Source organism: Halorubrum salsamenti (assembly GCF_007671685.1).
Lineage (GTDB): Archaea > Halobacteriota > Halobacteria > Halobacteriales > Haloferacaceae > Halorubrum > Halorubrum salsamenti.
Genome location: NZ_VCNL01000001.1, coordinates 386326 through 440381 on the forward strand (window position 1 = coordinate 386326; position 54056 = coordinate 440381).

Annotated in this window: 58 protein-coding genes (2 of these 58 only partly in view); 26 read left to right on the plus strand and 32 right to left on the minus strand. The window is 69.4% G+C overall.

Annotated elements, in window-relative coordinates:
- Positions 1–363, plus strand: partial view of an NAD(P)H-hydrate dehydratase gene (locus FGL94_RS01985; protein ID WP_144920423.1) — the 3' end only. It extends 1110 nt beyond the left edge of the window; 363 of the gene's 1473 nt are visible here — the last part of the coding sequence; its start codon lies beyond the left edge, outside the window; it ends in the stop codon at positions 361–363.
- The gene (moaC, locus tag FGL94_RS01990) at positions 356–868 is read left to right on the plus strand and encodes a cyclic pyranopterin monophosphate synthase MoaC (protein WP_144920425.1); all 513 of its coding nucleotides are present in this window, start codon (positions 356–358) and stop codon (positions 866–868) included. The genes FGL94_RS01985 and moaC overlap by 8 nt, the downstream gene beginning before the upstream one ends.
- A 42-nt stretch (positions 869–910) precedes the next feature.
- Here moaC and FGL94_RS01995 read toward each other — a convergent pair whose 3' ends face one another.
- Positions 911–2635 carry a formate--tetrahydrofolate ligase gene (locus FGL94_RS01995; protein WP_144920427.1) on the minus strand — a complete coding sequence of 575 codons (1725 nt, stop codon included), beginning with the start codon at positions 2633–2635 and terminating at the stop codon, positions 911–913.
- Between the two features lie 81 nt (positions 2636–2716).
- Entirely contained in the window at positions 2717–4885 is a 2169-nt protein-coding gene (gene fdhF, locus FGL94_RS02000) for a formate dehydrogenase subunit alpha (RefSeq protein ID WP_144920430.1), read from the minus strand.
- Positions 4886–5061: 176 nt separating this feature from the next.
- On the opposite strand from fdhF, the gene FGL94_RS02005 reads away from it, so the two are divergent.
- Positions 5062–5691 (plus strand): hypothetical protein, encoded by a 630-nt coding sequence (locus FGL94_RS02005; protein ID WP_144920432.1) that lies wholly within the window; start codon positions 5062–5064, stop codon positions 5689–5691.
- Positions 5692–5696: 5 nt separating this feature from the next.
- On the opposite strand, the gene gcvT is transcribed toward FGL94_RS02005, so the two are convergent.
- Entirely contained in the window at positions 5697–6869 is a 1173-nt protein-coding gene (gene gcvT, locus FGL94_RS02010; RefSeq protein ID WP_144920434.1) for a glycine cleavage system aminomethyltransferase GcvT, read from the minus strand.
- Between the two features lie 124 nt (positions 6870–6993).
- On the opposite strand from gcvT, the gene FGL94_RS02015 reads away from it, so the two are divergent.
- On the plus strand, positions 6994–7665 hold the full coding sequence (locus FGL94_RS02015; protein ID WP_144920436.1) for a S26 family signal peptidase: 672 nt from the start codon (positions 6994–6996) through the stop codon (positions 7663–7665).
- Positions 7666–7703: 38 nt separating this feature from the next.
- Here FGL94_RS02015 and FGL94_RS02020 read toward each other — a convergent pair whose 3' ends face one another.
- Positions 7704–8177, minus strand: a complete 474-nt coding sequence (locus FGL94_RS02020; protein ID WP_144920438.1) for an NYN domain-containing protein — start codon at positions 8175–8177, stop codon at positions 7704–7706.
- A 168-nt stretch (positions 8178–8345) separates the two neighbouring features.
- Here FGL94_RS02020 and FGL94_RS02025 point away from each other — a divergent pair, with 168 nt between their 5' ends.
- Both FGL94_RS02025 and FGL94_RS02030 read left to right on the plus strand, forming a co-directional pair.
- Positions 8346–8765, plus strand: a complete 420-nt coding sequence (locus FGL94_RS02025) for a universal stress protein (protein WP_144920440.1) — start codon at positions 8346–8348, stop codon at positions 8763–8765.
- 149 nt (positions 8766–8914) lie between these two features.
- Entirely contained in the window at positions 8915–9169 is a 255-nt protein-coding gene (locus FGL94_RS02030) for a hypothetical protein (RefSeq protein ID WP_144920442.1), read from the plus strand.
- A 106-nt stretch (positions 9170–9275) separates the two neighbouring features.
- Here the strand turns inward: FGL94_RS02030 and ilvD are convergent, their stop codons facing one another.
- The 5 genes from ilvD to FGL94_RS02055 all read right to left on the minus strand — a co-directional run bounded on the left by ilvD (position 9276) and on the right by FGL94_RS02055 (position 13536).
- A complete protein-coding gene (gene ilvD / locus FGL94_RS02035; protein WP_144920444.1) occupies positions 9276–11063 on the minus strand; it encodes a dihydroxy-acid dehydratase in 1788 nt (595 codons plus the stop codon).
- An 83-nt stretch (positions 11064–11146) separates the two neighbouring features.
- Positions 11147–12229 carry a type I restriction enzyme HsdR N-terminal domain-containing protein gene (locus FGL94_RS02040; RefSeq protein ID WP_144920446.1) on the minus strand — a complete coding sequence of 361 codons (1083 nt, stop codon included), beginning with the start codon at positions 12227–12229 and terminating at the stop codon, positions 11147–11149.
- Between the two features lie 119 nt (positions 12230–12348).
- Positions 12349–12690: a PemK-like protein gene (locus tag FGL94_RS02045; RefSeq protein ID WP_144920448.1), complete on the minus strand. Its 342-nt coding sequence runs from the start codon at positions 12688–12690 to the stop codon at positions 12349–12351.
- Positions 12687–13046 (minus strand): MarR family transcriptional regulator, encoded by a 360-nt coding sequence (locus tag FGL94_RS02050; RefSeq protein WP_144920450.1) that lies wholly within the window; start codon positions 13044–13046, stop codon positions 12687–12689. The genes FGL94_RS02045 and FGL94_RS02050 overlap by 4 nt, the downstream gene beginning before the upstream one ends.
- Positions 13047–13143: 97 nt before the next feature.
- Positions 13144–13536, minus strand: a complete 393-nt coding sequence (locus FGL94_RS02055) for a VOC family protein (protein ID WP_144920452.1) — start codon at positions 13534–13536, stop codon at positions 13144–13146.
- 142 nt (positions 13537–13678) lie between these two features.
- Between FGL94_RS02055 and FGL94_RS02060 the strand changes: the two genes are divergently transcribed.
- Positions 13679–14155: an SHOCT domain-containing protein gene (locus FGL94_RS02060; protein ID WP_241659105.1), complete on the plus strand. Its 477-nt coding sequence runs from the start codon at positions 13679–13681 to the stop codon at positions 14153–14155.
- Positions 14156–14194: 39 nt separating this feature from the next.
- Here the strand turns inward: FGL94_RS02060 and purQ are convergent, their stop codons facing one another.
- Both purQ and purS read right to left on the minus strand, forming a co-directional pair.
- Entirely contained in the window at positions 14195–14872 is a 678-nt protein-coding gene (gene purQ / locus FGL94_RS02065) for a phosphoribosylformylglycinamidine synthase I (protein WP_144920454.1), read from the minus strand.
- 70 nt (positions 14873–14942) lie between these two features.
- Complete coding sequence (purS, locus tag FGL94_RS02070; protein WP_144920456.1) at positions 14943–15194, minus strand: phosphoribosylformylglycinamidine synthase subunit PurS; 252 nt, start codon at positions 15192–15194, stop codon at positions 14943–14945.
- Positions 15195–15374: 180 nt separating this feature from the next.
- Here purS and FGL94_RS02075 point away from each other — a divergent pair, with 180 nt between their 5' ends.
- Both FGL94_RS02075 and FGL94_RS02080 read left to right on the plus strand, forming a co-directional pair.
- Positions 15375–16358: a formyltetrahydrofolate deformylase gene (locus tag FGL94_RS02075; RefSeq protein WP_144920458.1), complete on the plus strand. Its 984-nt coding sequence runs from the start codon at positions 15375–15377 to the stop codon at positions 16356–16358.
- Between the two features lie 84 nt (positions 16359–16442).
- Complete coding sequence (locus FGL94_RS02080; RefSeq protein WP_144920460.1) at positions 16443–16676, plus strand: hypothetical protein; 234 nt, start codon at positions 16443–16445, stop codon at positions 16674–16676.
- Positions 16677–16826: 150 nt separating this feature from the next.
- Here the strand turns inward: FGL94_RS02080 and FGL94_RS02085 are convergent, their stop codons facing one another.
- The gene (locus FGL94_RS02085; RefSeq protein WP_144920462.1) at positions 16827–16982 is read right to left on the minus strand and encodes a rubrerythrin-like domain-containing protein; all 156 of its coding nucleotides are present in this window, start codon (positions 16980–16982) and stop codon (positions 16827–16829) included.
- A gap of 243 nt (positions 16983–17225) precedes the next feature.
- Positions 17226–20051 carry an ATP-dependent helicase gene (locus FGL94_RS02090; protein WP_144920463.1) on the minus strand — a complete coding sequence of 942 codons (2826 nt, stop codon included), beginning with the start codon at positions 20049–20051 and terminating at the stop codon, positions 17226–17228.
- Positions 20052–20184: 133 nt separating this feature from the next.
- Here FGL94_RS02090 and cmk point away from each other — a divergent pair, with 133 nt between their 5' ends.
- Positions 20185–20799 (plus strand): (d)CMP kinase, encoded by a 615-nt coding sequence (gene cmk, locus FGL94_RS02095; protein ID WP_144920466.1) that lies wholly within the window; start codon positions 20185–20187, stop codon positions 20797–20799.
- 42 nt (positions 20800–20841) lie between these two features.
- On the opposite strand, the gene FGL94_RS02100 is transcribed toward cmk, so the two are convergent.
- Genes FGL94_RS02100 through FGL94_RS02110 form a run of 3 tightly spaced genes read right to left on the minus strand, consistent with a single transcriptional unit; the run spans position 20842 to position 24305 of the window.
- Positions 20842–21867, minus strand: coding sequence for a hypothetical protein (locus tag FGL94_RS02100; protein ID WP_144920468.1), 1026 nt, complete (start codon positions 21865–21867; stop codon positions 20842–20844).
- Entirely contained in the window at positions 21864–22946 is a 1083-nt protein-coding gene (locus FGL94_RS02105; RefSeq protein WP_144920470.1) for a sulfurtransferase, read from the minus strand. Before FGL94_RS02105 ends, FGL94_RS02100 begins: the two co-directional genes overlap by 4 nt.
- A complete protein-coding gene (locus FGL94_RS02110; protein ID WP_144920472.1) occupies positions 22947–24305 on the minus strand; it encodes a hypothetical protein in 1359 nt (452 codons plus the stop codon). It lies immediately after the preceding gene.
- A gap of 155 nt (positions 24306–24460) precedes the next feature.
- Between FGL94_RS02110 and FGL94_RS02115 the strand changes: the two genes are divergently transcribed.
- Positions 24461–25669, plus strand: coding sequence for a YeeE/YedE family protein (locus tag FGL94_RS02115; protein ID WP_144920474.1), 1209 nt, complete (start codon positions 24461–24463; stop codon positions 25667–25669).
- A gap of 421 nt (positions 25670–26090) precedes the next feature.
- On the opposite strand, the gene FGL94_RS02120 is transcribed toward FGL94_RS02115, so the two are convergent.
- Positions 26091–26426 (minus strand): rhodanese-like domain-containing protein, encoded by a 336-nt coding sequence (locus FGL94_RS02120; protein WP_144920476.1) that lies wholly within the window; start codon positions 26424–26426, stop codon positions 26091–26093.
- 2 nt (positions 26427–26428) lie between these two features.
- Positions 26429–26728: a sulfurtransferase TusA family protein gene (locus FGL94_RS02125; RefSeq protein ID WP_144920479.1), complete on the minus strand. Its 300-nt coding sequence runs from the start codon at positions 26726–26728 to the stop codon at positions 26429–26431.
- A gap of 150 nt (positions 26729–26878) precedes the next feature.
- Here FGL94_RS02125 and FGL94_RS02130 point away from each other — a divergent pair, with 150 nt between their 5' ends.
- Positions 26879–27898, plus strand: coding sequence for a PLP-dependent cysteine synthase family protein (locus FGL94_RS02130; protein WP_144920481.1), 1020 nt, complete (start codon positions 26879–26881; stop codon positions 27896–27898).
- Positions 27899–27945: 47 nt separating this feature from the next.
- Here the strand turns inward: FGL94_RS02130 and FGL94_RS02135 are convergent, their stop codons facing one another.
- Positions 27946–28209: a MoaD/ThiS family protein gene (locus tag FGL94_RS02135; RefSeq protein ID WP_144920483.1), complete on the minus strand. Its 264-nt coding sequence runs from the start codon at positions 28207–28209 to the stop codon at positions 27946–27948.
- A gap of 205 nt (positions 28210–28414) precedes the next feature.
- Here FGL94_RS02135 and ubaA point away from each other — a divergent pair, with 205 nt between their 5' ends.
- Positions 28415–29278, plus strand: a complete 864-nt coding sequence (gene ubaA / locus FGL94_RS02140) for an SAMP-activating enzyme E1 (RefSeq protein WP_144920485.1) — start codon at positions 28415–28417, stop codon at positions 29276–29278.
- Between the two features lie 205 nt (positions 29279–29483).
- Here ubaA and FGL94_RS02145 read toward each other — a convergent pair whose 3' ends face one another.
- Entirely contained in the window at positions 29484–29912 is a 429-nt protein-coding gene (locus FGL94_RS02145) for a desampylase (protein WP_144920487.1), read from the minus strand.
- A 125-nt stretch (positions 29913–30037) separates the two neighbouring features.
- On the opposite strand from FGL94_RS02145, the gene FGL94_RS02150 reads away from it, so the two are divergent.
- On the plus strand, positions 30038–30502 hold the full coding sequence (locus FGL94_RS02150) for a DUF302 domain-containing protein (protein WP_144920489.1): 465 nt from the start codon (positions 30038–30040) through the stop codon (positions 30500–30502).
- A 47-nt stretch (positions 30503–30549) separates the two neighbouring features.
- On the opposite strand, the gene FGL94_RS02155 is transcribed toward FGL94_RS02150, so the two are convergent.
- On the minus strand, positions 30550–31014 hold the full coding sequence (locus FGL94_RS02155) for an MGMT family protein (protein ID WP_144920491.1): 465 nt from the start codon (positions 31012–31014) through the stop codon (positions 30550–30552).
- 158 nt (positions 31015–31172) lie between these two features.
- Here FGL94_RS02155 and trpC point away from each other — a divergent pair, with 158 nt between their 5' ends.
- The 4 genes from trpC to FGL94_RS02175 all read left to right on the plus strand — a co-directional run bounded on the left by trpC (position 31173) and on the right by FGL94_RS02175 (position 35029).
- Positions 31173–31958: an indole-3-glycerol phosphate synthase gene (trpC, locus tag FGL94_RS02160; protein ID WP_144920493.1), complete on the plus strand. Its 786-nt coding sequence runs from the start codon at positions 31173–31175 to the stop codon at positions 31956–31958.
- A 16-nt stretch (positions 31959–31974) separates the two neighbouring features.
- The gene (gene trpB / locus FGL94_RS02165; RefSeq protein WP_144920495.1) at positions 31975–33279 is read left to right on the plus strand and encodes a tryptophan synthase subunit beta; all 1305 of its coding nucleotides are present in this window, start codon (positions 31975–31977) and stop codon (positions 33277–33279) included.
- On the plus strand, positions 33280–34155 hold the full coding sequence (gene trpA, locus FGL94_RS02170; protein WP_144920498.1) for a tryptophan synthase subunit alpha: 876 nt from the start codon (positions 33280–33282) through the stop codon (positions 34153–34155).
- 82 nt (positions 34156–34237) lie between these two features.
- Positions 34238–35029: a 2-amino-3,7-dideoxy-D-threo-hept-6-ulosonate synthase gene (locus FGL94_RS02175; protein ID WP_144920500.1), complete on the plus strand. Its 792-nt coding sequence runs from the start codon at positions 34238–34240 to the stop codon at positions 35027–35029.
- Positions 35030–35054: 25 nt separating this feature from the next.
- On the opposite strand, the gene FGL94_RS02180 is transcribed toward FGL94_RS02175, so the two are convergent.
- Positions 35055–36641 carry an HTTM domain-containing protein gene (locus FGL94_RS02180; RefSeq protein ID WP_144920502.1) on the minus strand — a complete coding sequence of 529 codons (1587 nt, stop codon included), beginning with the start codon at positions 36639–36641 and terminating at the stop codon, positions 35055–35057.
- 121 nt (positions 36642–36762) lie between these two features.
- On the opposite strand from FGL94_RS02180, the gene FGL94_RS02185 reads away from it, so the two are divergent.
- Entirely contained in the window at positions 36763–37935 is a 1173-nt protein-coding gene (locus FGL94_RS02185) for a 3-dehydroquinate synthase II (protein WP_144920504.1), read from the plus strand.
- 85 nt (positions 37936–38020) lie between these two features.
- Entirely contained in the window at positions 38021–38635 is a 615-nt protein-coding gene (locus tag FGL94_RS02190; RefSeq protein ID WP_144920506.1) for a hypothetical protein, read from the plus strand.
- Between the two features lie 91 nt (positions 38636–38726).
- On the opposite strand, the gene FGL94_RS02195 is transcribed toward FGL94_RS02190, so the two are convergent.
- Positions 38727–39617, minus strand: a complete 891-nt coding sequence (locus FGL94_RS02195) for a mechanosensitive ion channel family protein (RefSeq protein ID WP_144920508.1) — start codon at positions 39615–39617, stop codon at positions 38727–38729.
- A 52-nt stretch (positions 39618–39669) separates the two neighbouring features.
- Positions 39670–41214, minus strand: coding sequence for a carboxypeptidase M32 (locus FGL94_RS02200; protein ID WP_144920510.1), 1545 nt, complete (start codon positions 41212–41214; stop codon positions 39670–39672).
- 128 nt (positions 41215–41342) lie between these two features.
- Here FGL94_RS02200 and FGL94_RS02205 point away from each other — a divergent pair, with 128 nt between their 5' ends.
- Positions 41343–42389, plus strand: a complete 1047-nt coding sequence (locus tag FGL94_RS02205) for a threonine aldolase family protein (protein WP_144920512.1) — start codon at positions 41343–41345, stop codon at positions 42387–42389.
- Between the two features lie 324 nt (positions 42390–42713).
- On the opposite strand, the gene FGL94_RS02210 is transcribed toward FGL94_RS02205, so the two are convergent.
- From FGL94_RS02210 to pyrB, 3 genes are all read right to left on the minus strand, one after another.
- Positions 42714–43574: a glycoside hydrolase family 10 protein gene (locus FGL94_RS02210; RefSeq protein WP_144920514.1), complete on the minus strand. Its 861-nt coding sequence runs from the start codon at positions 43572–43574 to the stop codon at positions 42714–42716.
- A gap of 263 nt (positions 43575–43837) precedes the next feature.
- Positions 43838–44296: an aspartate carbamoyltransferase regulatory subunit gene (gene pyrI / locus FGL94_RS02215; RefSeq protein ID WP_050026268.1), complete on the minus strand. Its 459-nt coding sequence runs from the start codon at positions 44294–44296 to the stop codon at positions 43838–43840.
- Positions 44293–45234 (minus strand): aspartate carbamoyltransferase, encoded by a 942-nt coding sequence (pyrB, locus tag FGL94_RS02220; protein WP_144920516.1) that lies wholly within the window; start codon positions 45232–45234, stop codon positions 44293–44295. Before pyrB ends, pyrI begins: the two co-directional genes overlap by 4 nt.
- Positions 45235–45421: 187 nt before the next feature.
- Here pyrB and FGL94_RS02225 point away from each other — a divergent pair, with 187 nt between their 5' ends.
- Positions 45422–45739, plus strand: coding sequence for an ASCH domain-containing protein (locus FGL94_RS02225; RefSeq protein ID WP_144920518.1), 318 nt, complete (start codon positions 45422–45424; stop codon positions 45737–45739).
- Between the two features lie 22 nt (positions 45740–45761).
- Here the strand turns inward: FGL94_RS02225 and FGL94_RS02230 are convergent, their stop codons facing one another.
- The gene (locus tag FGL94_RS02230; protein WP_144921403.1) at positions 45762–46514 is read right to left on the minus strand and encodes a DUF2797 domain-containing protein; all 753 of its coding nucleotides are present in this window, start codon (positions 46512–46514) and stop codon (positions 45762–45764) included.
- A gap of 128 nt (positions 46515–46642) precedes the next feature.
- Between FGL94_RS02230 and FGL94_RS02235 the strand changes: the two genes are divergently transcribed.
- A complete protein-coding gene (locus FGL94_RS02235; protein ID WP_144920520.1) occupies positions 46643–47035 on the plus strand; it encodes a BsuPI-related putative proteinase inhibitor in 393 nt (130 codons plus the stop codon).
- Positions 47036–47046: 11 nt separating this feature from the next.
- On the opposite strand, the gene menD is transcribed toward FGL94_RS02235, so the two are convergent.
- Complete coding sequence (menD, locus tag FGL94_RS02240; RefSeq protein WP_144920522.1) at positions 47047–48933, minus strand: 2-succinyl-5-enolpyruvyl-6-hydroxy-3-cyclohexene-1-carboxylic-acid synthase; 1887 nt, start codon at positions 48931–48933, stop codon at positions 47047–47049.
- 198 nt (positions 48934–49131) lie between these two features.
- On the opposite strand from menD, the gene FGL94_RS02245 reads away from it, so the two are divergent.
- The gene (locus FGL94_RS02245) at positions 49132–49812 is read left to right on the plus strand and encodes a nucleotide exchange factor GrpE (protein WP_144920524.1); all 681 of its coding nucleotides are present in this window, start codon (positions 49132–49134) and stop codon (positions 49810–49812) included.
- Positions 49813–49851: 39 nt separating this feature from the next.
- Here FGL94_RS02245 and surE read toward each other — a convergent pair whose 3' ends face one another.
- Entirely contained in the window at positions 49852–50673 is an 822-nt protein-coding gene (gene surE, locus FGL94_RS02250) for a 5'/3'-nucleotidase SurE (protein ID WP_144920526.1), read from the minus strand.
- Positions 50674–50804: 131 nt separating this feature from the next.
- Here surE and FGL94_RS02255 point away from each other — a divergent pair, with 131 nt between their 5' ends.
- Positions 50805–51152 (plus strand): DUF5798 family protein, encoded by a 348-nt coding sequence (locus tag FGL94_RS02255; RefSeq protein ID WP_144920528.1) that lies wholly within the window; start codon positions 50805–50807, stop codon positions 51150–51152.
- Positions 51153–51165: 13 nt separating this feature from the next.
- On the opposite strand, the gene FGL94_RS02260 is transcribed toward FGL94_RS02255, so the two are convergent.
- Together FGL94_RS02260 and purD are read right to left on the minus strand one after the other, a co-directional pair.
- Entirely contained in the window at positions 51166–51693 is a 528-nt protein-coding gene (locus tag FGL94_RS02260) for an acyltransferase (RefSeq protein WP_144921405.1), read from the minus strand.
- Between the two features lie 159 nt (positions 51694–51852).
- On the minus strand, positions 51853–53136 hold the full coding sequence (gene purD, locus FGL94_RS02265) for a phosphoribosylamine--glycine ligase (protein WP_144920530.1): 1284 nt from the start codon (positions 53134–53136) through the stop codon (positions 51853–51855).
- Between the two features lie 130 nt (positions 53137–53266).
- Between purD and FGL94_RS02270 the strand changes: the two genes are divergently transcribed.
- On the plus strand, positions 53267–54056 hold the start of the coding sequence (locus FGL94_RS02270) for a thioredoxin domain-containing protein (protein ID WP_144920532.1). Its footprint extends 1457 nt past the window's final position; 790 of the gene's 2247 nt are visible here — the first part of the coding sequence; it begins with the start codon at positions 53267–53269; its stop codon lies off the right edge, out of view.

The window sequence follows — 54056 nt, forward strand, 5'->3', positions numbered from 1 at the left end:
GAACTGGTGGGAATGGGCGGCGAGACCGCCGACGACCCCGACGAGCGCGCGGCGCTCGTCCGGTCGTTCGCCGACGAGATCGGCCACACCCTGCTCGTGAAGGGCGCCTACGACGTGGTCACCGACGGCGACGCGGTCCGACTGAACCGCACTGGCAACCCGGGGATGACCGTCGGCGGGACCGGCGACGTGCTCGCGGGCGCGGTCGGCGCGCTCGCGGCCGTGACCGACCCGTTCCGCGCCGCCGCGGTCGGGGCGTACGTCAACGGGCTGGCCGGCGACGCGGCGGCCGACGAGATGGGGTACGGGCTCGTGGCGACGGACTTACCCGACCGGCTTCCCGAGGCGATGCGTGATGAGTGACGATCCCGAAGACGGCTCCGCCTCCGAGCTGACCCACACCGACGCGTCCGGCGAGGTCAGAATGGTCGACGTGGGCGACAAGCCCGACACGAGCCGTCGCGCGGTCGCGCGCGGCGAGATCCGGCTGACGCCATCGACGATCGCGGCCGTCGAGGGCGACGAGGTCGGGAAGGGCGACGTGCTGGCGACCGCCCGAGTGGGCGCAGTGCAGGCCGTCAAACACACCTGGGAGACGATCCCGATGTGCCATCAGATCCCGATCACGAACGTCGACACCGACTTCGCGGTCGGCGACGACCGGATCGAGCTGACGGTCGCCGTGGAGACGACCGGGAAGACCGGCTGCGAGATGGAGGCGCTGGAGGGGGTGACAACCGGTCTCAACGTCGTTTGGGACATGGTGAAGGCCGCGGAGAAGGACGAGGACGGAGGGTACCCGGACACCGGAATCTCCGGCGTCGAGGTCGTCGAGAAGGAGAAACGGGCGATCGACGGCGGCGACTAAGGACGCCGGCGACGACCGGACGCCGAGATCGCGGACCGCGCCTCAGAACAGCCCGCTCACGTCGCCGTCGGCGTCGACGTCGATGTCCTCCGCGGCCGGCTCGGCGGGGAGCCCCGGCATCGTCATCACGTCCGCGGTCTTGACGACGACGAACCCGGCGCCCGCCGACGGCGACACCTCGCGGACGGTGAGCGTCCATCCCTCGGGGACGCCGGTCAGCGAGGGGTCGTCCGCGAAGGAGTACGGCGTCTTCGAGAGGCAGACGGGGAGGTCACCGTACCCCCACGCCTCGACGCGGTCGAGGTCCTCGTCGGCGCCGTCGACGTACTCGACGCCGTGGGCGCCGTACACCTCGCGAGCGACGGTCTCGATCTTCTGGCGGAGCGGGGCGTCGAGGTCGTACAGCGGCTCGAACGCCCCGGTTCCGGCGCGCTCGCGGACCAACTCCGCGAGGGTCATCGCCCCCTCGCCGCCGTCGCGGTAGGCGGTCGACCGCGCGACAGCGATTCCCGCGTCGGAAAGCGTCGACTCCAGGGCGAGGAGTTCCGACTCCGCGTCGTCCGGGAAGACGTTGACCGCGACGACCGCGGGGATCCCGAACGACTCCACGATCTCGACGTGGCGTTTCACGTTGTCGACGCCCGCCCGGACCGCCTCGGGGTCGGTCGCGTCCAACGTGTCGAAGTCGGCCGGCCACATCTCCAGCCCGTGCCGTTTCGCGCCGCGGACCGTCGCGACGACGACGGCCACGTCCGGGACGATCCCCTGGCGGGCGACGACGTGCGCGAACTTCTCGGCGCCGAGGTCCGCCCCGAAGCCGGCCTCGGTGACGAGGTAGTCGGCGAGCGACGCGCCGACGCGGTCGGCCACGAGCGTGTTGGTCCCGTGCGCGATGTTGGCGAACGGGCCGCCGTGGACGAACGCGGGGACGCCCTCGACGGTCTGGACGAGGTTCGGGCGGAACGCGTCGCGTAAGAGTGCTGTTGCGGCCCCCGTGACGTCGAGGTCGTCGGGCGTGACCGGGTTTCCGTCGGCGTCCTCGGCCAGCGCGATCCGACCGATCCGCTCTTTGAGGTCCGCGAGGTCCTCCGCGAGCCCGAGGACGGCCATCAGCTCCGAGGCGGCCGTGATGACGAACTCGTCCTCCCGCGGGACGCCGCGTGCGGGGCCGCCGAGTCCCACGACGGCCTCGCGGAGCGCGCGGTCGTTGACGTCGAGCGCGCGCGGCCAGTGGACGCGGCGCACGTCGATACCCGCGTCGTTTCCCTGATGGAGGTGGTTGTCGAGCGTCGCGGAGATCAGGTTGTGCGCGGCCGTGAGCGCGTGGATGTCACCGGTGAAGTGGAGGTTGATCGCCTCCATCGGAAGCACCTGCGAGTACCCGCCGCCGGCGGCGCCGCCCTTGATCCCGAAGACGGGACCGAGGGAGGGCTCTCGGACCGCGACCGCCGCGGACTCACCCAGCCCCGAGAGCGCCTGTCCGAGCCCCACCGAGGTCACGGTCTTCCCCTCTCCCTTCGGCGTCGGGGTCATCCCCGTGACGAGTACGGTCGTTCCGTCGTGCTCGCCCGCGACCGCGGAGCGGACGGCCGACTGCGTGAGCTTCGCGATCCCGTCGCCGCGGGGTTCGATCTCGTCGCGGGTCAGCCCGAGGTCGGCCGCGACCTCCTCGATGGGCCGCGGGGTCGCTGCGCGCGCGACGGCGAGGTCGGACTCCGGTCCGTCGGCTACGTCGGCTCCGTCGACCGTCGGATCTGCGTGCACCATACCGAAGCCTTCTCTCGGGACGGTTATGAGTCTTGGAAGCGTTCTCGGCCGATAAAAAACCGGTCGCGGGACGGCGAGCGTTCAGTCGTCGGCCGGCTCCGCGCCGTCCTGGGACTCGCCGCCGTCGTTCGCTCTCTCTCCGCCGTCGGTGACGGTGACCGCGATGTCCGCCGCAGCGGCCTTGTACTCGGGGATCTTCGCCCGCTCGTCGAGTACGTCGTTCGTGAGTCGGTTCGCGGAGGCGGCCGCGAAGTGCGGCGTCGTCCAGACGACGCCCTCCTTGATGTCCTCGGTCACCTGCGCTTTCACCTCGATCTCGCCGCGTCGGGACCGGAGCGTCACCATGTCACCCTCCTCGATGCCGTACTCTTCGGCGTCGTTCGGGTGCACGTCGACGAAGTTCTCCGGGTGCTGGCGCGAGAGCGTCGGCGACCGCCGACTCATCGTCCCCGTGTTGTAGTGCTCTTCGAGCCGAGCGGTGGTGAGGATCAGCGGATACTCCTCGTCGGGCACCTCCGCCGGCGGCTGGTGGCGGACGCCCTCGATCTGCCCGAGCCCGCTCTCGGTGTCGAACGAGTCCTCGTAGAGGTACTGATCGCCCTCGTCGCCCTCCTCGTAGCAGGGCCACTGGAGCCCAGTCTCGCCGAGCGCGTCGTAGGTCATCCCGTGGTAGATCGGACACACCTCGCGCAGCTCCTCGAAGACGGCCTCCACGTCGTCGAACCGGAACTCGTCCTCGCTGAAGAGGCGGCTCCCGACCTCCATCAGGATGTCGAGGTCGTGTTTCGTGTTCTCGTGGACCTTCTCGGCGCCGCGCATGCGCTGGACCCGGCGGTCGGTGTTGGTGACGGTGCCGCCGCGCTCCGCCCACGTCGTCGCCGGGAGGACCACGTCCGCGAGCTCCGCGGTCTCGGTCATGAAGATGTCCTGTGCGACCATGAAGTCCAGCGACTTCAGGCGCTTCTCGACCTCGTTACCGTCGGGCTCGCTCATGATCGGGTTCTCGCCCATCACGTACAGCCCCTTCACCGAGCGGCCCGCCTCGTGGGAGATCTCCACGTTGGTGAGGCCGGGCTCGTCGGGGACTTCGAACCCCCACACGTCCTCGACGCTCTCCCGTGCCTCGTCGTCGTCGACGAGCTGGTAGCCCGGGAGGACGTTCGGCATCGCGCCCACGTCGCTCGTCCCCTGAACGTTGTTCTGCCCGCGGAGGGGATTGACGCCGGTGCCGGGCTTGCCGAGGTTCCCCGTGATCAGCGCGAGGTTGATCTCGTTCTGGACGTTGTCGACGCCGCAGGTGTGCTGGCTCATCCCCATCCCGGTGAAGATGGCGGCGTTGTTCGCCATCGCGTACTTCTCGGCGGCGAGCTCGATATCTTCGAGCGGGACGCCGGCCTCCTCGGCGGCCGCCTCCTTGTCGAAGTCTTCGAGCGTCTCCTTCAGGTCCTCGAACCCCTCGGTGCGCTCCTCGATGAACCCCTCGTCGATCCAGCCCGCGTCCGGCTCCTCTTCGTGGCGTTCGAGGATCGTCTTCAGGACGACGTTGAGAAGCGGGATGTCGGCTCCGGGGTTGAGCTGGAGGTGCATGTGCCGCTCGGTCTCGTCGATCTCGAACGACCGGGTGGTCTTGTTGGCGTGCGGGTCGACCTGGATGACGGTCGCGCCCTCCAGCACGGCCTGCCGGAAGTACTGGCTGTTGGCGATCGGGTGTTGCTCGCCGGGGTTCGCGCCCTGGATCCAGAGCACGTCGGCGGACTCCTCTAAGTCGGCCATACTGTTCGTCATCGCGCCCGCGCCGAGGCTGGTCCGGAGCGCCCACACGGTCGAGGCGTGGCACATCCGCGTGCAGTTGTCGACGTTGTTCGTGCCGTACCGGCGCGCGATCTTCTGGAGGAGGTAGTTCTCCTCGTTCATCGTCTTCGAGGATCCGAAAAAGCCCATCGCGTCGGGACCGTGATCGTCGCGGATACCCTCCATCTCCGAGACGATTCGCGAATAGGCCTCCTCCCACGACGCCTCGCGGAACTCGCCGTCCTCCTTTATCAGAGGCTCTGTGAGCCGGTCCTCGTGGTCGACGACCTGCGTCGCCGCGCCGCCTTTGATGCAGACGCGTCCCTCGTTGACCGGCGCCTCCCCCCACGGCATGAAGTTCACGTCGCCGGGGTCGTCGCCCTGGTTCACCTTGATCCCGCAGCCGACGCCGCAGTACGGGCAGATGGTCTTCACCGGCTCGTCACCCTCAGTCGACATGGTTCTCACCTTGACGTACGATCATACGTAACGATCTGTGATGCCTCCTGCATGAGTGTGTCGGTGATTTCCGGTCTCGGACTGGTCCGATCCTCCGCGGCGGGCCGCGTGGTCACCGCCCGCCGACTTCGTCGACCCCGCCGAACCGTTTTGTCGACCGGGACCGTTCGACCGGCATGGACATCTCGCTCGCCGACGTCGAGAATCACGTCGCCGACCACGTCGAGGCGTACCGAGAATCGGCCCCCTTTCACCCGGTTGAGGCGGAAGCGATCGGGTCGCTCTCAGAGGCGTTCCGGGCCGGCGAGTACGGCAAGCGGGACGTGGAGTGGATCGTCCGCTGGTACTTCCGACGGGCCGTGACGGACATCGATCACGAGGAGCGGCGCGCGGTCGAGGACGCCGTCTCCGACGTGGAGCCCCGAGAGCTACGCGGCGCGATGTGGGACGCGATCGACGCGCTGGACGACGAGATCGGGGACCCCCCTCACCACCGCGCGCTCGACGCGCTCACCCGAATTCCGGGAATCGACGTGGCGGTCGCCTCCGCGCTGCTGTGGTTCCTCGATCCCGACGCGTACTTCGTCGTCGGCGAGCGCGAGTGGGTGACCGTCGCCGCGCTGACCGACGACGCTCGCGCCGGCGCCGACCTCGACGGTCCGTATCCGGAGCCCATGACCGTCGACGCGTACGATCGGTTCCTCGACGCGGTGCGAGACCTCGCCGACCGACTCGGCGTCGACCACTGGCGCCTGTACATGGTGATCCGGAGCGTTCACGCGGAGGCGGTCGAGGGGGAGCTATAAACGCGTTACCGGTCTAAAAACGGGGGAACGACGACCTCGGCGCGCTTCTCATCGCCGCGCACGACGACGCTCACCTCGGTGCCCGGCTCGACGTACTGCTCGTGGAGGTACCCCAACCCGATCGGCTCGTCGAGCGTGGGGCTCATCGTCCCGGAGGTCAGCTGGCCGATCCGCGTGAGGTCGCCGTCGGTGACGGCGTAGCCGTTTCGGGGGACGCCGCGCTCGAGCAGGCGGACCCCGACGAACTTCTCGTCGACGCCCTCCTCCTTCTGGGCCTCGAGGGCGTCGCGACCGACGAACTCCGTGTCGAGCTTCACGACGAACCCGATCCGGGCCTCGTAGGGACTCCGCGGCTCGGTCTCGGGATCGAAGTCCTGCCCGGAGAGGAGGAACCCCATCTCGACCCGGAGGGTGTCGCGCGCGCCGAGCCCGCAGGGCTGCGCGTCGCTCGGCGCGTCGGCGAACGTCCGCCAGACGGCCTCGGCGTCGCCGGCCGGGCACATCACCTCGAAGCCGTCTTCACCGGTGTAACCGGTTCGAGCGACCCAGCTGTCCGCCTCGTCGACCGCCGCCACCGTCGCCTCGAACTTCGAGAGATCGACGACCCGGTCAGTGGGCGTCGCGTCGTCGAGCGCGTCGGCCGCGTCCGGCCCCTGCACCGCGAGCATGGCCCAGTCGTCGGTGGCGTTCGTGACCGCGGCGTCGAGCCCCTCGCTGTCCCGGTAGTCGACCCACCGGTCGTACATCTGCTCGTCGTGACCGGCGTTGGGGACGAAGAGGTACGCGGGGTCGCCGGTGCCGGCGTCGAGGTCCCGGTCGAGTCCCGCGAGCGCGGCGGCGCTGTCGCCCGCCTCGATCCCGTCCGGGAGGCGGTAGACGACCGTGTCGTCGAGCATGACGCCGTCCTCGTTCGTGATCGCGGCGTACTGGGAGTCGCCCGGGTCGAGCGCGGTCACGTCGTTGGTCGTGAGCCGGTTCATCAGGGTGGCCGCGTCCGGCCCCGACACCTCGATCTCACCCATGTGTGACACGTCGAAGATCCCGAGCGAATCGCGGACCGCCGCGTGCTCCTCGCTGATGGAGTCGAACTCGACCGGCATCTGCCATCCGCCGAAGTCGGTGAACTTCGCGCCGCGATCCGCGTGGACCCCGTGGAGAGGGGTGCGTCGGTCTGACATGGCTGAACGGTTGTTCGGCCCCACCTAAGGTCTTACCATCGCGCACCTCTCGGGGATATCACGACGCTCCCGAAAGAGTTCCACTGCCGACAGCCTCAAGCCGTTTCCTCCCCCGGTATCGTACGTGACGCGGAACCTCTCCGGCCTGCTCGCGCCCGCCGCTGCGGTCCTGTTGGTCGCGGTCGTCGTCGCCGCGGTCGCGGGCGCGTGGCCCCCGTTCGTCGCGGTCGAGAGCGGAAGCATGGCCCCGGAGGTCGAGCGCGGCGACCTCGTCGTCGTCACGGCGACGGACCGGTTCCCGTGGGGCGGGCTCGTCGGCGCGGCGGAACCCGGCGCGCCGGCCACGTTCGGAAGCGCCGGCGACGTGGTCGTGTTCCATCCGCCGAGCGACGGCCAGCGGCCGATAATGCACCGGATCGCCTTTCCGGTGACCGCCGGCGAGGACTGGACGGAGCGGGCCGACCCCATGCTGCTCGACGGCGACTGCTCGACGATCGCGGCCTGTCCCGCTCCCTACGACGGGTACGTCACCTACGGCGACGCCAACGGCGAGTACGACCAGAGCGCCGGGATCGCCCCGATCGTCCGCGAGGAGTGGATCTCCGCCAAGGCGCTGTTCGTCGTCCCGAACCTCGGCTGGTTCCGAGTGGGCGTCGACGCCGCGATAGCGCGGGTGGGCGTTCTCCCGACCGCGATCGGATTCGGCGGCCTCGCCGCCGCCACCGGCGGGTTCGGCGCGCTCCTTCTCGGGCGGATAACGGCGCGGCGGAAGGTCAGAGACGAGCGCGATCGCTAGGGGACGGAGGCGCCGCTCCATCGACGGTCCGTCGCCGGTTACGACTCGTCGTCGGCTTCCCCGTCGTCCTCGCTGCCGTCGAGCGTCACCGAGTCGGTCGTGGCGTTTCGGAGGGCGTCGGACCGGCCGAACTCGCCGGGCGCGATCGCGAGCGTCCGGATCCCGTATCCGTTCGCGGTCTCGACGACCGGCTTGAAGTCGGTGTCCCGCGAGGCGATCGCGAGCGTCGACATCCGGCTCTCGGCCGCGAAGCGCGCGGCGTCGACCGCGAGCTTCACGTCGACGTCGCCGCTCGTGACGACGACCTCGAAGCCGCGGGCCTCCGCCGCCTGAATCAGTCCCGGAGTCGCGTGCTCGTCGAGGTAGAGCCGCGTCGTCACGAGCTGCCCCTCCGCCTCCGCCGCGACCCGCACGTCGTCGAGGTCGACGTCGAACTCCTCCCGCAACACGTTCGGCCCGTCGACGAACAGCGCCACGCCGACGGGGTCGTCGTCCGACCGGCTGGATTCCATGCCTCTTGGTGCGGTATCCGCGGAGATATGCGTGCTGGTCTGTCCCGGCGGCACCTGCGACCGTTTCGGGCAACGGGATGTCGAGATGGGACGCCACTGGTCCCGAGACGGAACGGGATTGATCCGTGAGAACATATCACTTATCCGTGCGTCCGTCGTAGTCCGGATATGATATCCCGCGTGCTGGTGCCGATGGACGAGTCGGAGATGGCGGAGCGCGCGCTGCGGTTCGCGCTGGAGGCGCACCCGGACGCGGAGATCGTCGTGCTCCACGTGGTGGGCCAGCCCTCCTCGATGATGGGCGGGGCGGCGGGCCTCGCGCTCGCCGACGACACCGAAGAGGCGGCGCGGGAACAGGCGAGCGATCTGCTCGAACACGCCCGCGATATCGCCGCCGAGAGCGGGATCGAGATCGACACGGAGGTGATGGCCGGCCATCCGGCGCGGTCGGTCGTCGACGCGAGCGAGGAATTCGACGTCGTCATTATCGGCAGCCACAGCGGGAGTCTCGCGGACCGACTGCTCGTCGGCAACATCGCCGAGAAGATCGTCCGGGGCTCCGCGTCGCCCGTGACCGTCGTTCGGTGAATCGCCCGCGTCGGCGAGCGGATTCGCGGACGTGACGCGTCGCCGTCGTTTCGGCTTCCAAACACCTTATATTCGTATTACCACCTGATCGACGACCGTAGTGAATATACGCAGTATTGAAGTAGTATGTTCAAGAATAACGGCATAAGATGTCTGAACCCGACGCATATACCGTCATTTCCGAACAGAACGATCACGATTGCACCACGGTACGTGCACATCCGCGCAACGAGACGTACCACGTCGTCGAGTACGCCGACGAGGACGCGCGGGAGCGCGTCGCAGACCTCCCGGTGGGCTCGGTGGTTAAGATGGAACTGTCGCGCGCCGGTCGCCGGAGCAACGTCTGGCGCGCCGAATCCGTCCGGACGGCGCACACCGACGGTGGAGCGACGGGAGAGTAGGAGAGAGTTGGGTGAGAGTTGGAGAGAGTTGGGGGGAGAGCAGGAAAGAACTGCGAAGGACGGCTCGGAATCGCTTATAAACGCTCGGAGACGGCCGTTCGCTTCCTTATAAGTCGCGGGTCAGGCGCGGGTTCGTCACGGCGCCGTCGGACGCGCCGGCGAAGTCGCGGGCGTACTTCGCGAGGATACCGCCCTCGTACTGCGGTTCCGGCGCCTTCCACTCCTCGCGTCGCTCGGCGAGCTCCTCCTCGCTGAGACCGACCGAGAGGTCGCGCTCCGGAATGTCGACGGTGACGTGGTCACCGTCCTCGATGAGCCCGATCGGGCCGCCGTCGGCCGCCTCGGGCGCGACGTGACCGATCATCGGGCCGCGGGTCGCGCCGGAGAAGCGGCCGTCGGTGAGCAGCGCCACGTCGTCCTCGTGGCCCGCGCCGACGACGGCGGCGGTGACGCCGAGCATCTCGCGCATCCCCGGGCCGCCGGTCGGCCCCTCGTTGCGGATCACGATCACGTCGCCGGAGTCGACCGCGCCCGACTGGACGTACTCCATCGCGTCCTCCTCGTTCTCGAACACGCGGGCCGGTCCCTCGTGGTAGAACTCGTCGTCGCCGGTCACCTTCAGGACCGAGCCGTTGGGCGCGAGGTTGCCGTCGAGGACCTTGATGGCGCCCTCGTCCTCCTTGGGGTCGTCGACGGTGTAGAGGAAGTCGGCCTCGATCTCGTCGTCGTCCGGAAGCGCGCCGCGCTCCTCCAGCTCGTCGAGCTCCTCGGCGAGAGTGCGTCCGGTGACGGTCATCGCGTCGCCGTGGAGGAGGTCGGCCTCCAGCAGGCGACGGAGCACGACCGGCACGCCGCCGATCTCGTGGAGGTCGTTCATCACGCGGCTCCCGCCGGGCTGGAGGTCCGCGATCTTCGGGGTGCGCCGCGAGATCTCGTCGAAGTCCTCGATCGAGAGGTCCACGTCGGCCTCGGCCGCCAGCGCGAGCAGGTGGAGCACGCCGTTCGTGGAGCCGCCGATGGCGGTCTGGAGCGCGATCGCGTTCTCGAACGACTCCCGCGAGAGGATGTCCGAGGGGCGGCGGTCCTCCTCGATACACTCCAGGGCGAGCTCGCCCGCGCGCTCGGCGACCTCGTAGCGCTCCGGGTCCTCGGCGGGCGCGGAGGCGGAGCCGAGCGGCGCCATCCCGAGCGCCTCGGAGATGGAGGCCATCGTGTTCGCCGTGAACATCCCGCCGCAGGAGCCCGCTCCGGGGCAGGCGTGGCGCTCCAGGTCGTCGAGCTCCTCGCCGCTCATGTCGCCTTCGGCGTAGGCGCCGACGCCCTCGAACACCTGCACGATGGTCACGTCGCGGCCGTCGTGTTGGCCGGGCATGATCGAGCCGCCGTAGAGGAACACGGAGGGCAGATCGGTGCGGATCGACGCCATCAGCATCCCGGGGAGGTTCTTGTCACAGCCGGCGACGGTCACCAGCGCGTCCATGCGCTCGCCGAAGGAGACCAGCTCGACGGAGTCGGCGATCACCTCGCGGGAGATGAGGCTCGCCTTCATCCCCTCGGTCCCCATCGAGATGGCGTCGGAGATGGTGATCGTCCCGAACTCGATCGGCATCCCGCCCGCCGCGTCGATCCCGTCGATCGCGGCGTCCGCCACGTCGTCGAGGTGGACGTTACACGGCGTGATGTCGGCCGCCGGGTTCGGCACGCCGATGATGGGCGAGGAGAGGTCCTCGTCGTCGAACCCCATCGCTCGGAACATCGCGCGGTGCGGGGCCTTGTCCGCCCCCTCCGTCACGTCTCTGCTCCGCAAGTCCTCGTCCTTCTCGCCTGCGAACCGGTCCGCATCGTTGCGACCTCGGGAGTCCTCTCCCTCTGACCGCGGCTGCTGTTCGCTCATACTCCATCCTGTCACTCGGGGGTCTTAAACGGACGCAACGGGGCGAGGGTTGCTCCGTGAGGCGAACCGATTCGGGGTGGAGGCTACCACTCGCCGTCGAAGGAGATCTCGACGCCGCAAGCGTCGGCGAACCGCCGGAGTTGTCGCTTTTTTGCGTCTTTCGAGAGGTTCGCGTTCAGGTAATACCCATCGCCGACTTCCTCGTAGAACCGCATTTCCTCCCCTGTTGGATTCACCGGCTGATCGTGTAACATCGCGTTCTTTTCACCCGGGACAAAGGGAAGCGGCGAGAGCTCGTCGATCAGATCGTGATCGCTTATGAGAAAATTGACGACGGCCGCCATCGCTTCAGTTTGCGTATCACCCGAGAATCCCGTCGTCTTGCCAGAGGCACCGATCTGGATTCCGTACTTTCCAGCACTATCTGACTCGGTGGTCGACGATGAGTTCGGGCTCTCGGCGCCGGTCTGGGTGGTCGGTCGAGTACCGTCTTCGCGATCCCGTTCCAGTTCCGCGATCAAGTCGTCGACGAGGGTCTTCGAGAGCGACTCCGCCGGCTGTGAGACGACCTCTCCGACCTGATCCACGACCGTCTCGCGGATGGATTCCGCGATTTCGTCCTTCTGTTCGGACAGCGCCGCGATCGCGTTCTGTCGGCGTTCCACCCGCTGATAGATCTCCGTCGAGGTTCCCGATTGGATCGACTCTTCGGACAGTGCGGCGAGCATCCAGTCGTTCGCCGTGAGGTCCGCTAGCTCAGCCTCTCCGAGACGTTCTACATCGGGGTGGCCACCATCTTTTCGAAGTCGAAACACGACGAACGACTTCCCGTTCGTGAGAAGTCCCCAATCGACCCACTCCTGTCGCATGTAGCTCCGTAGTTGGTCGGCGTGCGTATCGCTGATCGTCGTGTCACAGCCTTTCGCCTCGACGAACACCGCCGGTGAACCGTCGGCGAACAGCGCGTAGTCGACCTTCTTCTTCGACGACCCCATCTGGACCGAGTACTCCATCTCGATCCCGGTCGAGTAGAAGTCCCAGCCGAGAACGTCCCGTATAAACGGGTCTATAAGCCGCGCCCGAGTGTTCTGCTCGTCCATCTGCGGGGACGACTCGACGAGTGACCGGGAGCGTTCGACGTAGTCCGACACCGTCTCCTCGTCCATCTTTCCGAAATTTCGGTCGCGCATCCTCTTAAAAGTGAAACGTTGATGACTCTGACACACCAGTACGAGTGCCATCGTATCTTGGCCGGCGGAAACACACCCTGGTCCCCATCAGCCACTCAGGAAGCGATGTAGCCGCCAGTCCGTGCCGCGACATCTTCGATCCGTTCGTCGACAAGGCAGGTCATGCGAAGTTCTACCTCAGTGGCGCTGTTGAGAGTCGCGATCGACCAAGGGAGGGCGTGACTTCGCTTCCCGAGAGGGTCTCCCTCGTAGTCGTCGTCTCGAAGCGTGATCGACTCTTCATGGTAGGTTTTCGTGGAGAGTAGGACAGTGATGAGTTGGACGCCGTGGTTAGAGAGCCGCGGCGCTCCCAGAACGAGCATCGGACGGCCCTTGTCCGAAAGCGGATCGGTTCCCCAGACGATGTCACCGCGTTCTAACTCCTCGAACGCAGTCACTGGACCTCCTCCATCTCGTCGGTCCGTAGCTCTTCGAGGCGTTCCTCACCGTACTGTTCGTCTGCACCCTCGTGGTGTCGGTGGAGCCGGTACGCAGCTCGGAGCCGGTCCGTATCGTCCGTGATCGCCCAGTACGGGCTCTTGTGACGCACGAGATCTCGTTCCTTCAGTCGGGAGAGGATCGCGCTGACGGCGTCCGTCTCCAGCCCGAGTCGCTCGGCGATCGTCGCCGCCTTCCACGCGCGGTCGTCGTTCCGATCGAGGAACAACACGATCCGTTCGGTGTCGTTCTGCGTTTCGAACTCGCCGTCGTCGGCGCTCTCGAACTCGTCGATATCGATAGTGCCGCTCGACATACGCGACTGTTGGTACTGTCGGCCAATAGCTGTTTGGTGTGTTGGTGCGTTTGGTGTGATTCCTGAGAAACTCTCGTCTCACGAGGGCGGAGCAGACTCACACCCGCGCTTTCAACTCCACACGGTACCCGAACGGGTCCCGGACGTACACGGCGGGGGACTCGCCGGCCGCGCCGAGCGGCTCGTCGAGCGACTTCTCGATCTCGACGCCCGCCGCGTCCAGTTCGCCCTCGATCTCGTCGGCCGACTCCTCGACGACGACGGCGACGTGGTCGTAGTTCGTCGCCGTCGGCGGCTCGAACTCCTCGGTCGGCCAGCAGTGGATCACAGCAGTCGCCGACAGCCGTACGTCGAAGAAGGGCTTCTCGCCGGCCGCGTACGGCCCGTCCTCGATCCCGAAGCCGAGCCGCTCGCCGTAGAACTCCCGGGCGTCGCCGACGCCGTCGGCGGGGATCCGGAGGTTGACGTGGTCGATGTGGCGTGCCTGCATGGGGCCGAGTTCGGTCGCAAACGTGAAAAAGTGAGACGGTCGGAACCCGAATCAGATCGTCGGACTCCGAATCGGACGGTCGGACTCCGAGCCGGTGAGACCGAGCGCGCCCTATATATGTGTAGCCGTGGAACGATCACGCATGACTACGATCGGCCACGACGGACGGATCGCGGCGGCCGTCGGTCTCACCGCGCTCGGCGGGGTCGCGCTCGCCGTGCTCCTCGCCGGGGTTCCCACCGCGGGGACCGCGGGCGCGACGACCGGGGCGGGGTCGATGGGAATGATGGGCGGAATGGGCGGCGCGGCCGGACCGGGAATCGCCCCGTTCCTGTTCATGCTACTGTTCCTCGTGGCGCTCCTCGCCCTCGCATACGTCGGAGTTCGGGCGCTGTCCGCCGACGGAGCGGCCGAGACGGAAGATCGGGACGCCCGTCAGGACGCCGTCGACGAGGGCCCGATAGAGCGGGTCAAGCGGAAGTATACGGAGGGAGAGCTCAGCGAGACGGAGTTCGAACGGGCGCTGGAACGAGAGCTCGCGGACGAGGAGGCGGACGACGGGGCCGCCGCTGTCGATGGGGAATCGCGAGATCGCGCGGATCCGGCGTACGATCGGTAGTCGGCGAGGGCGGGAACGGACGGCGAACTGTCGAGCCGGTCAGGCGAACGCTTCGAGGATCCCCGCGCCGTCCGTGCTCCGGCCGAGATCGGGGAGCGTGGCGCGCTCCGGGTGGGGCATCAGCACGGCGACCGTCTCGCGCTCGCCCAGCACGCCGGCGACGTTGTCGGTGGAGCCGTTGGGGTTGGCCGCGTCGGTGACGTTTCCGTCGGCGTCGCAGTAGCGGAAGAGGACGCGGTCGTCGGCGACGAGGTCGGCGTGGGCCGCCTCGCTTATCTCGAAGCGCCCCTCGCCGTGCGCGATGGGGACCTCGATCACGTCGCCCTCGTCGTAGGCGGCGGTCCACGGCGTGTCCGCGCGCTCGACGCGCAGGTGGACGGGTTCGCACTGGAAGCGCGCGGAGGCGTTGGTGGTGAACGCGCCGGGAGTGAGCCCGGACTCCGAACCGATCTGCGCGCCGTTGCAGACGCCGATCACGGGGACGCCGTCGGCGGCCGCGGCGCGGACCTCCTCCATGATCGGGGACCGAGCCGCCATCGCGCCGGCGCGGAGGTAGTCGCCGTAGGAGAACCCGCCGGGGAGCACGATCCCCTCGGCGTCGGTCGGAAGGCCGTCCTCGTGCCAGACGCGCTCGGCGTCGACGCCGACGTGTTCGAGCGCGCGGACCGCGTCGCGGTCGCAGTTCGAACCGCCGAACTGGACGACGGCGACCGTCACGCCGACCACCTCGGGTGGGCGGCCGCGAGACCCGCGCCGGTGACGATCGTCGTCGTCGAGACGGCGACCGTCATCGCTCCGCGACCGCGACCTCGTAGTCGTGGATCGTCGGGTTCGCGAGCAGCCGCTCGGCCATCTCGTCGGCGCGCTCGGCGGCCTCGTCGGCGTCGGCGGCGTCGAGGTCGACTTCGAACCGGTCCGCCGACCGGAGGTCCGACAGCTCGAACCCGAGGCGTTCGAGGGCCTGCTGGGTCGTCTCGGCCTCCGGATCGAGGACGCCCCGCTTCAGGCGGACCGTCACCGTCGCGGTGTATGCCGTCATGTTCGGTAGTGCGGGGTCGTGTGTAAAAACCGTTTTGGAATGTCATTTATATACACATTCGTGGATATGCTCCGGTCGATCGTGCGGGCGGCAGGGCCGGCGCGGAGCGAAAGGGGCAAACCCCTCCGTGTTCTCCATCGGCTGTATGCAGCCGCTCGAACCATCGGAGGTGATCGTCGCATGACCCGCGAACTGACCGAAATCACGGTCGTCGGAGGAGACAAGACCGGACTCATCGCGCGGGTCACCTCCCTGCTGTTCGAGCGGGGGATCAACATCGAGGACCTCGATCAGGCGGTCCGCGAGGGCGTCTTCCGGATGACGACCCGCGTGGACGCCTCCGAGCTGGAGACCTCTCGGGGCGAGCTCCGGCGCGCGCTCGCCGAGCTCGGCCGCGAGCTCGACGTCGACATCCAAGTCCGGTTCCCGAGCGACCGCGACGCCCGTCGGATCGCGCTCCTGGTCACGAAGGAGACCCACGCGCCCGAGGCGTTGCTGGAGGCCGAGGCCAACGGCGATCTGGCCGACGACGGCGAGGAGGCCGAGATCCCGGTCGTGATCGGCAACCGCGGCGACCTCCGGTCGCTCGCGGAGCGCTACGACAAGCCCTTCTACGACGTGGGCGACGGCAACGGCAACACGGACGAGGAGCGCCTCCTCGACCTGCTGGCCGAGTACGACGTGGACCTGATCGCCCTGGCCCGCTACATGCGCATCCTCTCGCCGGAGGTCGTCTTCCGCTACGAGGGCCGGATCATCAACGTCCACCCCTCCCTCCTGCCGGCGTTTCCCGGCGCGGAGGCGTACCGCCAGGCGAAGGACGCGGGCGTTCGCATCGCGGGCGTCACCGCCCACTACGTGACCACCGACCTCGATCAGGGACCGGTGATCGCCCAGCGCGCCTTCGACGTGCCCCCGGGCGCCGACGTCGCCGAGATCAAGCGCCGCGGGCAGCCCCTCGAGGCCGACGTGCTGCTCGACGCGGTCCGGCTCCACCTCGCGGACGGGATCGCGATCCACCGCGGCACGGTCCACGTCCGCGAGGACGCCGACGTCGACGCCCAACTGGGGCTGAGCGAGGCCGCGGTCGACGCGAACCCGGACGAGCCGGTCGACGGCGAGCCGCTGTCGCGGTCGCAGGTACCGACCGCCGAGAGCGACTGAGCCGGTTTCGTTTTGGCGCACCCGCGGGAAGCGCCCGCGAGAAGCGCCTGCCTCTTTAAGCGCTCGCGAGACGTATCGCCGCCTATGCGATCGCAGCGAGCCCTCCGCCGGTTCGTCGCCGACGCCAGCGCGGTCGTGCGCAGCGACGAGCGCATGATCCTGCTCTTCTTAGTGCTCCTGTCGGTCGCCGCGCTCGCCGTGTTCCTCCACTACACCGTCTCCCTCCTCGACTGGCTCCCGGACGTGCTCCCGCCGGGGCTGCCGCGGCCGGGGAGCTCCAACCTGTTGAGCCGTATTTTCCGACAGGGGGTTAACTGAAACGACCGGTTGCTGAAGAGTTCGTATTGATCGCCAAGGACTCTCCCGGCTCAGAGAGACGTCTCAGTAGTCGTGCGAGATACGGGGCGCGTATTTTGCAGAGCAAGTCTCGTTGCTCCTCAGCTCGGTACAACTGCGAGTGGATCGGAGTTATTCGAGTGATTTCGCGCGATTCTGGAAATCGCCGCCACAGTCACATGTGCCGGGATGGGCGTCCGATTCGACAATGGCGCCACATTCCAAGCACTCGTAGGTGGAGGCGCTTGTCGGGTCATTCTCGTTCTCGACGTCTTGTCCGTGAGGCATACGACACGGTATTCGGGTGCCCGCCTTGAAATATTAATGGTAAGAGGTATATAAGGGGATAAAATCACCTCCGCTCCCGCTCGTAGATGCCATGCTGTCGAACTCACGTTCTGTATCTCGCACGCAGTTTCTGGCGGAGTGTGGATAGATCGGAGACACCCGTCGGTATGTGGATCACCTGCATCGATCGCAACCATCGCGGAATCTGTCGCGTGATAAGGGATTCAACGGCGGCAAGAGCCTCTACGAATCGTCTATCGCCGTCCGCACCCGGTCGTGGAACTCTCGAAGGGCCGCCGACTCGTCGCCCGCGAGCACCGCGTCCGAATCGACGAGCGTCGCGAGCCCGAACGCGAGCGGGGTCGGCGAGTCGACGGCCTGATCGACGACGGAGAGGTCGCCCTCGTCGATCCGCTCGGCGACCGCGCGGATCCGAGAGGCGTCGAGCCGGTCGTCTAACAGCTCGCGGTACGTCTCCTCGATCACCGCGAAGTCGTCGAGCCCCTCCGCGAGCGAGAGCAGCGTCTCCGCGGACACCTGCTGTTCGGCCGCCGACTTCTCATGTCCCTTGTACCGCTTGAGGATCATGAGCGAGCGCGTCGCGTTGATCCGGAAGTAGCGCTGGAGGAGGTCGGTCCCCCGCAGCGCCGCCCGGAGGTCCCCGCGGACCGCCTCGGGGTCCAAATCGCGGAGGATTCCGGCCACGTCGACCTTGCGATTCAGCGGGAGCGCGAGGCTGAACCCGCGGTCGGCGACCGCCACCGTCGGCTCGGCGTCGGTGCGGGCCCGGCACTCGGCGGCGACCAGCCGCGAGAGGCCCTCGTTGAACCGCCGGCCGTACGTCGCGTGGACGTGGAACCGGCGCTTGTACGCGTCGCGGTCGAGCACCTCCTCGACGGCGAGTCGCGACGGGGTCGACACGCTCTCAGCGCCCGCGTACGCGACCTGCTCGTCGTACATGCGGGTGATCGCTCGCACCGAGTTCCCGTCGATCGGGAGCTCCCGCAGCCACGCGCGGACCGCGGGGGGACCGCCGCGCTCCAGCCGGTCGAGCAGGTCGGCCTGAAACGCGAGCACCTCGGACGCGAGGTCGGCCGACAGCGGGAGCCGCTCGGCGTACCACGTGGGGACCGTCGGGCGCTCGTCGGTCCGGTCGGCGTACACCTTCGAGCCGCGGCGATAGCGAAACGCGAACCGCTCGCCGCCGAGCGCGAACACGTCGCCCGGGGCGAGCGTGTCGAGGTAGTTCTCGTCGAGCGTCCCGACCGGCTCGCCGTCGCGGGTGACCACGTCGCAACCGAACGAGTCGGGGATCGTCCCGACGTTCGTCATGTAGATGACCCGCGCGAGCCGTCCGCGCTTGCCGACGAGCGTCTCGCCGACCGGGTACTCCTCGCGGTGATGCTCGCCGTCCGGCGGGTCGTTCGCGTCGCGCCACACCTTCGGGTAGACGTTCCGGTCCGCCAGCCCCTCGTGGTCGCCGGTGAGGTACCGCATGAGCCGCTCGTACTCGTCGGTCCCGAACGCGCGGTACGGATGCGCGCGTCGGAGGACCTCGCGGATCTCCCGGTCGGGGCGGACCCGGTTGATCGCCATCCCGTAGACGTGTTGGGCGGCCACGTCGGCGGCGCCCTCGGGGAGCGACACGCCGTCGACGAACCCCGCCTCGGCGCGGGCGAGCATCGCCGCGCACTCGACCAGCTCGTCGCGGTCGAGCGCGAACACCCGCCCCTCGACGGTCTCGCCGGGGCTGTGGCCCGCGCGGCCGACGCGCTGGAGCAGCGCCGCGACCGACTTCGGCGACCCCACCTGCACGACCAGATCGAGGTGGGGCATGTCGATGCCGAGTTCGAGGCTCGTCGAGGTGGTCACCACGTCCAGCGTGCCCGCCTTCAACCCCTCCTCGATCCGGGTGCGCTGGCCCTCGCCGAGGCTCCCGTGGTGACAGCCCGAGTCCGACTCGTCGTAGTCGAACCGCTCGCGGAGCTCCCGGAGGGTGCGCTCGGCGCCCGACCGCGAGTTCGCGAACACCAGCGTGTTCTCGTGGTTCTCGATCAGCTCGTGGAGCGCGTCGTAGAACCGGTCGGTGACGACGGAGTCGGAAGTGTAGACGAGATCGGCCGCCGGCGTCCGGAGTTGCAGATCGAACTCGCGGCCGAACCGGGCGTCCACGACCTCGCAGTCGCGAGGGCCGAACCCGCCCGTCTCGCCGACCTCGCCGGCGACGCGCTCGCGCCCGACGAGGAAGTCGGCGACCTCGTCGAGCGGCTCGACCGTCGCGGAACAGCCGATCCGGGTCGGCGAGCCGTCGGCCAGCTCCGTCAGCCGCTCCAGCGACACCGAGAGGTGGGTGCCGCGCTTGTTCCCCGCCAGCGCGTGGATCTCGTCGACGACGACGTACTCGACGGTGCGGAGCTTCTCTCTGAACCGCGGCGCGTTGAGCAGGATCGCCAGCGTCTCCGGCGTGGTGTTGAGCACGTGCGGCGTCTCCTCCAGCATCGCTCGTCGATCGCCCTCGCTCGTGTCGCCGTGGCGGATCGCCTGGCGAACGCCGGGGCCGGGAGCGCCTTCCTCGTCCTCGCCCTCGGCCGATAGCTCTCTCGCGATCCCGTCGAGCGGCGCTTCGAGGTTGCGCTCGATGTCGTTCGCGAGCGACTTCAGCGGGGAGACGTACAGGCAGTAGACGGAGTTCTCCAGCTCGTCGGCCCGATCGCGCGCGAAGAGGTCGTCGAGGACCGCGGTGAAGGCGGCGAGCGTCTTCCCGCTCCCAGTCGGCGCGGCGACGAGGCAGTTCTCTCCGGCGTCGACGTGAGGGATCGCTCCGCGCTGCGGCGGCGTGAACAGGCCGCCGTTCTCGTCGACGTGCGGGGCGAACTGCGAGACCCACCACCGGCGGACCGGCGGCGAGAGCCGACCGAGCACGTCGGTGTCGGGGATCGGAACCGTCTCCGGGTCGAACTCGACGGCTGGCGCGTCATCGCCCGAGAGGGTCTCGCGGAGGAGCGCTCGCGCCGACGGCTCGGAGCGCTCCCCGCCTCCGTCCGAGTCGCTGTCCGTGAGTTCGCTCACTGTCGGTCACTGGGCGCGCCGCGGGAAAGCGGTTACGTCGGATGCGACGCGGAGCGGTCCGTGAGCCCGCGATCCGCCCCGTTTTCACGCGAACCGCCCCGTTTATCCGGGGTCCGCCCGTGGCGCCGCACGTATGAGTGGAACCTCGGCGACGCCGGAACGGGAGATCGACCGGAACCTCTTCGTCACCGTCTCGGGGCCGCCGGGCTGCGGCGCGACGACGCTGGTGAAGGGGATCGCGGCCGCGCTCGACTGCGGCTACGTCTCCGGCGGCGAGCTGTTCCGCGAGATCGCGGCCGAGCGCGACATGAGCCTCTCGCAGCTGATCGCGAAGGCCGGCGAGTCGGAGGAGATCGACCGCGCGCTCGACAGGCGGCTCCGCCGGATCGCCGAGAAGTGGGGGACCGCGAACAAGGCGTTCGTCCTCGAGTCGCGGCTCGCCGGCTGGATCGCCGGGAACCGCGCCGACATGCGGATCTGGCTCGACGCGCCCGACGAGGTGCGCGCCGACCGAACCCTCGACCGCGAGGAGATGACATCGGAGATGCAGGTCCGCGAGGTGATCGAAGAGCAGCGCTACCAGTCGTACTACGGGATCGACCTGTCCGACCGGTCCATCTACGACCTCGCGATCAACACCGGGCGCTGGGACGCCGAGGCGACGCTGGACCTGGCGCTCACCGCGATCGAGGGATACGACGTGGAGTCCGACGAGGGCGCGTTCGACACGCCGGACTTCGATATCTAACTACCCGGTCACCGCGTTTCACCCTCGCCATCGCTGCAGCGGTCAGACCACGACCGACCCGAACGGGTACGCCGGCGAGTCCGCCGACCAGACGGTCCCGGACTCGACGTCGACGAGGGACACGCGGTCGTCGTCGTGGTGCGAGACGGCGAGTCGCCCGTCGTCCACCGGCGTCGCGACCAGTCCGGGCGCCGGCGTCTCGACGACCGCGCCGTCGAGCGACCGGAGTCGGGCGGCGCCCGCGTCGAGCACCCACCGCTCGCCGGCGGCTTCGAAGACGTCGACGGGGCGGGAGAACCCCTCGTGGACCGCGATCGGCTCCAGATCCCGGTCGAACTCGTGGACGATACCGTCGCCGCGGCCGGGGACGAACACGCGGTCCCCGGTCGCGACGAGGTCGTACGGGTCGGCGCCGACCGCGGCCTCGACGCGGACCGGTCCGGCGGAGGCGGCGTCCCCCTCGGCGTCACCGCCGGTCTCGAAGGCGACCACGCGCGCCCCGCGCTGGTCGACCGCGTATCCTCGGTCCCCGTTCGGCGAGATCGCGACGCCCTGCACGCGTGCGTCCGGCCCGGCGTCGATCGCGCCGATCCGCTCGTGACTCTCGGTGTCGACGACGTCGACGACGCCCTCGCGGCGGCTCCCGGAGTAGAGCCGGCCGCCGCCCGGGGCGACAGCGATCTCGTGCGGCTCCGCGCCGACGGCGACGCGGTCGACGAGCGTCAGGGCCTCGGGATCGACGACGGCGAGGGCGTCGCCGGCGGAACAGGAGACGTACAGCTCGCCGTTCGCGGCCGCGAAGTGCGACGGCCCCAACACGCCGGTCTCGATCCGGGTCACCCCGCCGCTCGGGTCGACTGCGGTGACGGCGCGCTCGCCCATGGTCGCGACGACGGTCCGCCCGCGACACGTCGTCGCGTGGACCGGGTGGCTCCCGACCGGGACCTCGCCGAGCCGGTCCCCGGTGTCGAGCGCGAACAGCGCCAGGAGGTCGTCCCCCTCGCAGGGGACCGCGAGGACGCGGTCGGCGGGGGAGGAGGCGTCGCCCTGCCCGTCGCTCCCGGTCATCCCGTACAGGAGAAGTCGCCGCCGCCGTCGTCGCCGCCGACGCTCCCCTCCGTCGGGACCACGGCGTTCGTCGCCGTCTCGACGGGGTACCGCCCGCGGTCGCCCTCGACGTTCGCCCACTCGCCGAAGCCGCCGTCGTACAGCCGCACGTCCTCGAACCCGATCGCCTTCAGCGTCACCCACGTCGAGGTCGGGTCCACGTTGTCGTCGCCGTAGACGACGACGGTCCCGCTCCGGTCCAGTTCGGCCTCGACCTCGTACAGCCGGACCAGTCGGCCGGGGTCGGTCATCCGGCGACCCGCGACGTTGCCGACCCAGTGCACGTCGACCGCGCCGGGGAGGTGGCCGTGGCGGTCGTGGTCGTCGTTCAGGGCGTCGGAGCCCGCGGCGGCGAGGTACGCCTCGGGCACGCGCACGTCGACGAGCCCCGGACCGTCGCCGTTGAACGTCCCGACCCGGTCGGCGAGCCACTCGCGGGTGACCCACGCCGAAGACGCGGGGTCGGGCTCGTAGTCGGTCGGGGAGATCCGGTCCCGCGATCCCGTTCCGAGGCGACCGTTCCAGGCGGAGAGCCCGCCGTTGAGGACGCGGATCGACCCCTCGTGGCCGACCGCGGCGAGCGCGAACGCGACGCGGGTGACCCGGGAGCCGACGCTCGCGCCGTAGACGAGCACGTCGTCGTCCGGGGACACGCCGATCTCGCCGAACGCGTCCGCGATCGCGTCGGTGTCGGGTACGTCGCCGTCGTCCGTCGACTCGCGGCTCGTGATCGCGTCGAACGGCACGCGCCGGGCGCGGTAGACGCGCTCCTCGCGGAAGCGCTCCGCGTCGCGCGCGTCGAGCACGACCGCGTCCTCGCGGTTGTCGGCGAGCCAGCTCGGCCCGACGAAGTGACCCACGTTCCCCGACACCTCGTTCTGCGCCGCCACGTCGGCGGGGGTCGTCACGCCGAGACAGCCGGCCGTACTCGCCGCGCCCGCGACGGTCGCACCCGCAGCCGCGCGCAGCAGTCCGCGTCGCGTGGCGTTCTCAGCGTCTCGGGTAGCGCTCTCGTCGTCGTTCGGTGGTTCTCGTGTCATCTATCCGCAGTAGCAGTGGTCGTCCATACACCACGACGCCTCCATCTCGCCGAACGCGATCCCGAGCGAGGCGAGCGACGCCTGCACCTGCGCCACGGCGTCGCCCTCCGGGCGGACGGTGCCGGCGGCGGCTCCGGTGGGCGCCTCGCCGACCCCGATCGTCTCGATCACCTCGCGGCTCGCGTGCTCGATCACGGCGACCTGGTTGGCGTCCTGCACGGGGACGTACAGCTTCTCGCGGTTCGGTCCCCACGACGCCGAGATGCTGCTCCCGCCGACGTCGAGGGTCGCCTCGTACTCGAAGCTCTCTAAGTCGATCACGCCGACGCCCTCGCCGGGAATGAGGAGGTACGCGGCCTCGCTGTCCGGGGACACCTCGCTCGTGATCGGCGCGCCGGGGAGCCCGTCGTCGCGGGTGATCTTCCCGACCTCCTCGGGGTTCTCGGGGTCGGCGATGTCCCAGAGGCTCTCGGAGCCCTCGCGGGCCACCTCGGGCTCGCCGCCGAGGGTTCCCTCCCCGTTCTCGACGAGGAGGTACTCCCCGTCGAACGCGGCGGTACACATGAACGGGAGGACGTTCCCCTCGGTGACCGGCTCGCCGGCGTCGACGCGCGCGACCGTCTCGAACGGGTCGACGCTCAGCACGCGGATCGCCTCGTCGGCGACGTCGACGACGAACGCGTAGTCGCCGTCGGGCCCGAGCGTCATGTCGCAGGGGCCGACGTAGCCGGTCTCGATCTCCGCGGTCACCTCGCCGAAGGCGTCGCTGTCGCGGTCGGCGTCGACGCGGAAGATCGCGTGGTTCTCGTCGCCCTCGGGCGCCATCCCGGTGGTCCCGCCCGAGGCGATGAGCAGGTGGTTCCCGTCGGGGGTCACGTTCGGGTAGTTCGGGCCGTAGCCGGTCTCGACGTAGGCGACCTCCTCTAACGTCCGCTGGTCGACCCCCCGAACGCCGCCGGAGACGTTGAGCCAGAGCACGTCGTGGTCGGCGTCGATCCCGGTGGAGTACTGGTTGGCCGGGAACGAGGCGGTGGTCCCGAGGAACGCCGAGGTGAGCAGCTCGTCCGACTCGGTGTCGATCACGCTGACGGTTCGGTCCCCGTTGTTGAACACGAACATCGTCGGCTCGGGGTCGTCCCCGTCCCCGCCGCCTCCCCCGTCGGAACAGCCAGCGAGGGCCGCGGTCGCGCCGACCGCACCGGAACTCTTGAGCAGGCGCCGCCGGGCGACCCCCTCCGCGAAGGGGTTCCGGCGGTCGTCGTTCGCCAGATCGCTTCCCTTCGCGGGGCGCGGGTCCGCGCTCCCCTCCGAGGAGCGCGAGTCCGCGTCGGCCGTCCCGCAGCCGCAGTCGTCGCTCATACCCACGCAACGCGTCTCACGGCTAAAGGCCCGCCGGACGCCCCGTTCGTTGCCCCGTGTGTCACGTTCAGGCAATTATTGCACCTTTCTCCGACCCGAGGGAGCCGTTACCGTCTCCAGCGACGCTTTAGGTGCGGGCGTAGTGTGTCCCGGTAATGTTGCTGTCGCCCGTCGCCTACGTCGGCGTCTCTATCGCGGTCGGGTTGTCGTTCGGGGTCCTGCTACAGAAGGCGCGGTTCTGCTTCGTCAGCGCCTTCCGCGATTTCGTCGCGTTCAAAGACACCCGCGTGCTGAAGGGGCTGCTCGCGGGGATCGCCGTGATGACCGTGTTCTGGAGCGTGCAGGCCACGTTCGGCTACTTCCGCGGCTTCTGGACGCCCGCCTGGGGGCTCGGATCGCTGTTCGGCGGGTTCGTCTTCGGGCTCGGGATGACCCTGGCCGGCGGCTGCGCGTCCGGCACCCTCTACCGCGCCGGACAGGGGTACCTCCAGTTCTGGCTCGTGCTCCTCTTCATGTTCGTCGGCTACGTCCTGTTCGCGTTCGCGTTCCCCGTCGCGGAGACGTACTACTTCGCGACGCTGAACCCGTTCGAGGGGCGGACGCTGTACCTCTCCCTCCCGTTTTCGCCGGCGGTTATCGGAGCCGGGGCCGTCGCGCTCGGCACCCTCGCGTACGCGTTCGTGAAGGGGAGAAGTCAGCTCCCCGACGACCCCTCCGGCGGGACCGGCGTGGGCGCCGACACCCGCGCGCAGGCGGCGGTCGGTGCCTCCCGGACGCTCTCGGCCGTCTCGGTCGGCCTGCGAGGTATCGCTGACGGGACCGTCGAATACGTCCGCGGGCTTCGCGACGACGACCGGCCGCTGACGGTCCGGCTCCGCGACTCGTGGGACGCCCGGACCGCGGGCGTGGCGATGGCGCTCGTCGCGAGCCTCTGGTTCTACGTGCACGGCCACTGGGCGATCACCGGCAGCGAGGCGCGCTGGGCCGGCTACCTGCTTGCGGGCGCCGGGTTCGACGTGGCGAGCGTCGAGTACTGGGGATCGATCCTGTTCCGCGACGGGAACATCTCGCTGACCATCGACATGGTGATGATCGCGTCGCTCATCGTCGGCTCCTTCGTCGCCGCGTACGCCTCCGGCGACTTCCGGATCCGAAAGCCGAAGCTGAACCGGGTCCCGAACTACGCGGTCGGCGGGCTCCTGATGGGCGTCGGCTCGCGGCTCGCGGCGGGCTGTAACATCGCGAACCTCTTCTCGGGGATCGCGCTGCTGTCGGTCCACTCCTTCCTCGCCGGCGCGGGGATCATCCTCGGCGTCTACGTGATGACCCACTACATGTACCGCGAGGTCGGCTGCGCGATTTAAATAGTACTAGGTAATGCGCGATTTTTCAGGGCTGCGAGGTTCTTCGAAGCTCTAACCGCTTACTTATAAACCGCTGCTACGGTGAAGACCTCCAAAGCCCCAGCCGAGAAGCCGACGTACGCTCGCTGCGCTCCTCACTCGCTCGCTATCGCTCCCTCGTTGGTGCTTGCGTCGCTTACGTCGGCTTCTCGGCTGCCCCTTTGAGTCCCGCCCTGCACAGCACTGCAGCCTCACGCCTCCCCAGCCTCGCGGCTCTCTCCGGTCGCCGCGTCCCTCGCACGCGCTGACTCGCGGCCGCCGAAGGCGGCCGCTCTCAGGCACGCGCCCACGCACCAGCGTACCACTTCTGAATCAGCGTCGATGTCGCACGGCTGCAAAGATACTTAAAGGCGAGAAAACCGCGAAAAAGCCGACCGCCCGCTCAGGCGTCCGCCGCCGCGCCGGCCTCCAGATCGAAGTCCCACTCCTCGTAGCCGCCGGCCATGCTGGCGACGAGCACGTCGTCCTCGACGCCCTCATAGCTCTGGATCAGCATCGCGGCCTGCTTCGACGACTGGCCGACCGGGCACGCACAGACCACGTCGGTGTCGTCCCAGTCGATGTCGGGGACCTGCGAGGGGAGGTCGCCCAGCGGCACGTTGATCGCGCCGGGGATGTGCCCCTGCTCGTACTGTTCGGGCGGTCGCGTGTCGATGACGCGGATGTCGCCCTGCTGAACGCGCTCGTTGACTTCCTCGGGGGTGAGTTCTTCGACCATGATTACTCCTTCCGCATGAAGATGCGGTAGCGACCGTCGCCCGACTTCCACACCTTGGCGGTCGCGTCGTCGCCGACCGCCTTCGGGACGTTCTCGGTGCTCGGGACGTGGTCGGTCTTCTGGACCAGCACGTCGCCCGCGTCGAGCCCGGAGATCGCCTTCTTCGCCTCGACCTGCGGGTACGGACAGACCTCGCCGGTCATGTCCTGTACCTCGGTCGCGTCTGCCAAGAGCGCTTCGGCGGTCTCGTCGTCGAGCTCGTCGGGCATCTCGACGACGTCGTCCCACGATGGTTGGCTCATACGGGCCGTTACGCGTCTGTCCCGGTAACCCCTTTCGTGACCGGCAGTCTTCTCCCGTATCTCGGACGGACGATCGCGGCGCACGACCGCGATAGGCGTCGAGACAACCGTTTCCGTCGGACTCTTATCGGGCTGCGATCTACGGAACCCATGAGCGAGTACGTCGTCGACGAGTCGACGATCTTCGAGACGCCGCTTCTAGAGCTCGATCTCGACATCGAGTCGGACGCGGACGTGTACGCGAAAGCCGAGTGGTTCAACCTCTACGACGCCCCGCACGGCGGCGGCTCGGTCAAGTCCCGGATCGCGAAGGGGATGCTGGACGGCGCCGAGGAGCGCGGGGACCTCGACCCCGGCGTCACCGTCATCGAGCCGACCTCGGGCAACACGGGCAGCGAGGTGGCGCGGCTCGCGAACGCCCGCGGCTACGACGTGGAGATCGTCATGCCCGACAACGCCGCCGGCGGGAAGGTCGACGCCGTCCGCGACGCCGGCGCGGAGATCCACTTCGTCGACGCCAATCTCGGCTACGACGCCGTCATCGAGCGCTGCGAGGAGATCGTCGCCGCGGACCCCGGCGCTTACTACCGACCGAACCAGTACGAGAACCCCGACAACCCCGGCACCCACGAGCGGACGACCGCCCGGGAGATCTACGAGGCGACCGACGGCGAGGTGACCCACTTCGTCGCCGGCGTCGGTACCGGGGGGACGATCACCGGGACGGGGCGCGGGCTGACCGACCTGACCGACGGCGCGGCGGAGATCGTCGGCTTCGAGCCCGACGAACAGCTCCACGCCATCGACGGCCTGAAGTACCTCAAGTCGGGCGACCACTACCACCCCGACACGTACGACGAGTCCGTCCTCGACCGGACGGAGTACGTCACGACGTCGGACGCCTACGACCGGGCGCGGGCGCTCCGCGAGCGCTACCTGGACGACCCGGTGCCGATCGCTGACCTCGGCCGACACGACGAGGCGACGGTCCGCGAACACCTCCGGGTCGGCGACCAGTTCGTCGTGGGCACGTCCTCGGGCGGGGGCGCGGCGGCGGTCGCCGGGCTCGACGCGGCCGGCGACATCGCGGACGACGACGTGGTCGTGTTCATGCTGTGCGACCGCGGCGACAAGTACGCCGACATCCCGCTGTGGGAGGACTATTTATAAAGAGAGTCGACCGCGTCGGCGTCGGTGACGTATCCGCTGCCGACGGTCTACCGTCCGCCGCTGGCCGCCGGGATGACCCGGACCTGCGCGTCGTCAGGGACTTCCGCGTCGAGGCCGTCGACGGGCGTGCCCTCGACGTACACGTTGATGAACTCCTTGATCTCGCCGTCTTCGATCACGCTGTCTCTGAGTTCCGAGCCGTGCTCGTCCGCGTGGTTCTCGAACAGTTCGCGGACCGTCTCGCCGGCGACCTCGACTTCCGAGGTCGACGACCCCCCGACGAGCACGGCCGGCAGTTTGATCGTGGCCATACGTCCCGTTCGGTGCCCACTTCAAAAAGGGACGCGCCGGCGGCAACCTCCCTCCCTCGTCTGAGACGAAGACGACCGGCAGGGCGCAACGGCTGACTCCCGGTCAGAACGCGATCGATCGTGGGCCGCGATCGCACCTCCGAGAAGCCGGCAGTACCTCCGGTGGGCGGCCTGCTTATGCGTTTCCGGTGCGAAGTGGTACCGAATGAGCGATCTCGACCTCGACCCCACCCAGCTCGACCGGTACTCCAGACACATCATCATGGACGACGTGGGTCCCGAGGGCCAGAAGGCCCTGCTCGACGCCGAGGTGCTCGTTCTCGGCGCCGGCGGGCTCGGCGCGCCGATCATCCAGTACCTCGCAGCGGCCGGCGTCGGCACTCTCGGGATCGCCGACGACGACGAGGTTGAGCTGTCGAACCTCCAGCGCCAGGTGATCCACGGGAACGACGACGTGGGCCGCAAGAAGGTCGACTCCGCCGCCGACTTCGTCGAACAGCTCAACCCGGACGTGGACGTGCGGAAACACGAGCTCCGCGTCCGCCCCGACAACATCGAGGACCTCATCGACGGCTACGACTTCGTCGTCGACGGGACGGACAACTTCGCGACGCGGTACCTCGTCAACGACGCCTGCACGCTCGCCGGGATCCCCTTCTCGCACGGCTCCATCTTCAAGTTCGAGGGGCAGGTGACGACGTTCGCGGGCGGCGACGACTCCCCGTGTTACCGCTGTCTGTTCCCCGAGGCGCCGCCGGCCGGGATGGTCCCGAACTGCGCGACCGCGGGCGTCCTCGGCGTCCTGCCGGGCACCGTCGGCTGTCTGCAGGCGACCGAGACGGTCAAACACATCATCGGCGAGGGCGAGACGCTCGACGGCTCGATGCTGTTCTTCGACGCGCTCGACATGGAGTTCGACAAGGTCGAGATCCCCAAGCGCGACGACTGCCCCGTCTGCGGCGACGACCCCGCCATCGAGTCGGTCCACGACGTGGAGTACACCGCCTCCTGCGCGATCGATGTCGGCGGCGACGACGAGGCGGAGCCGGAGATCGAAGCGAGCGACTGAGGCCGGACGCTCGGGGAGTTCCGCTTTTCCGCGCGATCGCTGATGGCGATGTCGTCATTAAAACCCGAGAGCGTTAGCGGCAGCGGTTTATAAGTAAACGATGCGGTGGCGCGTGCGAGGTCGCCGCCGGCGACTGGGCTTTGGAGGTGTCCGCCGCCGATCCGGTGTCAGTTACTTGTAAACAACTGAACGATCCTTAGCCGTCCTACCGCTCGCTCTGCACGGAAACGGTCTCCTGCTCGAACCCGTCGTCGTCGCCGCGCCAACGCCACGAGCCGACGAACGGGTAGCCGTCGAGCGCGCAGATGACGTACGAGTGGCCGGGCCACGTCGCCCGCGCGGCGTCCGTCTCGCTCGGGTGCGTCGGTCCGGTCGGGTGCGAGTGGTAGAACCCGACCACGTCGAGCCCGTCCTCTTCGATCGTCTCGATGAGTTCGAACTGCTCCTCGGGGTCGATCAGGTACCTGATCTGAGGCGTCTCCGCGACGTTCTCGGCCTGGTACGTGTCGGTGACGACGCTCGGCTCCCCGTCGTCGCCGTGGGTGCCCGCGAGGACGCCGCAGACCTCCGCCTCGCCGCCGCCGTACGCGTGGTACACGATGTCGTCGTACACGGCCCGTGAGAGTTCGATCATGGGTGGTGTGAGGCGGCTCCGCCCGATAAGTCCGTCCCGTCCGGCAAGCGACGCGCTCCGTCCGAGGTAGCGGCAGGGGTTGGTCGGCGCGGAGACTTTTTACAGCCGCCTCCGGAAGCGCCCGTATGAGCGACACTGCGGCCGAATCGCCCGCGCCGACCGCCGACGAGGCGCTCCACACGACCCTCGACGTGCCGTTCGACGACGCGGTCCCGTTCGTGCAGATCGAACACGAGCTCGCCGACTTCGAGACGGTCCGCGTCACCCGACTCGACGAGATGGTCGAGGGAATGTTAGGCCACGACGACGTGGAGCGCACCGCGCTGATCGTCGTCTGTCACCCGGAGATCGCGTACGACGCGCTCTCGATCGACCCGACGCTCGCGGGGATGTTACCGTGTACCACGCTCGTGTACGAGCGCGAGGGCGACGACCTCGTCCACGTCCACCACGTGTCGGCGACGAAGGCGATCCGGGACCTCGGCTGCGCGCCGGGCGACTGCGGCGACGCCGTCGACGACCTCGTCGAGAAGACGGGCGAGCTGATGGCCGTCGTCTGGGAGAACATCGAGGAGCACGGGCGGGAGTAGCGGGTCGCCCGCGTCTCACGTCGCTACAGCGCTACAGGTCCACGGAGCTACAGCCCTTCGACGCGCCGCAGTTTCTCGCGCACGTCGCCCGGCGTGGCGTACGGCCCGCCCTGCACGCGGTGGTCCGGGAAGAGGATCGGAATCGGGTTCTCTCGGAGCGCGCCGGTGACTAACTCCAGATCCTCCGGGTCGTCGGCATCGAGCGCGGCCAGCCGCGTCAGGCGACTGACCGAGACCTCCTCGCCGTAGGGAATCGTTTCGAGCGCTTCGAGGACCGCCCGGCGGTCGGTGGGCACCGTGAGTCCGGTCGCGACGTCGTCGAACGCGTCGCGCTCGCCGCCGAGGTACGTCTCGATCCGGTCGAGCAGGTCGTGGTCGCCCGCGGCGTCCGCCGGCGCCGTCTCCGGGAACGACACCGAGATGACGCGGCCGCCGGCGAACCCGACCTCGACCGCCCGTCCGATCTCGTCGACCTCGCGGGCGAAGACGCCCGACGTTCCCGTCGTGTCCATACCCGCGATCCGTGACCGCGACGGTTAAATCGACGGGAGACGCCCGAGCCGAAACCCGCGATCGCGAGTGTCACCGCGAGACACGGGGAACGGTCCGCCGCGAAGAACCGACCGCGCCCGCAAGCCTTATGAACAGATACGTTCATTAGTGTACACTAATGGAGGATCAAACCGAGCTGGCCCCGGCGGTCAGATCGATTCTGTCGGCCGTCCGCGATCGGGCGGTCGAGGGCCGATCCGGCGAGGTCGCCGTCGATCCGCGCGACCTGCGGGCGGCGTTCGACCGCGCAGAGACGGACGGACGCGTCCCCGTGATCGCCGAGGTGAAGCCCACCAGTCCGACCACCGAGGGCACCCGCGAGGACGACCCTGTCTCGCTCGCGGAGGGAATGGTCGCCGGCGGCGCGGCCGCGCTGAGCGTGCTCACCGAGCCGGCGCACTTCGGCGGGAGCACCGACACGCTCGAACGCGTGCGCGAGGCGGTCGACGTGCCCGTCCTCCGAAAGGACTTCGTCGTCGCGGAGTCGCAGCTCGACGCCGTCGAGAGCGACGTGGTCCTGCTGATCGCCCGGTTCGTCGGCGACGACCTCCCCGACCTGCTCGACGCCGCGCGCGACCGCGGCTTTCAGGTCCTCGTCGAGGTCCACGACCGCGAGGAGTTGGAGCGCGCGCTCGACGCGGGCGCGACGATCGTCGGCGTGAACAACCGCGACCTCGCCGAGCTGGTCGTCGATCTCGGAACCTTCGAGTCGGTGGCGCCCCACGTTCCCGACGACGTGACTCTGATCGCCGAAAGCGGAATCGGCTCGCCCGACGACGTTCGGCGGATGCGCGCGGCGGGCGCCGACGCCCTCCTCGTCGGGAGCGCGATCATGGACGGCGACGTGGAGGCGAACACGCGCGAGTTGGTGCGTGCGGAGCGCACTACGGAACACCAGACGTGACTACGGAGCACACGACATGAGCGAGACCGACACGCGGACGACGGACGAGACGGAGAGAGCGCGACGGCCCGGCCGCGAGCGCGGCCGCGACGACGGGAAGTTCGGCCGCTACGGCGGCCAGTACGTCCCGGAGGCGCTGATGCCCGCGATCGGGGAGCTGACCGACGCCTACGAGCGCTACGTCCTCGACAACGAGGACGGGTTCATGGACGAGTTCCGCGAGCGGCTCGCGGACTTCGGCGGCCGGCCGACGCCCCTCCAGCGCGCCGACCGGCTCTCCGAGCGCTACGACACGGACGTGTTCCTCAAACGCGAGGACCTCGTCCACGGCGGCGCCCACAAGCTGAACAACGCGCTCGGGCAGGTGCTCCTGGCGAAGTACATGGGCAAAGAGCGGATCATCGCGGAGACGGGCGCCGGTCAGCACGGTACCGCGACAGCGATGGCCGCCGCACACCTCGACATGCCCTGCGAGATCTACATGGGCGAGCGCGACATCAACCGCCAGCGCCCCAACGTCTTCCGGATGAAGCTCAACGGCGCCGAGGTGAACCCCGTCACCGCGGGCCGGGGCACGCTGAAGGAGGCCATCTCCGAGACGATGCGCGACTGGGCGACCACCGTCGAGAACACGCACTACGTCATCGGCTCGATCGTCGGGCCGCACCCCTTCCCGGTGATGGTCCGCGACTTCCAGGCGGTCATCTCCGAGGAGGCGCGCGAGCAGGCGATCGAGAAGACCGGCGACCTCCCGACCGACGTGGTCTCCTGCGCGGGCGGCGGCTCGAACACGATGGGCGCGTTCGCCCATTTCGTCGACGACGAGGCGGTCGCCCTGCACGCGGTCGAGGCCGGCGGCTCGACGCTGGAGGTCGACGAGGAGGCGGGCGTCGCGCCGAACTCCGCGTCGCTGTACGCGGGCGACGAGGGCGTGCTCCACGGGGCCCGCACGAAGCTCCTGCAGGACTCCGACGGGCAGATCATGGAGAGCCACTCGATCTCCTCCGGGCTCGACTACGCCGGCGTCGGCCCCGAGCTCGCGTACCTCGTCGACGAGGGGCGCGTGAGCCCGGTCGCCGTCGACGACGACGCGGCCTTGGAGGGGTTCCACCGGCTCTCGCGCACGGAGGGGATCATCCCCGCCTTAGAGACGGCGCACGCGTTCGGCTTCTTAGAGGAGCACCACGAGGATCTGGGCGACCGCGTGGTCGTGAACGTCTCCGGGCGCGGCGACAAGGACCTCGACGCCGCCATCGAGGAGACGGACAAGCGCGACATCGACGAGGCGCCCGACATGTCGATGTTCACGGGGGGGATCTGAATGGCGGACCCGAGCGCGGAGTCGGCAGAGACCGGCAACTCGGAGGCCATCGCGGCCGCCTTCGCCGACGGTCCCGCTTACATCCCGTACCTCGCGGTCGGCGACCCGGACTACGAGTCCTCGAAGGCGTACGTCGAGGCGCTCGACCGCGGCGGCGCGGACGTGATCGAGCTCGGGCTCCCCTTCTCGGAACCGATCGCGGAGGGGTCGACCATTCAGGGGGCGCTGGTCCGCGCGCTCGACGCCGGGATGACGCCCGACCGGTTCTTCGCGTTCGCGGAGGAGCTGGACGTGGAGGCGCCGCTCGTCTGTATGACGTACTACAACTTGATCTACCAGTATGGTGAGGGGGACGGCCCCCGCCCGTTCGTCGAGCGCGCCGCCGCGGCGGGCATCGAGGGGCTCGTCGTCCCCGACCTCCCGGCCGAGGAGGCCGACCCGCTGCGGGAGGCCTGCGACGAGTTCGGGCTGGACCTCGTCTTCATCGTCGCGCCCACCACGGTCGGCGACCGGCTCGACCGGATCATGAGTCAGGTGTCCGGCTACGTCTACGTGCAGGCGCGGCTCGGGACCACCGGCGCGCGCAGCGACGTGTCCGACCAGACCACCCAGAGCCTCGACCGGCTCCGCGAGTACGACGTGCCGAAGGCCGTCGGGTTCGGCATCTCGACGGGCGAGCACGCCGAGCGGATCGTCGCCGGCGGCGCCGACGGGATCATCGTTGGTTCGGCGCTCGTCGACATCGTCGCCGAAGGGGTCGAAAACGATCTCTCGACCGCCGAGGTCGCCGACCGACTGGAGGCGCTCTCGCGGGAACTGAAGGAGGGCGCCGAACGGGGGTTCGCCGCGCGCGCAGGGGCGGCGGAGTCACGGTGATGGCCGTTTCGAGCCAATACGTCCCCGAACGAAACCGATTTACCTCCGATTGCCACACTCTCACACAACGACCGACACCATCATGACAGCAGGACTCTCGGCACGACTCGACCGCATCTCCACGAACGACCGATACCTTATCGTCCCGATGGACCACGGGCTCACGATGGGCGCCGTCGACGGCCTCGTCGATATCGAGTCGACGATCGACGGCGTGACGCGCGGCGGCGCGGACGCGGTGCTCACCCAGAAGGGGATCGCGCCGCGCGTCCACGAGAACAAAAACGACGCGGGCTACATCGTCCACCTCAACGGATCGACGACGATCGGTCCCGACGAGAGCGACAAGCGCGTCACCGGCACCGCAGAGGACGCGATCCGTGCGGGCGCCGACGCCGTCTCCTTCCACATCAACGTGGGCTCCGACCACGAGCCGGACCAGATCGAGGAGCTCGCGGAGCTGACCGCCGACGCCGACCGCCTCGGTCTCCCCGTGCTCGCGATGGCGTACGCGCGCGGCACGGGCGTCGACGAGACCGATCCCGAGTCGCTCGGACACGCGGTTCGGCTCGCCGAGGAGCTCGGCGCCGACGTAGTAAAAACGGGGTACTCCGGCGACGGCGACTCCTTCGAGCGCGTCACGGAGTCGACCCGGCTCCCGGTCGTCATCGCCGGCGGCTCGAAGGGGACCGACCGCGACACCGTGGAGATGGTCCGCGGCGCGATGGACGGCGACGCGGCCGGCGTGTCGATGGGGCGGTCGATCTTCCAGCACGAGGACCCCGAGGGGATCGCCCGCGCCGTGTCGGCGGTCGTCCACGACGACGCGAGCGTCGAGGAGGCGCTCGCCGCGGGCGGGTTCGTCGAGGCGTAACGGCTCGCTCTGCTCGCGTTCCGGCTCAGCAGGCGGCGCTGATCCGTTCCTGTGCTTCCGGCTCCCCCACCGGCCCGTTCGGGTCGACCGCCTGCTCGACGTGGAAGACGGTCACGGATTCCACGTTGCGGTCCGATCGCTCACAGACGTACGCCGCGACCGGTCGGTACCGCGGCTCTCCGGCGTTCTTCATCCTGAACCCGAACTGATGCCAGAGGGTCGTCGGATACGTCTCCGCCGCGTCCGGCGGTCGGTCGTACGTGACCGGCTGCCCGTCTCGCAGGTCGATCGAGTCGCCGGATTCGAGCGTTCCTCGGACGACGTACCAGCCGGAGGCGTCCGGCGGGTTCGGCGCGAAGAACGACCAGCTCACCTCCGACAGCTCGCCGCTGGATTCCGACGCTGGGAGGTCAACGATCCCGACCCCTGCGGCCTGCCACCACACGAGCGCGAGGAAGAAGCCCAGGAGCAGCAGGGTGGCTCCCGCCCGGCTTCCACGGCGAACTCCCGACGGAATCGGAGACGCGGTTTCGGTCGCGCTCCCGCCGTCATTCCGGTCGGTCTCGGTCGCGCTCCCGCCGTCACTCCGGTACGTGCGTTCCGCCTCCACGGGCCGGGAGCCCCCGTGGATCTTCGACGTGACGGCCTCAACAACGTTCCAGACCCCGGTCGGGAGAAACAGGAGAAGGACCGCGACCATGACGAACGGGAACACGGCGAGCCGCATCGTCGCGGCCATGCCGAGGTGTGCGGAGACGAACGCGAGGGCGACCCCGACCCTGAGCCACCCGGTCGCGGCGATCAGCAGAACGGACGCCGAAAGGAGCGCGATCCAGAGCCAGTTTACCGTCGCGAGCACCGCGGTGTGTTCCGAGACGACCGGTCCCAGCCCCACGGTGAACTCCTCCAACTGGAAGATACGAGGGACTGCAGTGCCCGACATCCACGCGTCGCTCCGGTACTTGGAGACCGCGTTCGCCGCGTAGATCGACACGAGCGTCAGGAGCGTCACGGCCGTTCCGACCGAACAGACTCTCCGGTCGACGCCGCCCTCTCGCTCGTCAGTTCCCCGTCCGTCGGCGTCGTCCCGATCGTCGCCCCCGCTCCGGCGGCCCGCACTGAGCGACCAGCGGGCGTCGAGCGGGAGGAAGAGACTCAAAAAGAGGAAGACGGCCAGAATCGTGTTCCCGCCGTTGATCACGTACGGGTTTCGGGCGTACAGCGACGCGAGCAGGACGAGCGAGAGACCCGTCGCCGCCCGCGTTCGATAGCCGACGAGCAGGCAGACGGCGACGCAAGCCGCGACCGCAAGCAGTCCCGTTTGCACCCACGCCGAACCGGATATCGCGTGAACCGAGACGGCCTCTAACAGCGGGTATAGCTCAGCGAACGTCGAGCGAGGGAGGACGCCGCCGTCCGTGTAGAACGCCCTCAGCCCCGGCAGCCGATAGACCAGCAGGTCCCCGAGGAGGAGGAGCGCCACCGCGATTCGGAACGCGCCGAGCGCTCGCGGATCGGTTCCGAGATACGGTGCGGCACGCTCGCGGAAGGACTCGCGTGCTGCCGCATATCTGGAACCCGCGTTGGAGAGCCGCTGGCGTGGTGGCGTCATCCGGGAGTCTGATTCAGACGATGAAATCTCACTGGTAAGTGCTTTGTCGTCTCCCGCGTCGTCACCCGCAACGCCCGACCCTTTCGCAGTTTTCAAGCCCACCCGCCGTGAGGTTCCGACAATGACACGCACGGTCTGGGTGAAGGCCGACGGCGACGTCGGCGACTGGGAGGCGCGCAAGCGACGGATCACGGCCGCCATCGAGGCCGGCGCGGACTGGGTGCTCGTCGACGAGGGCGACGTGGGCCGCGTCCGCGACCTCGGCGACATCTCGGTCGCCGCGTTCCGCTCGGAGGCGGACGTGATCGACGACGCCGAGAACGGCTCCGAGGCCGACGCCTACTTCGTCGGGAAGGGCGGCGAGGGCGACGGCACGATCGACATGCCCGAGGACCTGTCCGGCTCCGCGGACCTCACGACGGTCCGGCGGCGCGACGACCGCGCCCAGGGCGTGTACGTCCGGGTGCTCGGCACCGAGTACGAGCGCTTCGCCGAGGAGGCCGCCGACGACGCCGAGTTCACGGTGATCGTCGGCGAGGACTGGTCGATCATCCCGCTGGAGAACCTGATCGCGCGGGTCGGCGAGGAGACGCACCTCGTCGCGGGCGCGACCACCGCCGCCGAGGCGCGGACCGCCTTCGAGACGCTGGAGATCGGCGCCGACGGCGTCCTCCTCGACGCCGATTCCCCCGACGAGATCCGCGGCGCGGTCGACGCCCGCGACGCCGCCGACCGCGAGACGCTGGACCTCCGGCACGCCGAGGTGACCGCGGTCGAGCGCACCGGCATGGCCGACCGCGTCTGCATCGACACCGGTTCGCTGATGGACGACGACGAGGGGATGCTCGTGGGGTCGATGTCGCGCGGGCTGTTCTTCGTCCACGCCGAGACGGCGGAGTCGCCCTACGTCGAGTCGCGCCCGTTCCGCGTGAACGCCGGCGCCGTCCACGCGTACGTCCGCAACGCCGAGGGCGGCACGAACTACCTCGCGGAGCTGACGAGCGGCGACGAGGTGCAGGTCGTCGACACCGCCGGCCACACTCGCGAGGCGATCATCGGCCGCGTGAAGATCGAGAAGCGCCCGATGTTCCGGATTCAGGCGGAGGTCGAGACGGAGGAGGGGACCGACCGCGTGGAGACGCTCATCCAGAACGCCGAGACCGTGAAGGTCGCGACCGCGGACGGGAAGAAGGCGGTCACCGACCTGGAGGAGGGCGACGAGGCGCTCGTCTACTACGAGGACGTGGCGCGCCACTTCGGCGAGGAGGTCGAGGAGAGCATCATCGAGAAGTAGCGGGGCCGAGCGGCACAGGGCCACTGAGACCCGATCGATTGCGGAGACCCCAATTTTTATCAGAAAATTCATCGATCGCCCTTCCATGGCTGTCAGCCACGAGACCAGTCGCGTCGCGGACGGGAACGTCGTAGAGCGCGTTCAACACCTCGCAGAGGCGGCGAACCCGGCGTTCGCGGCCGGGAGCCTCCTCGTCCCGTTGGTCTTTCTCGGCGCGAGCCTCCTGCTTTCGAGCACGGAACTGCTCTTCTACACGCACGTCGCCGCGGGCGCGGTGTGGTTCGGCTTCGCGCTGATCTTCCCGGCGATCATCGGCCCGACGCTCGGGGGGCTCGGCGACGAGGCCGCGGCCGCGGTGAACGCCGCGCTCATCCCGAAGGTGGTCTTCTTCCTCGTCGGCTTCTCGCTGACGACGGTGCTTTCGGGAACGGTGCTGCTGACGCCCGATCTGGGGCTCGGCTACGGGTTCGCGGGGCGGTGGTCGTCGATCGCGCTCGGCGTCGGCTGGGGGCTGTTCGCGTTCGGGCTCGCGGTCCCGCACCGCCTGCAGTTGAGCGCGTACTACGAGACGCGCTCGCCGAACCCGGACGCCTCGCGGCTCGAAGCGATCGAGAAGAAGAATTTGGTGGTCGGGCTGTTCGAGGCCGCCGCGATGCTCGGACTCATCGTCCTGATGACCGGCTTCCGGCTGGGAGTGTGAGAATGCGTCGTCGCTTTCGCGTAAGAACCGACCCGCGATACGTTCCGTCGTAGGGGCGCGCGTCCGTCCGCCGGACCCGCCGCGTTCACGTTCACTCGCTGCTCGAGGCGGCCGACCCGGTCGGACGCTCCGTCACGGTCACTTCCCCCGAGAGTAACTGTGCAGACGGGGGAGCGAGCGTGATCCCCTCCTCGTCGAAGCGCCGTTTCACCGCTCGGCGGAAGTCAGAGCGGATCGTCGGCATACTCCGATTTCTCGGATCGTCGATCCAGAACTCCGCCTGTATCGTAATCGCGTTCTCGCCGAGTTCGACGAGGCGCGTGTTCGGCGCCGGGTCACCGAGAACCGGCTCGAGAGTCGCGGCGATCTGCTGTAACGTCAGCAGGGCCCGCTCGGCGTCCCCGTCATAGGCGACGTACACCTGTTCCGTAATTCGATACGTGTTCCGACCGTAGGGCCGGGTGATGGCGTTGGTCGTGAGTTCGGTGTTAGGGATCGAGACAGTCTCGTTGTCCGGCGTCCGGACCCGGGTGACGCGGAAGTCGACCGCTTCGACCGTGCCGCTCCCGCCCGGCCACTCGATCCAGTCGTCGACGTTGAAATCCGGGTCGGCGACCAGAAACATCCCGCTGATGAGCGACCCGAACACCTGCTGACCGGCGATCCCGAGCGCGAACGTGAGCGCCGCGATAATGACCGCCGACTCTGAGAGCACCCGTCCGTAGCCGGCGGCGACGATGCCCGTGAGGGTCGCGAATCCGATCAGGAGTACCCGGAGATACGTCTTCGTCGCGGTCTCGATCGTGGGGTTGTTGCGGTTACGCATTCTGACGACGCGGGTGAGAACGGGGATGAGAAACGTCTGGCCGACGAGATAGACGACTCCGAATCCCACGAGAAACCAGAACAGCTCCGAAAACACCTGATCGTACGCCGAGAAGACGTCTGTCGCCCATTTCGGCGGGGACACCTGGCCGACCATGCGCTGCACATAGCGGCGTATCGGTAAAAACCCCGGCTGCGAGGTGTGCGAGCTAGATCCCGTACAGCTCGCCGTACTTCTCCTCGACGTAGTCGGTGAAGGCGTCCGCCGAGAACTCCTCGCCGGTAGCGCGCTCGACGAGTTCGTTCGTCTCGTAGCGGGAGCCGTGCCGGTGGACGTTCTCGCCGAGCCACTCGCGGAGGTCGTCGAACTCGCCCGCGGCGATCTTGTCGTCGAGGTCGTCGAGCTCGCTTTCTGCGGCCTCGAACAGTTGGGCGGCCATGACGGAGCCGAGCGAGTAGGTCGGGAAGTAGCCGAAGTTGCCGTGGCTCCAGTGGATGTCCTGCAGACAGCCCTCGGCGTCGGTGTCGGGGCGGATCCCGAGGTACTCCTCGTACTTGTCGTTCCAGACCTCGGGCACGTCCTCGACCGCGAGGTCGCCGCGGACCAGGTCGCGCTCGATCTCGAACCGGACGACGATGTGGAGGTGGTAGGTGAGCTCGTCGGCCTCGACGCGGATGAGGTTGTCCTCGTGGACCTGGTTGAACGCCTGATACGCGTCCTCGACGGTGGCGTCGTCGGTCTCCGGGAAGTGCTCTTGGAAGGTCGGTAAGAACAGCTCCCAGAACGCGCGGCTGCGACCGACGTGGTTCTCCCAGAGCCGCGACTGCGACTCGTGGACCGACAGGTCTCGCGACTCGCCGAGCGGGGTTCCGAACTGCTCTTGCGGGAGCCCGAGGTTGTACTGCGCGTGGCCGAACTCGTGGACCGTCGAGCCGATCGCGCCGAGCGGGTCGGACTCGTCGAACCGGGTGGTCACGCGGCAGTCGAACTGGTTGCCCGCGGTGAACGGGTGCGAGGAGACGTCGAGCCGGCCGCGGTCGAAGTCGTAGCCGACCAGTTCGAGGGTCTCGCGCGCGAGCGCCTCCTGCTCGTCCTCGGGAAACGTCCCCTCGAAGGTGTCGACGGCGAGGTCGGCGTCGGACTCGCGGATCGCGTCGATCATGGGGACGAGCGTCTCGCGCAGTTCCGTCAGGATCGCCTCCGCGCGCTCCATCGAGAGGCACGGCTCGAACTCCTCGAACAGCACCTCGTAGGAGTCGCGGTCGGGGTCGATGTGCTCCGCGTACTCGCGTTTCAGCTCGACGTGTTTCTCCAGGTAGGGCGCGAACGTCTCGAAGTCGTCCTCGGCTTTCGCCTCCTCCCACGCCTGCAGCGCCTCCGTGCCCGTCTCGGAGATCTCCTCGACGAGCTCGACCGGGACGGCGTCTGCGCGCTCGTACTCGCGGCGGACCTCGCGGACGACCGCCGCCTGTTCGTCGGTGAGGTCGGCGTCGGCGAGCGCGTCGAGCAGCTCGCCCGTCTCCTCGTCGGTGACCATGTCGTGGCGGATCGACGAGAGCGTCGAGAGCTGCTTCGATCGGGCGGGGGTGCCGCCCTCGGGCATCATCACCTGCTGGTCCCAGCCGAGCACGCCGGCGGCGCTCCCGACCGTGTTCCAGCGTCGGACGCGGTCCAAGAGGGCGTCGTACGCGTCGGGGGCGTCGGCTGCGTCGGCTGCGCCGGCTTCGTCGTCAGTCGCGGCTTCCGTTGCCATACCGCGCAGATCGGCCGCGTCGGTTAAGAAGGGACCGGACGCGGACCCGCTCTCCCGCCGCTACGCGGCGGTCGAGCCCGCCCGGAACGCGACCTATTTCCGCTCGGCCGACGAATCGCCGCCAACGAATGCCCGAAGCCGACGAGTTCATCGACCTGCGATCCGACACCGTCACGACGCCCTCCGAGGCGATGCGAGAGGCCGCCCGCGACGCCGAGGTCGGCGACGACGTGTACCGCGACGACCCCACCGTCAACGAGCTCGAGCGCCGCGCCGCCGACGCGGTCGGCACCGAGGCCGCGCTGTACGTCCCCTCGGGGACGATGGCCAACCAGATCGCGGTCCACGTCCACACCGAACCGGGACAGGAGCTCCTCTTGGAGCGCGAGTCCCACGTCTACCGGTGGGAGCTGGCGGGCGCCGCGAAGCTCTCGGGCACCCAGACCCGGACGATCGACGCGGGCGACCGCTGCGTCCCGACGCCCGAGGCGGTTCGCGAGGGCCTCGTCGAGGAGGACCTCCACCGTCCCGGCACCGGGCTCCTGTCGCTGGAGAACACTCACAACTACCGCGGCGGGACGGCCATCCCCGTCGAGCGGATCGCGGCGGCCGCCGAGGCCGCCCGCGACGCCGACGTGCCGGTCCACCTCGACGGCGCGCGCGTCTTCAACGCCGCGGTCGCGCTCGGCGTCGACGCGAGCGAGATCGTCGCACCCGTCGACACGGTCACGTTCTGCCTCTCGAAGGGGCTCGGTGCGCCCGTCGGCTCGATCGTCGCGGGCGACGAGGCGTTCGTCGAGGAGGCCCGACGCGTCCGCAAGCTATTCGGCGGCGGGATGCGGCAGGCGGGAATGATCGCCGCGCCGGGGCTTCTCGCCTTGGAGAACGTCGACCGGCTCGCTGACGACCACGCCAACGCGGAGCGGCTCGCGACCGGCCTCGACGCCCTCGACGGGGTCCGCGCGCCCGAGCCCGACACGAACATCGTCGTCGCGCACACCGAGGCGGCGGGGATCCCGGCGTCCGACCTCGCGGCGGCCTGCGAGGACGCCGGCGTCGGCTGCGTGGAGTTCGACGAGCACGCGACGCGATTCACCACCCACCTCGACGTCGACGGCGACGACGTCGACGCCGCGGTCGACCGGATCGGCGACGTGATCGCGGAGCTCGCGTAATCGCGGGAGCGAAGGCGTCGCCGCGGTCGGCTATCGGTTATTTCGAAGAATCGACCGACGAGCCGTCGGCTCAGCGTTATAGGGCGACCGCCGCTACGGTGCGGACGTTGAAAGGTGGCCGCCTCACGCGAACGCGAGACGACCAGTGGTGTCGCACACCGGCGGCCGGTCGAGTAAGGGTCGGCCGCTCCGGTACTTAAACCCTCGTTCGTGCGGCTCGCGGTGCTGGCCTGGCCGGTGTTCGCGCTCCACCGGTACTTAAACCCTCGTTCGTGCGGCTCCGGTCGCGTCGTCGGGGGCGGCGGAGTCAGTCCGGCAGACCGATCAGTCCGGGCGGTGGACCTCGCCCTCGCGCTCGTCGGCGTCCTTCCGACGGAGCGCGGCGGCGGCGTTGCTGGCGTCGTAGCCGAAGAACACGTCCTTCGCGTACCGCTCCGCGACCTCCGTCGCGTGGATCAGGTCGTCGACCTCGACCTCGACCGCGTACAGCTCCAGCGAGAACGGCGTCTCCGGCGGCGCGCCGTGCACGTCGTAGTCGCCGCCGAGCCGCGAGCGAAACCCGCGGGCGATGGTCTCCAGCCAGTAGGTCGTGGCGTACTCGGTGTCGTACAGCGGGACCACGAACTCGTCGACGTGCTCGGCGAGCCGGTCGAGGTCGAGGCCGGCCCGCGCCCGCAGGTGGTCGGGGTAGGGGTCGGGGTACAGCGTGAGCAACACCCGACCGGGGATCCGGTCGGCGGCGTCGGCGACGAACTCGGTGATTACGTCCGCGCGCCAGTCGTCCCAGTCCTCGCGGTCGCTCTCGGCGAACAGTCGCTCACAGCGGTCACAGTGACAGAACCCCTCTCGCGGAAACCCCACGTCGTCGAGGCGCACGTCCTCGTTCTCGGCGGCGCAGTCCTCGATGATCTCCAGCAGTCCCTCGCGGTACTCCGAGTGGGTCGGGCAGATGTACGCCCAGTCGAAGTAGTCGCGGTCGCGGGTCGCCGGCTCGCCGTGCTCGTCGACCGGGACGAGGTCGGGATTCTCGCTCGCCGCGGCGTTGTCGCCGAAGCACGACACCATGTTCACGGCGTTCGGCAGGGGCGCGGCCGCCCGCCCCGTGACGTCTTTCACCTCGTAGAAGCCGAGGTCGAACGGCTCCATCTCGACCTCGTCGGCGTTGCGCGTGACGACCCCGTACATGCGCGCCGCTACGAGACTGACGGGTAAAAACGGCGGGCATCCGCCCGCGGAGGTGGTCGGCGAACGATCCGGCGGAGGGATCGCGTGACGATCCGGTTATTCGACTTCGACCGGCTCCTTGTCGCCGGCGAACAGGAAGTACGCGAGGGCAACTAACGACAGGACCAGGACGAGCTTCAGTTTCTTGCTCATACCTGACGTGTCGAGCGGCGGGCGCTAAAATCTACCGGAGCCCTCGTCGATCGCGGGCGGGCCTCGCCCCGTCACACGTCGATGTGGTCGGCGATGTCGGCCCGGAGGATCGTCGAGCAGTAGTCGCAGCGGACGCCGTCGGCGACCACGTCGAACCGGGTGTCGACCGGCTCGTCGGCGTTCGTGATGCAGTTGCGGTTCGGGCACGAGAGCACGCCCGTCACGCTGTCGGGGCGGGTGACGCGGTTCTTCTCGACGACCTCGAAGTCGCGGACGATGTTGATCGTCGCCTCGGGCGCGATGAGCGAGAGCACGTCGACCTCGGACTGCGAGAGCTCCCGTTCCTCCACTTTCACGATGTCCTTGCGACCGAGCCGGTCCGAGGGGACGTTCATCCCGACGGAGACGCCGAACCCCTCGGAGCCGTCGATGCCCAAAATCGCGAGCACGTTGAGCGCCTGCCCGCCCTCGACGTGGTCGATCACGGTGCCGTCCCGGATCTTCGAGACGCGAAGCTCGTGCTCGCTCATCGGTCCACCTCCATCCCCTCGGCGGCCTCGGCGTTCTCCAGCAGGGTGTCGAGCAGCGCCATCCGCACCGGGACCCCGTTGTGCGCCTGCTCGAAGTACGTCGCGTGGTCGGTCTCGTCCACGTCGGGCGCGATCTCGTCGACGCGCGGGAGCGGGTGCATCACGGTGAGGTCGTCGGCGGCGTCGTCGAGCGTCTCGGCGTCGATCTGGTACTCGCCCGCGACGCGGTGGTACTCGTTCTCGTCGGGGAACCGCTCCTTCTGGATCCGGGTGACGTACAGCACGTCGAGCTCGTCGATCACGTCTTCCAGATCGGTGTGTTCACGCACCTGCGCGCCGGTCTCGTGGAGGTCGAACCGGACCGATCGGGGAAGCCGGAGCGACTCCGGGCTGATGAAGTGCTGGTTGGCGTCGAACTCCGTGAGCGCCGCCGCGAGCGAGTGGACGGTGCGCCCGTACTTCAGATCGCCCATGATCCCGACGGTGAGGTCGTCGAGTCCGTGGTTCTCGCGGATCGTGTGGAGATCGAGGAGGGTCTGTGAGGGGTGTTGGCCCGCGCCGTCGCCCGCGTTGACGACGGGGACGGAGACGTGCTCGGCGGCCAGCGTCGCGGCGCCCTCGCTCGGGTGGCGGAGCACCAACGCGTCCGCGTAGCCCTCGATGACGCGGACGGTATCGGAGAGCGACTCGCCCTTCGAGACCGACGAGGAGCCGACGTCGCCCATGTCGATGGTGTCGATCCCGAGGCGTTTGGCCGCGCTGTCGAAGCTCATCCGGGTGCGCGTGCTCGGCTCGAAGAAGCAGAGCGCGAGCACGCGCCCGGCGTGCCGGTCCGCGTAGGCGGCGGGGTCGTCGGCGACCTCGCGGGCCCGGTCGAGCACCGCCTCGATGTCATCCCGCGAGAGCTGTGTCGCGGTGATGAGGTGGTCCTGACGCATTGTCGAATCAGGGGGTCGGCAGTATCTTGAATCCCTCGGCTCGGCCGCCGATAAGGGTGTTCACGTCCGTGGGTACGGCGCTGTCCGTGGTTTCGAGATTCGCAGAACACGGGGGGCGTCAGCACGGTTCGTGTCCCTGTGGGCCGGCGGCCGCGCTTATAAGCGGATCCGCTCCTAACGGACGAATATGTCCGAGAACGATCCGGCCGACCTGCTTCCGAACGACCGCGTGAAACAGAGCGCGCTCGACGGCGACGTGACCCAGCTCCACCGCGGGAACCGGTACGGCGAGGAGGGCGACACCTTCGAGGTCGACGGCGTGACGTTCGAGCTCACCGAGGTGACCGAGCGCACCCTCGGCGACGTGACCGACGAGGACGCGAAGCGGGAGGGGTCGCCGTCGCTGGAGGCGTACAAGGAACGGATGGTGCGCGCGCACGGCGGGAGCTTCGACTGGGACGACGACGCCGACGTGGTGCGACACCGGTTCCGGCGGGCGGAGTGAGGAGTGGTCCGGGGTTTTGGGCTCACCCGCCGAACGCGCCCAGACTCGACTGCAGCTCGCGATCGGGCACCTCTTCGGTGAGCTCGTAGCCGACGAGATCGCGAGCGTCGACCGCGTACGTCGATCCGCCGCGGTCGAGCACGAGGACGCGCCCCTTCCAGCCGCGGACCGTCCCGGCCGCCATCGTCTCCGCGACGGGGCGCTCGCCGAGGTCGAGGCCGTCGTCGAACGCGAACCGCTCGATCGGGTCGAACCCCTCTAAAAGCGTCTCCCACGTCGCCTCGTCCACGTCGCGGCCGAACCCCGACACCTTCGTCGGGACGCGCACCCGGTCGACGAGGTCGTCGCGCTCCGCCAGCTCGGCCTCGACCTCGCGCGCGATCCGGCCGTCCGGGTACGTCCGAATGTGGGCCGCACGGTCGGCGCCCTGCTCGCGGAGCCGGGTCTCCAGCCGCCAGAGACGCGTGACGCCGACCTTCAACACGTCGGGCGCGAACGCCGCGAGGTACACCGCGTGCTCCTCGTGGCAGTCCATCTCGTCTTTTAAACACGTCCCCGTACAGCGGGCGCACACCCAGACGCGGCGGTGGGCGTCGCAGTAGGGGGCGTCGTCGGCGTCGCAGGCGACGTGTTCGCCGTCGTGGACGGTCCCCGCGCAGCGGCGGTCGCCGAGCCCGAAGGCGAGCTCCGTGCCGGGGGTCGCCTCGACGAACTCGACCGCGCCGCCGCTGGCGACGGTGAACCCCTCGCCCGACTCGTAGCCGACGACCTGCACGCGACACCGTAGGGGAAGCCGCGACTTAGGCGCGTCGTCGGCGGGAGGAGAGGGGCCGAACGCACCGCCGCCGCACGCCGTGCCCACCGCCACGTGTGTTTAAGCTGGTCCGCGCGCGATAGCGTCTCATGCTCGACGCCGCGCTCGCGATCGACACCGAGGGCACCGCCGACGGAGACGATGACGGCGGGATCGACCTCGCCTTGACGGTCCGAAACGCGGGGGACGCGCCCGAGACGCTGCGGTTCAGGACCGGTCAGCGCGCCGACTTCGCGGCCTACCGGACCGGCGAGGAAGGCGAGGAGGACGGCGGAGAGTCTCCCCTCGACGATCCCGTCTGGCGATACGGTACCGGCCGGATGTTCACGCAGGTGCTCGGTAGCGAGACGCTGGAGCCGGGCGAGTCGACCACCTACGAGGCGACGTGGGGAGATCCGCCGCCGGGACCGTACCGGACCGTCGGCGAGGTGACCGCGGAGGAGCACGACCTGACCGCGACAACGATAGTCGAGATCGGCTGAGCGGCGCCCAGTTACTGCGCTTCGTCGCCGTGGACCGCGCGCTCGACCGCCGCTTCGAGGCGCTCGCGGGTGCGGTGGCTCGACTCGGCGTCGGCCCGCACCTCGATCAGGTGCGAGCCGTCCGCGTCGCGGGCTTTCGCGTACGCCTCGGCGAGGTCGTCGGCGACGCTCGCGGCGTGCGCGTCGCCGGGTTCGACGTTCCCGCCGTCCGGTCGCGCGTCGATCCGAGCGTACGCCAGCCCGTGGAGGTCGGCCAGCGGTTCGAACTCGATACCGTGCGGGGTTTTAAAGGACTCCGTGAACTCCGGCTCGAACGACTCGATCGGGAGCGCGTGGAAGATCCCGCCGCCGTCGTTGTTGATCAGCACGACCGTCGCGTCGACGTCGCAGCGGTCGAGCGCGAGCAGGCCGTTGCTGTCGTGGTACAGCGCCAGATCGCCGACGACGAGCGTGAGGTCGTCGGTCGTCGCCGAGCCGGCGCCGAGCGCGCTGGAGACGATCCCGTCGATCCCGGAGACGCCGCGGTTGCCGAGGGCGGTGACGCTCGTCGTCGTCGGGGCGACGAAGCGGTCGAGGTCGCGGACGGGCATCGAGTTGGAGACGAACAGGGTCGCGGGGTCGGGGAGCGCGTCGGCGACGACGCGGAGCGCGTCGCCCTCGTGGAAGGGGAGGGGATCGTCGGCGTCGTCGGCCGAGACCTCCGCGTCTCCCTCTCGGTCGTGAATCTCTCGGGCGGCCCGGTCGGCTTCCTCCCACTGCGCGCGCCAGTCGGCGTCGCCGTCACCCCCGACGACGAGCCGGGAGAGGCGGGCACAGAGGCGGCTCGGCTCGGCGACGACGAGGTCGGTCGCCGCGAACTCCGCCTCGCGCCAGCGGCCGGCGGGATCGACCTGATACTGGTCGGCGCCGGTAGCGGCGAGGTACTTCCGGAGGCGCTTGGAGGTGGGCGACGCCCCGAGGCGGAGGACGATTTCGGGATCGTTCCAGCCGGCGGCGTCGTCTGCGGCGTCGGCGTCCCCCTCCCCGGCGACCGCCGCCGAGAGGTACGCGTCGTACGCGCCGATCACGGGCGCGACCCGGGTGTGACCGCCGAACCGGACGCCGGAGAGCGGGTCGGCGAGGATCGGGAATCCGGTCGCGTGCGACAGCGCCGTCACGGCCTCGGCGTCGAGCCCGGGCGGGTCCGCCGGCCCGGCGACGATCAGCCCGCGGTCGGTCGTCGCCAGCTCGTTGGCGAGCCGCTGGAGCTCCTCGTCTCCCGGCTCAGGGGATCCGGGCGTCACGCCGACGTAGGGCCCGTCTCGACCGCTCTCGGCGGTCGGATCGAGGTCGACGGGTACGTCGTCGGGGACCCGGGTCGGCTCCAACGGCTTTTTAAAGGGAACGTTGAGGTGGACCGGCCCGGGGTCGGAGCCCTCGGCGGTCCCGACGGCGCGAGCGACGGTGGTCCGGAGCGAGCGGAGCGCGCGGTCGTTCGACGCGGGCTCCGGCAGGTCTTTATAAAACCGAACGGCGTCGCCGTACAGTTTCTCCTGGTCGGCGGTCTGGTTCGCGCCCGAGTCGCGGAGCTCCGGGGGACGGTCGGCCGTGAGCGCGAGCAGGGGGACGCGGGCCTCGCTCGCCTCCATCACGGCGGGGTGGTAGTTGGCGGCGGCGGTGCCGGAGGTGCAGATCAGCGGCGTCACCTCCCCGGTCCGACGCGCGCGGCCCAGCGCGAAGTAGGCGGCCGAGCGCTCGTCCAACTGGGAGAAGACGCGCAGCTCGTCGTTTCGCGCGGCGGCCATCGTCAGCGGCGTCGAGCGGCTCCCGGGCGAGGCCACGACGGCGTCGACGCCCGCGGCGACGAGCTCGCCGACGAGGGCGCGCGCCCACAGCGTGTTCCGGTTCGGCGCGGTCATTACGACCGTTTGGGAGTCGCGATTTAAATACTCCCGCGAGTCGGGCGCGGCGGAGTTCTGCGACACTCGGTCGGGCCGCGAGAGCCCGTGTCACACCGCGTCGACGAGGCGGTCCTCCCCCTCGCCCTCGGCGTCTCCCCACCCGCTCGCTCGTCGCGTTCTGCAACGCTTATGCACGCTGACCGACTTCGATCGGACATGAGCGACGACGACGCCGTCGACGTCGAGGTCGAGTCCCCCGACGACGCCGCGGCCGACGCGGCGAGGACGAACGGCACCGCGGACGCGACCGCCCGAGCAACGAGCGGCGAGTCGGCCGACGCGAACGGTGACGCCCGAGCCGACGCCGAGGCGCTCGCCGCCGCCGTCGCCGAGCACGACGAGGCGCTCGCCCGGGAGGTCGCGGCGCTGGAGGCGGAGCTCGACGAGACGCGCGGCGAGCTCCTCGAGGCCGAGGAGGAGGTCGAGGAGCTGACGAGCAAGCTCGCCCGCGTCAAGGCCGACTTCAGCAACTACAAGCAGCGCGCCAAGCGCAAGCAGGACGAGATCCGCGAGCGGGCCTCCGAGGACCTCGTCGAGCGCATCACGCCGGTCCGCAACGACCTCCTGCGCGCGCTCGATCAGGAGGACGGGAGCGACCTCCGGCCCGGCGTCGAGTCGACGCTGGAGAAGTTCGACGAGGTGCTCGCCGACGAGGGCGTCGAGCCCATCGATCCCGATCCCGGCGAGGAAGTCGATCCCGCCCGCCATCAGGTGATGCTGCGCGTCGAGAGCGACCGGCCTGAGGGGACCGTCCACGAGGTGTACGAGCCCGGCTACGAGATGGGCGACCGCGTGGTCAGCGAGGCGAAGGTCACCGTCAGCGCCGCCGAGGAGTAGCTCGGCCGGCCCGTCACCGGACGTTCCTCGGCCGGCCCGTCACCGGACGTTCTCAGTCGCACGACCGTACGCCGCCGCCAGTTCGTCGAGCCCCGCGTCCGGCTCCGCGGCGTGCGGAACCGACAGCGGCGAGACGGAGACCTCCCCGTCGATGACCGCCCGGCGGTCGGTGCCGACCGGGTCCGGCACGTCGCCCGCGTTCATCCGCCCCCAGATCGGGTCGGAGAAGGTGACGCGGCCGTTGCCGTCGTGCGCCGCCTCCATCCCGTACCACGGGGAGGGCGCTGTGACCCGCATCGGCGCCGGGGAGTCGCGCGCGCCGTCTCCGTCCGCCCCCGCGATCGGGGCGTTGACGTTGAGGTAGTCGGCGCGGTCGAACGCCCCCGACGCGGTCGCCTCCGCGACGAGGTACCGAGTCGCGTGGGTCGCGTTCGCGAAGTCCGCCGGCTCCAGCTCCCGCTTCCACCAGTCGTCCCCGCCCGGGACGTACATGGAGGTCGCCACCGCGGGCACGTCGAAGAAGGCGGCCTCGACCGCGGCGGAGACGGTCCCCGACCGCCCGAGCGTGTACGCGCCGAGGTTCGCCCCTTCGTTACAGCCCGCGACCACGACCTCGGCGTCCGGGACCAAGGCGTCGAGCCCCGCGACGACGCAGTCGACCGGGGTGCCGTCGACGGCGTATCCGAGCTCGTGGTCCGCGACGTCGACCCCGTCCGACAGGGTGCGCCCAGACGACGACCGGTCGTCGGTCGGGGCGACCGCAACCACGTCGTAGTCGACCGCGAGCGCGTCGTAGAGGGCTCTGAGGCCGGCGGCGTCGATCCCGTCGTCGTTGGTCAACAGGACGCGTTCGACGCTCATACCGTTACCTGGAACGGTTCGGCCAAAAGTCCACCGTCGCGGGCAGGGAGGGCGGGCGGAGACCGCCGAGAGACCGTGGCCCCGGCGCGCCGAACGGAAAGGCCCACGTATCCCGGGGGCGATCGACCGGTATGGGATTCGGCGACACGGCGAAGAAGATCCAGACGCTCGCCGACAAGGCGGAGCGCACGTACCAGAAGATCAACGAGCTCCGCACCGAGGTCGAGGAGACGCAGACGACCGTGCTCGACACCTCCGAGCGCGTCCAGCGGCTCGAAAACGAGATGGCCGAACAGCGGGCCGTCCTCGACGCCGTCGCGACGGAAGTCGGCGTCGACCTGGAGAGCGTGAGCACCGAGGCGCACATCACCGACGCCGAGGAGGCGGCGGCAGCCGACGACACCGACGACACCGACGACGCGGAGAACGGCGACGCGGAAGCCGGCGCCGACGGGTCGGCTGACGGCGCCGAGAAGTAGTTCGAGGATCCGATCAGTCGTCCGATAGGTCCTTCTCACCGCCCTCTCTTCCCTCTCCGCCCTCCTCGCCCGCCCGCGAGACGACCTCGGCCGGCACGCCGGCGACCGTCGTCCCGGGCGGCGCGTCCTCGGCGACGAGCGAGTTGGCGGCGACGCGCGCGCCCTCCCCGATCGTGACGCCCGGGAGGACGATCGCGCCCGCGCCGATCATCGCGCCGTCTTCGACGACCACGTCGCCGAGGCGGTACTCGTCCTGGAGGAACTCGTGGCAGAGCAGCGTGGCGTCGTAGCCGACGATGGCGTCGTCCCCGACCGCGATCCGCTCGGGCCAGAACACGTCCGGGGTCGACTCCAACCCCCACGAGGCCCCGGCGCCGACGGTGACGCCGATCCGGCGCAACAGCCAGTTCTTCAGCCGGAGGCTCGGGCAGATACGCGCTAACACGATCACGACGTAGTTGCGGACGACCGCGAGCGGGGACTTCGCGTCGGGCCACGACCACAGCGAGTTCCGCACCCCGCCGGTCGGGTGGCGCTCCAGTCGGTCGGTGCGGGGGCCGGCGGATGTCGTGGAGTCGGTCTCCGCGGCGCCGGTCTCTGCACCCGCCGCGGGACCCGTTCCGCCCGTCGCGCGCTCGTCCTCGTGAGTCACGAGCGGCCGTTCGGGCGGCTCCGGTAAAAGGGTCGCTGACGGGACGCGCTACTCGCGGAGCTCCGCCATGTGCTCGATCCGACGCTCGACGAGGTCGGCTTTCCCGATGTCGTGGCGGATGCGGACCCGGTCGCCGGCGGCGGCGAGCGCGTCCTCGGCCTGCGCCTCCGCGGCCGCGACGGAGTCGCCGCGGCCGACCACCGCGAACGACCGGGAGGTGGTGGTGTAGATCCCGTCGTCGCGCTCGTCGACGCTGGCGTAGTAGAGGAGCGCGTCGCCGACGCTCTCCTCGTCGACGGCGACCTTCGCGCCCGCGTCGGGGTCGGTCGGATACCCCTCCGGCACGGCGTACTTACAGACCGTCGCCTCGCCGGTAAAGGCCAGCTCAGGAAGCGGGCCGCCGTCGCGCGCGGCCGTGAGCACGTCGATGAAGGGCGTCTCCAAGACCGGGAGCGTGTTCATCGCCTCCGGGTCGCCGAAGCGCGCGTTGAACTCGACGACCTTCGGTCCCTCGTCGGTGAGCATGAACTGGCCGTAGAGCACGCCCTTGTAGTCGGGGAGCGCCTCGACGACGGCGTCGAGCACGTCGACGGCGGCCTCGTAGTCGCCCTCGGCCATGAACGGCAGCGAGAGGCCCGTGTCCGAGTACGAGCCCATCCCGCCCGTGTTCGGCCCCTCGTCGCCCTCGTAGGCGCGCTTGTGGTCCTGCACCGCGGGGGTCGTGCGGAGGTCGCCGTTCGCGACGAACGCCTGCACCGTGAACTCCTCGCCGACGAGCCGCTCCTCCAACACGACCCGGTCGTAGTCGGAGTCGCGGAGGTACGCCTTCGCCTCCTCGCTCGTCACCTGATCGCCGATCACCTTCACGCCCTTGCCGCCGGTGAGCCCGACCGGCTTCACCGCGAGGTCGCCGTCGTAGCCGTCGATGTAGTCGCAGGCGGCCTCGATGTCGTCGAACACCGCGTAGTCCGGGCAGCCGGGGATGTCGGCCTCGTCCATGAACTCGCGCTGGTACGCCTTGTCCGTCTCCAACCGTGCCTCCTCCGCCTGCGGCCCGAACGCGTACACGCCAATCTCGTCGAGCGCGTCGGCGACGCCCGCCGCGAGCGCGGACTCGGGGCCGATCACCGCGAGGTCCGCGCCGACCGCGGTCGCGTAGTCCGCGACGGCCTCGGCGTCGGTCTCGTCGATCGTCTCGAACCCGTCGGCGAGCCGTCGGATCCCCGGGTTCCGGTTGCTCGCGCAGGCGTACAGCGCGCAGTCGTCCGCGACGGCGCGGGCGATCGCGTGTTCGCGTCCGCCGCCCCCCACCAGGAGTACGGTCTCCGTCATGTGCGACCGATCACTGCACGGTAGTGTAAGCTTTACTCTCTATCTGCGCTCGGATATGCATGTATGTGGTATGATCTCCTCGGCGACGCTCGTGTGACGGGTTTTTGCCGCGTCGGGCCGAACCGGACGTATGTCACAGCCGACCGAGCGGAACCGCCTCGACGGGGAGGCGAGCCCGTACCTCCAGCAGCACGCCGACAACCCCGTCAACTGGCAGCCGTGGGGAGAGGAGGCGTTCGAGCGCGCCCGCGAACACGACGTGCCGGTGTTCGTCTCGATCGGCTACTCCTCGTGTCACTGGTGTCACGTGATGGCCGAGGAGAGCTTCGAGGACGAGTCGGTCGCCGCGGTGCTCAACGAGGAGTTCGTCCCCGTCAAGGTCGACCGCGAGGAGCGCCCCGACGTCGACAGCACCTTCATGACGGTCTCGCAGCTCGTCACGGGCGGGGGCGGGTGGCCCCTCTCCGCGTGGTGTACGCCCGAGGGCGAGCCGTTCTACGTGGGGACCTACTTCCCGCCGGAGCCGCGGCAGAACCAGCCGGGGTTCCGCGATCTGTGCGAGCGCATCGCCGACTCGTGGAGCGACCCGGAGCAGCGCGAGGAGATGAAGCGGCGCGCCGACCAGTGGACGACGAGCGCCCGCGACGAGCTGGAGTCGGTGCCGGAGCCCGCCGCGGACCCTGCAGGGGACCCGAACGGCGCCGAGGCGCCCGGCCCCGACCTCCTCGAGGAGGCCGCGGCCGCGGCGATCCGCGGGTACGACGACGAGTACGGCGGGTTCGGGAGCGGGGGCGCGAAGTTCCCGATGCCCGGCCGGATCGACGTGCTCATGCGGGCGTACGCGCGGACGGGCCGCGACGCCGCCCTCACGGCCGCGACGGGCACCCTCGACGGGATGGCCCGCGGCGGGATGTACGACC

What these genes read in the sequence shown, in the direction of transcription:
- moaC (WP_144920425.1), top strand. Translation starts at nt 356, where the DNA reads ATGAGTGACGATCCCGAAGACGGCTCCGCCTCCGAGCTGACCCACACC.
- FGL94_RS01995 (WP_144920427.1), bottom strand. Translation starts at nt 2,635, where the DNA reads ATGGTGCACGCAGATCCGACGGTCGACGGAGCCGACGTAGCCGACGGA.
- fdhF (WP_144920430.1), bottom strand. Translation starts at nt 4,885, where the DNA reads ATGTCGACTGAGGGTGACGAGCCGGTGAAGACCATCTGCCCGTACTGC.
- FGL94_RS02005 (WP_144920432.1), top strand. Translation starts at nt 5,062, where the DNA reads ATGGACATCTCGCTCGCCGACGTCGAGAATCACGTCGCCGACCACGTC.
- gcvT (WP_144920434.1), bottom strand. Translation starts at nt 6,869, where the DNA reads ATGTCAGACCGACGCACCCCTCTCCACGGGGTCCACGCGGATCGCGGC.
- FGL94_RS02020 (WP_144920438.1), bottom strand. Translation starts at nt 8,177, where the DNA reads ATGGAATCCAGCCGGTCGGACGACGACCCCGTCGGCGTGGCGCTGTTC.
- FGL94_RS02025 (WP_144920440.1), top strand. Translation starts at nt 8,346, where the DNA reads ATGATATCCCGCGTGCTGGTGCCGATGGACGAGTCGGAGATGGCGGAG.
- FGL94_RS02030 (WP_144920442.1), top strand. Translation starts at nt 8,915, where the DNA reads ATGTCTGAACCCGACGCATATACCGTCATTTCCGAACAGAACGATCAC.
- ilvD (WP_144920444.1), bottom strand. Translation starts at nt 11,063, where the DNA reads ATGAGCGAACAGCAGCCGCGGTCAGAGGGAGAGGACTCCCGAGGTCGC.
- FGL94_RS02040 (WP_144920446.1), bottom strand. Translation starts at nt 12,229, where the DNA reads ATGGACGAGGAGACGGTGTCGGACTACGTCGAACGCTCCCGGTCACTC.
- FGL94_RS02050 (WP_144920450.1), bottom strand. Translation starts at nt 13,046, where the DNA reads ATGTCGAGCGGCACTATCGATATCGACGAGTTCGAGAGCGCCGACGAC.
- FGL94_RS02055 (WP_144920452.1), bottom strand. Translation starts at nt 13,536, where the DNA reads ATGCAGGCACGCCACATCGACCACGTCAACCTCCGGATCCCCGCCGAC.
- FGL94_RS02060 (WP_241659105.1), top strand. Translation starts at nt 13,679, where the DNA reads ATGACTACGATCGGCCACGACGGACGGATCGCGGCGGCCGTCGGTCTC.
- purS (WP_144920456.1), bottom strand. Translation starts at nt 15,194, where the DNA reads ATGACGGCATACACCGCGACGGTGACGGTCCGCCTGAAGCGGGGCGTC.
- FGL94_RS02075 (WP_144920458.1), top strand. Translation starts at nt 15,375, where the DNA reads ATGACCCGCGAACTGACCGAAATCACGGTCGTCGGAGGAGACAAGACC.
- FGL94_RS02080 (WP_144920460.1), top strand. Translation starts at nt 16,443, where the DNA reads ATGCGATCGCAGCGAGCCCTCCGCCGGTTCGTCGCCGACGCCAGCGCG.
- FGL94_RS02085 (WP_144920462.1), bottom strand. Translation starts at nt 16,982, where the DNA reads ATGCCTCACGGACAAGACGTCGAGAACGAGAATGACCCGACAAGCGCC.
- cmk (WP_144920466.1), top strand. Translation starts at nt 20,185, where the DNA reads ATGAGTGGAACCTCGGCGACGCCGGAACGGGAGATCGACCGGAACCTC.
- FGL94_RS02100 (WP_144920468.1), bottom strand. Translation starts at nt 21,867, where the DNA reads ATGACCGGGAGCGACGGGCAGGGCGACGCCTCCTCCCCCGCCGACCGC.
- FGL94_RS02105 (WP_144920470.1), bottom strand. Translation starts at nt 22,946, where the DNA reads ATGACACGAGAACCACCGAACGACGACGAGAGCGCTACCCGAGACGCT.
- FGL94_RS02110 (WP_144920472.1), bottom strand. Translation starts at nt 24,305, where the DNA reads ATGAGCGACGACTGCGGCTGCGGGACGGCCGACGCGGACTCGCGCTCC.
- FGL94_RS02115 (WP_144920474.1), top strand. Translation starts at nt 24,461, where the DNA reads ATGTTGCTGTCGCCCGTCGCCTACGTCGGCGTCTCTATCGCGGTCGGG.
- FGL94_RS02120 (WP_144920476.1), bottom strand. Translation starts at nt 26,426, where the DNA reads ATGGTCGAAGAACTCACCCCCGAGGAAGTCAACGAGCGCGTTCAGCAG.
- FGL94_RS02125 (WP_144920479.1), bottom strand. Translation starts at nt 26,728, where the DNA reads ATGAGCCAACCATCGTGGGACGACGTCGTCGAGATGCCCGACGAGCTC.
- FGL94_RS02130 (WP_144920481.1), top strand. Translation starts at nt 26,879, where the DNA reads ATGAGCGAGTACGTCGTCGACGAGTCGACGATCTTCGAGACGCCGCTT.
- FGL94_RS02135 (WP_144920483.1), bottom strand. Translation starts at nt 28,209, where the DNA reads ATGGCCACGATCAAACTGCCGGCCGTGCTCGTCGGGGGGTCGTCGACC.
- ubaA (WP_144920485.1), top strand. Translation starts at nt 28,415, where the DNA reads ATGAGCGATCTCGACCTCGACCCCACCCAGCTCGACCGGTACTCCAGA.
- FGL94_RS02145 (WP_144920487.1), bottom strand. Translation starts at nt 29,912, where the DNA reads ATGATCGAACTCTCACGGGCCGTGTACGACGACATCGTGTACCACGCG.
- FGL94_RS02150 (WP_144920489.1), top strand. Translation starts at nt 30,038, where the DNA reads ATGAGCGACACTGCGGCCGAATCGCCCGCGCCGACCGCCGACGAGGCG.
- FGL94_RS02155 (WP_144920491.1), bottom strand. Translation starts at nt 31,014, where the DNA reads ATGGACACGACGGGAACGTCGGGCGTCTTCGCCCGCGAGGTCGACGAG.
- trpC (WP_144920493.1), top strand. Translation starts at nt 31,173, where the DNA reads ATGGAGGATCAAACCGAGCTGGCCCCGGCGGTCAGATCGATTCTGTCG.
- trpB (WP_144920495.1), top strand. Translation starts at nt 31,975, where the DNA reads ATGAGCGAGACCGACACGCGGACGACGGACGAGACGGAGAGAGCGCGA.
- trpA (WP_144920498.1), top strand. Translation starts at nt 33,280, where the DNA reads ATGGCGGACCCGAGCGCGGAGTCGGCAGAGACCGGCAACTCGGAGGCC.
- FGL94_RS02175 (WP_144920500.1), top strand. Translation starts at nt 34,238, where the DNA reads ATGACAGCAGGACTCTCGGCACGACTCGACCGCATCTCCACGAACGAC.
- FGL94_RS02180 (WP_144920502.1), bottom strand. Translation starts at nt 36,641, where the DNA reads ATGACGCCACCACGCCAGCGGCTCTCCAACGCGGGTTCCAGATATGCG.
- FGL94_RS02185 (WP_144920504.1), top strand. Translation starts at nt 36,763, where the DNA reads ATGACACGCACGGTCTGGGTGAAGGCCGACGGCGACGTCGGCGACTGG.
- FGL94_RS02190 (WP_144920506.1), top strand. Translation starts at nt 38,021, where the DNA reads ATGGCTGTCAGCCACGAGACCAGTCGCGTCGCGGACGGGAACGTCGTA.
- FGL94_RS02195 (WP_144920508.1), bottom strand. Translation starts at nt 39,617, where the DNA reads ATGGTCGGCCAGGTGTCCCCGCCGAAATGGGCGACAGACGTCTTCTCG.
- FGL94_RS02200 (WP_144920510.1), bottom strand. Translation starts at nt 41,214, where the DNA reads ATGGCAACGGAAGCCGCGACTGACGACGAAGCCGGCGCAGCCGACGCA.
- FGL94_RS02205 (WP_144920512.1), top strand. Translation starts at nt 41,343, where the DNA reads ATGCCCGAAGCCGACGAGTTCATCGACCTGCGATCCGACACCGTCACG.
- FGL94_RS02210 (WP_144920514.1), bottom strand. Translation starts at nt 43,574, where the DNA reads ATGTACGGGGTCGTCACGCGCAACGCCGACGAGGTCGAGATGGAGCCG.
- pyrI (WP_050026268.1), bottom strand. Translation starts at nt 44,296, where the DNA reads ATGAGCGAGCACGAGCTTCGCGTCTCGAAGATCCGGGACGGCACCGTG.
- pyrB (WP_144920516.1), bottom strand. Translation starts at nt 45,234, where the DNA reads ATGCGTCAGGACCACCTCATCACCGCGACACAGCTCTCGCGGGATGAC.
- FGL94_RS02225 (WP_144920518.1), top strand. Translation starts at nt 45,422, where the DNA reads ATGTCCGAGAACGATCCGGCCGACCTGCTTCCGAACGACCGCGTGAAA.
- FGL94_RS02235 (WP_144920520.1), top strand. Translation starts at nt 46,643, where the DNA reads ATGCTCGACGCCGCGCTCGCGATCGACACCGAGGGCACCGCCGACGGA.
- menD (WP_144920522.1), bottom strand. Translation starts at nt 48,933, where the DNA reads ATGACCGCGCCGAACCGGAACACGCTGTGGGCGCGCGCCCTCGTCGGC.
- FGL94_RS02245 (WP_144920524.1), top strand. Translation starts at nt 49,132, where the DNA reads ATGAGCGACGACGACGCCGTCGACGTCGAGGTCGAGTCCCCCGACGAC.
- surE (WP_144920526.1), bottom strand. Translation starts at nt 50,673, where the DNA reads ATGAGCGTCGAACGCGTCCTGTTGACCAACGACGACGGGATCGACGCC.
- FGL94_RS02255 (WP_144920528.1), top strand. Translation starts at nt 50,805, where the DNA reads ATGGGATTCGGCGACACGGCGAAGAAGATCCAGACGCTCGCCGACAAG.
- purD (WP_144920530.1), bottom strand. Translation starts at nt 53,136, where the DNA reads ATGACGGAGACCGTACTCCTGGTGGGGGGCGGCGGACGCGAACACGCG.